Here is a 57671-nt window from a genome sequence, read left to right on the forward strand (position 1 = left end):
GCATTAGCACTTTGGGTAAGATGTAAACGCAACACAACATTACGTAATACTTTAAAAGGTGCATTGCCAGTTGGTTTCCTAGGTATTGGAGAACCATTAATCTATGGTGTGACTTTGCCATTAGGTCGACCTTTCTTAACTGCTTGTATTGGCGGTGGTATTGGTGGTGCTGTAATAGGTGGAATTGGACATATTGGTGCCAAAGCAATAGGCCCAAGTGGTGTGTCACTATTACCATTAATCTCAGATAATATGTATTTAGGTTATATTGCAGGGTTACTTGCTGCGTATGCTGGTGGATTCGTTTGTACATATTTATTTGGAACGACAAAGGCGATGCGACAGACAGATTTGTTGGGTGATTAATGATGACAAATATTTTATATCGCATTGATAAGCAGTTGAGTGATTTTACGAAGACAGAAAAGATAATCGCTGATTACATTTTAAAGAATCCACATAAAATCATTGATATGACTGTGAATGATTTGGCAGATGTTACGAATGTTAGTACAGCATCAATTGTTAGATTTAGTCGGAAAATGACACATCAAGGTTTTCAAGAGCTAAAGATTGCGATATCTCGATACTTACCCGAAGATATTGCAACCAATCCACATTTGGAATTGATTGAAAATGAACCTGTAGAAACTTTGAAAAATAAAATGATTGCTAGAGCAACGAATACGATGCGATTTGTAGCTACTAATATTATGGATGCGCAAATTGATGCAATTTGTGATGTGTTGAAAAATGCCAGGACAATATTTTTATTTGGATTTGGCGCATCGAGTTTGACTATTGGTGATCTTTTTCAAAAGTTATCTCGTATTGGCTTAAATGTCAGGTTATTACATGAAACGCATTTACTTGTGTCAACATTTGCGACGCATGATGATAGAGATTGCATGATTTTTGTGACGAATCAAGGTAGTCATAGTGAATTGCAGTCAATTGCACAGGTGGCCACACATTACAGTATTCCCATCATAACTATATCTAGTACAGCTAATAATCCAGTGGCTCAAATTGCAGACTATGCATTGATTTATGGCAGAACTGATGAAAATGAAATGCGTATGGCGGCTACAACGTCACTATTTGCACAGTTATTCACGGTAGATATATTGTACTATCGATTTGTAGCATTAAATTATCATGCGATTCTAGATTGTATAACCCAATCGAAAATGGCACTTGATAATTACAGGAAGCATCTTGCGACGATAGATTTTAAACATTAGATATTGTGCGCGTTCTAATATAAAGTTAGTTGCAACGTAAACAATTGAAGTTTTTGATGTGATTCAGTTGCTTGATGAAAAATTGTTGCTACAAGTTTGTAAAACTGGCATAGAGGCTATTTTGAAAATGATAAAGGCGTGACAAATTAAAGCAAAGTTCAGATTTGAGCTTTGCTTTTTTCATAGATGGAAATTAAATGCTGTTATTAAGGGGGAATTAATTTGGAACTTAACGAGATGATTAATTTTGTAAAAGAAAACAATAAGATAATGGTTACTTTATCGCTAACAATTTTCACGTCTGTAATATTTCCTGAGTTAAAAAGTTGGTATTCAAAAATCATTAATACTGAAAATAAATATAGAATATTCGATAGGGCAATTATTATGATTGGCACAGTGTTACCAATGTATTTTCTTTTAGGATTTTTGAATTATAAAATATATATTAAACTGCTAGAAAGACCTCATAGTGAATTTATTAATACAATATGGTTTTCATTAATAGGCATAAGTTATGGATTAATCTTATTTATAGCTATTTCAACTTACAGAAATTATTTAGCGATTGTTAATAGATTTCAATTATATAAAATGTGTGAAAATTGTGATTACATACATCCCTATAGGTTTGTTGTAAACAAAGAAAGTACATTAATTAAAGATTGTTTTAAAGTTGGCAATAATGACCTTTACGAACCTGGATCAAACTACAAAATAATTAACCTAAATCAAACCATATATGGACACTATGAAAAAGTTGAAAGTTTTTATCAAAATAAAAACGACAAAATATTCCATATCATTACGCTGAATAGAAAAAACTTAATAAGAAGTTGGCTTTTTATAAATAATTGGTCTATTATTTTATGTCGTTTTACAATGCCGATAGTGTTCACTTTATTTATTTTTTCTTTATCCTATTTTGATAATGGCATTTATAATGCTTTTATTCCAATTGTGATGTACATTTTCACTTTTGTTTTTCAATCAATCATATTCAATAAAATATATACAGAGAACAAACAATTGAGGACACAATATATTCAAAAGTTGAACTCTGGCATAGAAGTATAAAAATATAAAGGATAGTGTGTGTTGGTGTTTTTAGTATACGACTTACCTCAAAGACAAATATTAAAAGATAAGACAATAAAATTAGAATAAATTTACGTTTGAAGATAAAAAACAAACATTTTTCATTAAAGTTTATGATATATTTAGAGCAATAGAAAGTGTATGGAAGGGGATATGAATGGCATACCAAAGTGAATACGCATTAGAAAATGAAATGATGAATCAACTTGAACAATTGGGTTACGAAAGAGTAACGATACGTGATAATAAGCAATTGCTTGATAATTTTAGAACGATTTTAAATGAGCGTCATGCGGACAAATTAGAAGGCAATCCCTTAACAGATAAAGAATTTCAACGTCTGTTAACGATGATTGATGGGAAAAGTATTTTCGAGAGTGCCCGTATTTTACGTGATAAATTACCACTTAGACGTGATGATGAGTCTGAGATTTATTTGTCGTTTTTAGATACGAAAAGTTGGTGTAAAAATAAGTTTCAAGTGACGAATCAAGTATCTGTCGAGGATACATATAAAGCACGTTATGATGTAACGATATTAATCAATGGACTACCCCTTGTCCAAGTTGAATTGAAACGTCGAGGCATTGATATTAATGAGGCGTTTAACCAAGTAAAACGTTACCGTAAACAAAATTACACAGGCTTATTCCGCTACATACAAATGTTTATCATTAGTAATGGTGTTGAAACGCGATACTTTTCTAATAATGATAGCGAACTATTGAAGAGTCACATGTTTTATTGGAGTGATAAACAGAATAACCGAATCAATACATTACAATCGTTTGCTGAGTCATTTATGAGACCTTGTCAATTAGCTAAGATGATATCGCGCTATATGATTATTAATGAAACAGATAGAATACTGATGGCAATGCGCCCGTATCAAGTGTATGCGGTAGAAGCACTAATTCAACAAGCGACTGAGACAGGGAATAATGGATATATTTGGCATACAACTGGAAGTGGTAAGACGTTGACTTCTTTTAAAGCGAGTCAGATTTTATCACAGCAAGATGACATTAAGAAAGTTATCTTTTTGGTTGACCGCAAAGACTTGGATAGTCAAACAGAAGAGGAATTTAATAAATTTGCTAAGGGTGCTGTAGACAAAACTTTTAATACCTCGCAACTGGTACGCCAACTAAATGATAAAAGTTTGCCACTTATTGTAACGACGATTCAAAAAATGGCTAAAGCGATTCAAGGTAATGCCCATTTATTAGAACAGTATAAAACGAATAAAGTTGTATTTATTATTGATGAGTGTCATCGCAGTCAATTTGGTGACATGCATCGTCTAGTTAAACAACATTTCAAAAATGCCCAATACTTTGGGTTCACTGGTACGCCACGTTTTCCAGAAAATAGTAGTCAAGATGGTAGAACAACTGCAGATATTTTCGGTAGATGCTTACATACGTATTTAATTAGAGATGCCATTCATGATGGTAATGTACTTGGTTTCTCAGTTGACTATATTAATACTTTTAAAAATAAAGCTTTAAAAGCAGAAGATAACAGCATGGTTGAAGCAATTGATACGGAAGAAGTATGGTTAGCGGATAAACGTGTGGAATTAGTAACACGACATATCATCAATAATCATGATAAATATACACGTAATCGTCAATATTCAAGTATATTTACAGTCCAAAGTATTCACGCGCTTATTAAATATTATGAGACATTTAAGCGACTTAACAAAAAGTTGGAACAACCATTAACGGTAGCTGGTATATTTACGTTTAAACCTAATGAAGATGATCGTGATGGTGAAGTGCCATATCATTCACGTGAAAAATTAGAGATAATGATTAGCGATTATAATAAAAAGTTCGAGACGAATTTTTCAACAGACACAACTAATGAGTATTTTAATCATATTTCAAAAAACGTTAAAAAGGGCGTTAAAGATAGTAAAATTGATATCTTAATCGTTGTTAATATGTTCTTAACTGGTTTTGATAGTAAAGTACTGAACACTTTATATGTTGATAAGAATTTAATGTATCATGATTTAATTCAAGCGTATTCACGTACAAATAGGGTTGAAAAAGAATCAAAGCCATTTGGTAAAATTGTAAACTATCGTGACTTGAAAAAAGAGACAGACGATGCACTGAGAGTATTCTCACAAACAAATGATACGGATACAATTTTAATGCGTAGTTATGAAGAGTATAAAAAAGAATTTATGGACGCTTATCGTGAGCTTAAAATGATTGTGCCGACACCACACATGGTTGATGACATTCAAGATGAAGAAGAGCTAAAGCGCTTTGTTGAAGCTTATCGTTTATTAGCTAAAATAATATTACGTTTAAAAGCATTTGACGAGTTTGAGTTTACAATTGATGAAATTGGAATGGATGAACAAGAGAATGAAGACTATAAAAGTAAATATTTAGCTGTGTACGATCAAGTAAAAAGAGCGACGGCTGAGAAAAATAAAGTATCCATTTTAAATGATATTGATTTCGAAATAGAAATGATGCGTAATGATACGATTAATGTGAATTATATTATGAATATATTGAGACAAATTGATCTTGAAGACAAAGCGGAACAACGTCGTAACCAAGAACAAATTAGACGCATTTTAGATCATGCAGATGATCCGACATTGAGGTTAAAACGAGATCTAATTAGAGAATTCATCGACAATGTTGTACCTTCTTTAAATAAGGATGATGATATCGATCAAGAATATGTTAATTTCGAAAGTATTAAAAAAGAAGCGGAGTTCAAAGGATTTGCTGGAGAGAGATCTATCGATGAACAAGCCCTAAAAACAATTTCAAATGACTATCAGTATAGTGGTGTTGTAAACCCACATCACCTTAAAAAAATGATTGGTGATTTGCCATTAAAAGAAAAACGTAAAGCAAGAAAAGCCATTGAATCTTTCGTGGCAGAAACAACTGAAAAATACGGTGTGTAATGATTCAGCCCCCTCGCTAGATTAGTGTAGGGGGCATAATTATTTCATTAGAAAAGGCTCATTTATTTTGCAATCATCACTTGGTTTCAATAAAATTTTATCATCGTATGTGTATAGAAATAATGTCTATAGGCATTTAAAATAGTTTATAATATTAACAGGATAAGTATTAAATGTATGTTGAAGGAGGTGCGTAGCTATGGATAATAGAAATATGATTAATCGTGTTTTTAGTCAAAAGATATTACATCAAATTGCAATCAAAAATAAAAGTGATGTTGTTGATGAGGCATATGATTTTTATATACAGGGACCTAAAAATATCAATGTAATACAGAAAATGAAGTCTTTATATAACTATCTTAAAAAGTCTTATCGTAACGAATATTTTTACAAAAACACAATGCTTAATAAACTCCTTCTAGGACGACATTCTGTTAATACAACTACTGCACTTTCTGAGATGCCCATAGGGAAAAGTATTGCTGATTTTATATTGTTAAACGGCAAAGGCGTTGTCTATGAGATTAAAACAGAATTAGATAAGTTGGATAGATTAGATAATCAAATTAATGATTATTATGAAGTGTTTAATTATGTCGTAGTCATTACAAATAACAAACATCTGAATAAAGTTATGGCTAGATACAAAGATACAACAGTTGGAATTTTAGTGTTAACAACTAGAAATACACTGAGTGAAGTTCAAAAACCTAAAGAAAACAATAGTCTCTTAAACACGAAAGCGATGTACAACTTTTTACGAAAAGAAGAAAGAAAAAGAGTTATTGCACAAAATCATATGGATGTACCAACTTATAATGATTTCACAGAGTATGATGTGTTATTTGACGTGTTTAAAGAAATACCAATGACGAAACTGCATAACAATATGATTTCTGAGTTGAAAAAAAGAGGCAACATGAAAGAATACAAAGATGAATTTTTAGCAGCTCCGACTGAAATTAAGTTCTTGTTATATTTCGCAAAAATGACAAAGAAAGATAAAAATAAACTATATCATTTTCTTAAGGAGGATTAATATGTATTATCCTTATTTGCGTGGGAAACAAAATGAACTATTTGCAATTAAAGAATTGTTAGAGAAAGGTTTGATTGGTGATTGTATTCAACCTATAATTGAACCAATTAAATATACAACCACATTTAAAAATACTTTGCAATACTGTGGTGAAAAAGCATTCTCTATAAATTTAGTAGTAAATTCAAAGTTAACTGAAGAAGAGATTAGTAACGAAACTGTTGAACATTTAACTGAAATAATAACAAAAAACAAAAGTGTTATTCAAAAAGCTTACTTGGGTCCTTCTGATGAAGGCAATGATAGGTTGAAACAGCAATTTTCAAGTAATAGTTTAGCTATTTTAACAAGTGTAGATGACTGGGAAATGTTTGGAGATAAAAATAAACTTGAAATGGTTTTTATACCAGATGATAGACACATTAAACGTAAATTGCGTAATATTCCAAACAAAGGCATCATTATGGATCCTTTTAATAAACTAAGTCGTAATGTTGATTATTTAGATAATGATGACGAGTTTTATAGCGACGATCACCTTTATTATAAGGAAGATGGATACGTAGCATTTTCAGACTATTCTGTTATAGGTGGAGAATATGTAGACGGTGGCTTTTCGCCATTAGCTATTGCGATACATATTGTCTATTTTGATGAGGCTAATGAGCTAAGAGTTAAGCATTTTGTCTCTGATTCTAATAATGATAGATCAAATCCAGGTAAAAAGTTTTTTGAGGCTGTAGATAAATTAGTAACATGGTCAAAAAACTTAGATATTAAAAATAGATCTTATGCGCTTGGACAATTTGAAGAATTAAATGAAAATAATAAGTATCCAGGCTTAGGTTTAATTAAAAGGTTATCTATCATGCATCATCTAGAAATTATGAATAGATACTTGGAGTCTCAAAATGAAAATATGTGAAAAATGTTTTAATAATACTGAAATCGTAGAAATCATTGCAAATGATAATAGCAAAATTGACAATTGTGATATTGATAACAATCATCTTGGTGTTAAAATATTTGATACGACTAAGGACAAAGATAAATTAGAACTTATTAGAGATTATTTAAGACCAGCATTAGAATTATATGATATTAGTATAAATTTACCAGATACTTTTAGCCCAAAAGAAGGTAAAAAGATTGAAATAGCATTAAAAGACGACTGGAGTATATTTAAAGTTGAGGAAGCTCAAATAAGTTGTATTTTAAATGAACTTTTTAAAGATGATGAAAATTTAGATAGACGAGTGTTGGAAGATTTAGTAGGCGCTAAAATCATAAACGATAAAAAATATACAAATGAAAATCTAATTGTAGCAAATAATGACTGGGATGGATTTTGTGAGAGCTTGAAGTATAACAATAGATTTCATAATAATATGATTAATTTAGAGAATTTAGCGTTCTTTCTCGATATCACTACTAATTACTATAGTATTGAGGAATTTAGAGAAAGATTTGAACCATTATATAGATCTAGAATAGTTAAGTTCATTACAGAGAAAAGTGAACTAATGTCACCACCAAAGGGATTTGCAACGGCAGGAAGATTGAATTCTAAATGGATAAGCGTATTATACCTTAGTACAAAAGAACAGGTCAGTATAGAAGAAGTTAAACCTAAGCATAATGACATTATTTATATAGGTAAGGTTAAGTTACAAAAAAACGTTACAAAAGAGAAATTGAAAATTGCGAATTTAACTAATTTAACTAGTAATGCAATCAAAGCTGGCGATGATGGATTTAGAAAGTATTTTGTAAATTACCAAACATTAAAAAAGATTCATAAAGGAATAACAAATCCAAGCGATGAACAAGGAATAGATTATTTGCCATTTCAATATTTAGCTGATTATATTCGAAGCCTTAAATATGACGGGATAATGTATGAGAGCATATTGCAAGATGGTACTTTTAACTTTGTGTTTTTTGATCAAAGTTTATTTGAATGTGTTAATTATGAAAGAAAAAGAGTAAGTGATGTTAAATATACATTGACTAAGCTAAGTTGACACACTCAAAAATCTGAATATTCTAATAAAATATAAATAATCCCCCGCACTTCACATAGTAGCGGGGGATTTATTCTGGCGTCAAAATGCCCAAAGTATGGGGGTGACTCTTAAATCATGGCAAAGCACCTAAAACTTGATATGGTGCCGAGCCCTAACTTAACACAATATAGTTAGTATGACAAAGTCATCTAACATAACACATCAGAGATTGCCTGATTTATTCCAGACCATACAGTGATAAAGTTACACAACGCATGACTTTTATTTAGCAATAACTGCTACTTCTGAAATAAGTTGCTTTGCATAGTCTGACTGCGGATGTTTGATAATATCTTCTGTGTTATTAAGTTCAACGATTTCGCCATTTTTCATAACTGCAACGCGATCACATATTTCATTGATAACACCCATGTCATGTGTGATGAATAAATAAGTAATGCCGAAGTCTAACTGTAATTGTTTTAATAACTCGATGATATCTTTTTGAATTGAAACGTCTAAAGCGGACACTGCCTCGTCGCAAACAATCACTTTAGATTCTACAGCAAGTGCTCTCGCGATACTTACACGCTGGCGTTGCCCACCAGATAATTCGTGTGGATAGCGATATAAGAAACTTTGATCTAGGCCAACTTTTTCTAACAACGATACGATAATTTCAATAATATCATCATTATCTTTGACTTTCCCGTGAATGATTAGTGGTCGTTTAATCACATCAATGACTTTAAATCTTGGATTAATAGATGCGAATGGATCTTGGAAAATCATTTGTATCTCTTGTCGTAAAGCTTTCAATTCATCATCTTTAAATAAACTTAATGGTAATTCGTTATACCAAATAAAGCCTTCTGACACTTCCTTTAGACCGACGACCGTCTTAGCTAATGTCGATTTCCCTGACCCTGACTCACCGACAATGCCTAATGTTTCGCCTTTTCTAATAGCCAAGTTAATATCATTAACTGCTCGGTATAGGCTGCCACTTGGTAACTTGTAATCCACGCTCACGCGATCGAATTTTAATAAAATATCATTGTTTAACGGTCTTGGCGGACGCGTTTGATGAATATCTGGAATCGCATCTATTAAGCGTTTCGTATAGGTATGTTGTGGCGATTTAAAAATACTTTCAACCGTGCCACTTTCAACGACACTTCCATCTTTCATTACAATCACATCGTCGCAAAATTGATACACAGCGCCTAAATCGTGAGTGATAAAAATAATAGATGTTTCTGTGTACTCATAAAGGGACTTCATTAACTGCAGTAATTGATTTTGTGTACTGGCATCTAATGCCGTTGTTGGTTCATCTGCGATTAAAATTTGTGGCTTTAAAATCAATGCCATTGCTATCATGACACGTTGACGCATACCACCAGAAAGTTCATGTGGATAAGCATCAAATTGTCGAGTTGCATGTTTTATACCTACTTTTTCTAAAATGTCTATTGTCATCGACTTTGCTTCAGATTTAGATACACGTTTATGTTGAAATAGTACTTCTGTAATTTGTTTGCCAATCGTTAATCTTGGATTCAACGAAGAGAGTGGATCTTGAAAAATCATTGAAATATCCTTGCCTCGAATTTGTTGTAACGCTGAAGTTGATAAATTAGTTAACGATTGCCCATTAAAAATAATTTCTCCTGTTAATGTGTGATCTGGATAATCTGGTAGTAGCCCTAAAATAGATTTAGCAGTAATACTTTTTCCTGATCCTGATTCACCAACAATACCTAGGATATGTTTTTTTCGTAATTCGAAAGAGACGTTTTTTACCGCTTGAACTGTAGTTTCATCATAATTGAATTGTACATTCAGACTGTTGACTTCTAATAAATTTGACATGATGTTGTGCCTCCCTATTCACAAATGTGTAAATTTATTCTATACTTTTGTATATCATAGTAATCTACTCAAGATTATTTTACAAGGAGTGATTATCATAATTACTTATTTAGAATCTTTTAAGTCGTTGTATCACAAGGCATTTTACAAGTTTGTATTATCGGTATTAAGCTTGCCAATATTTTTATATGCAGTGATAAAGTTTTTCTTTTCTGCTAAGAGGAAAAATTTTTACGCTAATAATTCTGAAATTTCAGAAATCGAACAGGCGTTACATCAAAAATATAAATATTTATCGCAGCAAAAGTTATCCACACAAATACATAAAGAAGCATTAAAAATATTCAAGGCACAAAGTTCTAATACGAATTCAAAGAATATTGAACAAGCACATTTTTCAACATACTTTGAAAATGTATTATTTCATAAGTTCATCATTATCAAAGTGATATTGGCCTTGCCGATGTTCATCTTATTGACTATTTATTTACAGCCATTAGTTAGATATATTTTTGAGCGAATTGTCATGGCTGTGATTGTCATCATTGGTGTTATTGTCAGTGTGTTTACCATTCTGTATTTTTCACCGCTTGATGCGGCTTATAGCATACTGGGACAAAATGCAACAAAGGCACAGATACATCAATTCAATGTATTACATCATCTTAACGAACCTTATTTTATTCAATTGTGGGATACCATCAAGGGTGTTTTTACTTTTGACTTAGGTACGACTTACAAAGGGAATGAGGTTGTGACTAAAGCAGTTGGCGAAAGAATTCCAATTACAATAATTGTCGCAGTATTAGCGCTAATTGTGGCATTAATTATTGCGATACCAATTGGAATTATCAGTGCGATGAAGCGAAATAGTTGGCTTGATATCACGTTAATGATAATTGCATTAATTGGTTTATCTATTCCAAGTTTCTGGCAAGGGCTATTATTCATTTTAGCGTTCTCATTGAAATTGGATATTTTGCCACCATCTTATATGCCAGAACATCCAATATCGTTGATTTTACCTGTACTTGTCATTGGAACAAGTATTGCTGCTTCTATCACGCGTATGACAAGGTCTTCTGTACTTGAAGTAATGCGCAGTGATTATGTTTTAACTGCTTATGCAAAAGGATTATCGACGACACAAGTAGTTATTAAACATATTTTGAAAAATGCCATTATTCCAATTGTAACGCTAGTTGGTCTTCTAGTGGCAGAGTTACTAGGCGGTTCAGCAGTGACGGAACAAGTATTTAACATTAATGGTATCGGTCGTTATATCGTCCAAAAACAACTAATACCTGATATCCCAGCAGTCATGGGTGGGGTCGTATATATATCAATTGTAATATCTTTAGCAAACTTAATTATTGATATATTTTATGCTTTAATCGATCCAAAATTACGTAGTGAAATTAACGAAAGGAAGTGAGGCATATGGTAAAACTTACAACAAAGATAGCTTCCTTAAAACTATTCGCAAGTTATGCTATTGCAACTTATATTTTAGTTATATTAACGAGTGCATTAAATCTTTTTAAAGGTTATGTGGCCGATACGTTCTATATTGCTGAAACATTGCTAATCGTTTTAACTATCATTTTAATTATCATCTTAACAACGGAACAAACATGGAAGCATCATGACCTATGGCGACGTATTGTCGAAGTGTTGTTATTATTGATGACATTAACAGGCAACGTATTTACATTATTAATGTTTGTAAGTATTAGACGTTATGAACGTACATCGCAAATACATAGTTATAACGGCTGGGAATCGTTTATACGAAAAACTACTAGACATCGTATTGCGATTATCGGGTTACTTATTTTAGTCTACATGCTGACATTATCAATTGTGTCACAATTTACATTTGATACGACATTGGCTACTAAAAATCAGTTCAATGCACTGTTACATGGACCGAGTCTAGCCTATCCGTTTGGTACTGATGATTTCGGTAGAGACTTATTTACACGCGTAGTTGTCGGAACGAAGCTGACATTTTCAATTTCAATTATTTCAGTAGTTATTGCAGTTATTTTTGGTGTGTTACTAGGCACTATCGCAGGTTATTTTAATCATATTGATAATTTAATAATGCGAATTTTAGATGTAGTGTTTGCAATTCCATCATTATTGTTAGCGGTGGCAATTATTGCATCATTTGGAGCAAGTATTCCCAATTTAATTATTGCTTTAAGTATCGGTAATATACCATCATTTGCACGGACAATGCGTGCCAGTGTTTTAGAAATTAAACGCATGGAATATGTAGATGCAGCGCGTATCACTGGTGAAAACACTTGGAATATCATATGGCGTTATATTTTACCGAATGCGATTGCGCCTATGATTGTACGTTTTTCATTAAATATAGGTGTGGTTGTATTAACAACAAGTAGTTTAAGTTTCCTAGGACTTGGTGTTGCACCTGATGTAGCTGAATGGGGCAACATTTTACGTACCGGTAGTAACTACTTGGAAACGCACAGTAATTTAGCTATTGTACCTGGTGTTTGTATTATGTTCGTCGTTTTAGCATTTAATTTTATAGGTGATGCAGTGCGTGATGCACTAGATCCAAGAATTCATTAAAAAGGTAGGGATAGATGTGAAGAAAATCATTAGTATCGCAATTATAGTTTTAGCGTTGGTATTAAGTGGTTGTGGTGTCCCTACGAAATCAGAAGTGGCTCAAAAGTCATCGAAAGTTGAAGTGAAAGGCGAGCGACCAACAATACATTTCCTAGGACAAGCAAGTTATGAAAATGATATGAATATCGTCAAAGATCAATTGGAAAATGCAGGATTTAACGTGAAGATGAATATCCAACCAGATTATGGTAGCTATCGTACACAACGTCAAGCCGGCAATTATGATATCCAAATCGATGACTGGATGACAGTTTTTGGTGACCCGAACTATGCTATGACGGCATTATTTAGTTCTACAGGATCAAATAGTTTATTGAAAGATAAACATGTAGACCAGTTGTTAAATAAAGCTTCTACTCAAAATGAAGCAGATGTTAAACAAACATATAAGCAAATTGAAGATGAAGTTGTATTTGATAAAGGGTATATGGCGCCATTATATGGATCAAAAAAGAATTTAGTATATGACAATAAAGTGTTAGATAAAAATAGTGTTGGATTGCCAAATTCACGTGCATTAATATGGCAACAATTTGATTACAACAATAGTAGAGAACGAGATACGCGGCCACTTGTGATGACACAACAAGATGGTGAAATTCCTACATTGGATCCAATACGTTCAATTGCGCCGTCAGTATATTCAATTAATATGAATATGTACACAAGGTTATTATTATTAGATGAAAATGATCACTTAACAACGAAAGGTTCGTTAAGTCGTGATTATGCTGTGAATAAGGACAATAAAGCGTTTTATTTCTTGTTAAGAGATGATGATTATTTTGCGAAAGTGGTCAATGGACAAGCACGTAATACTGGAGAGCGTGTATCGGCTGAAGATGTTAAGTTTTCTTTAGATAGAGCACGTGATAAAAAGTCTGTGCCTAACAATAATACTTACAATATGCACAAACATATAAATGACATCAAGATATTAAAAGATGAGGACATCGATCAGTTGCGTAAAGAGAAAGACAAGGACGATAAATCAATCTATGATAAGTTGATTAAAGCGTATAACGTCAAATCGTTAACGACAGATGGTCAAAAAGTAAATAATAAAGACGGTATTTATCAAATTGTTAAAATTACGACAGATCAATCGATGCCTCGAGAGGTAAATTACTTAACACACTCTTCGGCAGGCATTTTATCTAAAAAATTTGTTAATCAAGTAAATCAAGAATATCCAAAAGGATATGGGGATAGCAGTACAATTCCTGCAAATTCAGATGGAAAAAATGCGCTTTATGCAAGTGGTGCATACATTATGACACAGAAAAATGCATATCAAGCAACGTTTCAACGTAATCCAGGATTCAACGAAACAGAAAAAGGTAGTTATGGACCAGCTAAAATTAAAAATATTACATTGAAGTTTAATGGTGACCCGAATAATGCATTGTCAGAACTTAGAAATCATTCAATTGATATGTTGGCAGATGTGAATCAAAAACATTTTGATTTAATTAAGTCGGATAAAAATTTAAGCATTATTCGCAAAAATGGACGCAAATCAGTCTTTTTAATGCTAAATATTAAAAAAGGTATATTTAAGACGCATCCAAACTTGAGACAAGCAGTAGTTAATGCGATAAATCAGGATCAATTTATTAAGTTTTATCGTGGCGATAAATTTAAAATTGCATCACCGATTACACCACTTGTCGATACTGGTAACGAGCAACGTCAAGATTTAGAAAAAGTAGAAAAAGCCATTAATCAATAATGTTTTAAATATTTAACAGAAAGTAGGAGGATATAGAATGGTCATTAACTTAAATGACAAACAGACAAAAACATCTAAAGAAGGGTTAATTTCCGTATCACATCCTCTTGCGGCTAAAATTGGTAAGGATGTATTAGATCAAGGTGGCAACGCCATGGATGCAGTGATTGCAATTCAACTGGCATTGAATGTGGTAGAACCATTTGCATCAGGTATTGGTGGTGGCGGGTACTTGTTATATTATGAGCAAAGTACTGGCAGTATAACTGCGTTTGATGCGCGTGAGACAGCCCCTGCACATGTAGACAAACAATTTTATCTAGATGATTCAGGCGAATATAAATCATTTTTTGATATGACTACACATGGTAAAACTGTCGCTGTGCCAGCAATTCCAAAGCTGTTTGATTATATTCACAAGCGTTATGCTAAATTGTCATTGGAAGATTTAATTAATCCTGCAATTGAACTAGCCATTGAAGGTCATTCAGCCAATTGGGCTACTGAAAAATATTCGCGCCAGCAACACGCACGATTGACAAAGTATCACGAAACGGCGCAAGTATTTACGCATGAAAATCAATATTGGCGTGAAGGTGATTGGATTGTACAACCCGAATTAGGTAAGACATTTCAAATATTAAGAGAACAAGGGTTTAATGCATTTTATAAAGGTGACATTGCGAAACAATTAGTCAATGTTGTCAAAGCATGTGGTGGGACAATCACTTTAGAGGATCTAGCCAAATATGACATTCAGATTAAAGCGCCAATCAGTGCAACATTTAAAGACTATGACATTTATTCAATGGGACCATCTAGTTCTGGCGGTATCACGGTAATTCAAATATTGAAGTTATTAGAACATGTCGATTTACCATCTATGGGTCCAAGATCTGTTGATTACTTGCATCATTTGATACAAGCGATGCATTTAGCATATAGTGATCGTGCGCAATACTTGGCGGATGATAATTTTCATGAGGTGCCTGTACAGTCATTAATTGATGACGATTATTTAAAAGCACGCAGTACGCTCATTGATAGCAATAAAGCAAATATTGATATAGAGCATGGTGTTGTGTCTGATTGCATTAGTCATACAGATGTTGAAGAAAATCATACCAAAACAACTCATTTTTGTGTGATTGATAAGGAAGGTAATATTGCTTCATTTACGACATCAATTGGTATGATTTATGGTTCAGGTATTACGATTCCAGGCTACGGTGTGTTATTGAATACGACAATGGATGGCTTTGATGTAGTAGATGGTGGTATTAATGAAATTGCACCATATAAACGACCACTAAGTAACATGGCTCCAACGATTGTGATGTATCACGGGAAGCCGATATTAACAGTAGGTGCACCTGGTGCCATAAGTATCATTGCTAGTGTTGCGCAAACATTAATCAATGTATTAGTGTTTGGCATGGATATTCAGCAGGCTATAGATGAACCTAGAGTTTATAGTAGCCATCCTAATCGCATTGAATGGGAGCCTCAATTTTCACAATCTACAATATTAGCATTGATTGCACGTGGACATGCAATGGAACATAAACCAGATGCCTATATTGGAGATGTACATGGACTACAGGTTGACTTGAATACACGTGACGCGTCGGGAGGTGCTGATGATACGAGAGAAGGCACAGTGATAGGTGGCGATGTATTATCAATTAGAAAAGAACCATTACCTAGTCCGAAAATATACGATAATGACACCCATCGAGTATATTTCAATGATATGCAGTTGCCATTATATGCTGAACAAGTGCGGTGGATGTATGACAAATATTGGGTTGATGAAAGTGTTATTAGAATCATTTTCCCTGAAGTTAGTGTGCATATTGAAGATTTAAGAAGTTATGAAATCGCCGGAAAAAATTATATAGATATTGCCTGGTTGGCACGGAAGAAAGGTTATCAAGTTACCTTAAAGGATGACAGTTTATACTTAACTGATGAAACGTATCATTCAGTGAAAGCAAACATAAATGCATACTATAGATATGATCGAGATAGTATCACAAGATAATTTATGTATTTGATATATAGTTTGAAGTGGATTTTGATTTTTGTTGAACGAAAGGGTTCGATTTCAAACTTTAGAGTGATGCTTGAGTGTAGTAATGTTGAAGTTGTTATAAGAAACGCTAGTCGCCTTTGTAAAATATAAAACGCCCCACAAATTCGTTTTTGATGTACACCACAATAGTTAGTCTAAAATCTAACTTGATGTGATTCGGTACAATTAAATGAATGATGTGAGGCGTTTTTATAATGTGTGATTTTAGTATGTTAAACGATAATAAATGATTTGGTTATTTCTATAATTATATCATAAGTATTAATGTTCACTTAATTTATTATAAGTAAGGCTTTCTGTGTATATAATTTGGTTTTTTCCAGGACTTGAAAAATAAAAATAAAGTTTCTGATCTTGATGATTATTGCCTTTTAAATCACTCATTCCCTTTAATTCCACCTTTGTTGATGCATTTCTGGGAATATTATATCTACGTTTTAATTGTTTAACGTTTGGATTATCATTCGACAACTTACCAGATAAATTATAATAATCAGTGGTAGGATCATGTGTGACTTTCAAATCATTGCTATTTAAAATGCTTGTTAAATCACCATTTTGAATCAAAAATTGATTGTTTTCGATTTTTTGTTTCAGCGTGGGATCTTTTACGTCTTTTGTGAAAACGATTTTATTATTAACTACTTTTACTGGATAACTTTTGTATGTCGAGTCAGTAGCATTTTTTCTATCGTTTGTAGTTGTGTCATATTCACCAGTTATTTTATGTGTGTTCTTATCTACCTTTAACAACATACGGTCTTCTTTAAAAAGCTCATCTGATCCAACAACTGAATAAGAGGATTCTATGTACCATGTGTCTTGATCATTATTTTCATAATGGGGATTATCGTGACCATCAATTTCATAAAGCGTTTCTAAGTTTTTAATAGGATATGTACTTAGTACTTTTTTTAGACCATCTTTCAAATGAATTTGTTCCCACTTCATTGCCAAAAACATACCGCCACTGACTACAATTGAAATAATAATAATTGCTGCTAAGTTTAACCAGAAAATTTTATGTGCTTTCATACATTCACACCTTTTCTTAAAATACTTAATTAACACTATAATAATATATTTTAAAAATATTTACATCAGTATTAAAGTGAATATCAAACTTTAAATGTGTGGAAATAATAGGTATTTATAAAAAAGTAGGAAATGCATACAATTAAAAACTGTGTGACGTTTGAGGAGTCACACAGTGTAATTAAAAATTTAAAAAGTTGTTGCTAATTTTTCAGCATTATTAATACTAGTTGCTTTAATTTCTTCAGTCTTATGAGGTTCAGCATTGTGTCCTTCAATAATGATTGTTTCATATGATGGCACACCTAAGAATGTCATAATTGTTCTTAAATAACGGTCACCCATTTCAAAATCAGCAGCAGGTCCTTCAGTATAATATCCACCACGTGATTGAATGTGTAATACTTTTTTGTCAGTTAACAAACCTTGAGGTCCTTCAGCAGAATATTTAAAAGTTTTACCTGCAATTGAAATGGCATCAATATATGCTTTGACTACAGGTGGGAAAGAAAGGTTCCACATCGGCGTTACAAATACATATTTATCTGCGCTTAAAAATTCTTCTAAAATGTCACTCAATCTTGAAACTTTCATTTGTTCATCATCAGTTAACGTTTCGCCATTGCTCATTTTTCCCCAACCAGTTAATACATCTTTGTCAATAACTGGAATATAAGTTTCAAATAAATCAATATGTTTCACTTCATCATCAGGATGTTGTTGTTGATATGTTTCGATAAATGCTTTACCAGCCGCCATAGAATTTGATACCAGTTCATTAAAAGGGTGTGCTGTAATATATAATACTTTTGCCATTTGAAAATTCTCCTCTGGTTCTGTTATTTTCTTAAGTATAATTATTATACTAGATATAAAATTTGATATCAATAAAAATATTCAAATTACCATCATTTTCTTCATCTATATTTGGCAGTACTACTAAAGTATGAGTGCATTTAATTATGAAATAGTTGATTTAGAATATATACTTAATACCCAAAATATATGAAGGATGGATGCCACTATGACAAAGCGACCAAAACGTATTTTGGCAACAATTATCATTTTTCTTTCACTATTATTTACGATTATTTATATAGATGACATTCAAAAATGGTTTAACCAATATACCGATAAATTGACACAAAATCATAAAGGACAAGGACACTCAAAATGGGAAGACTTTTTTAGAGGGAGTCGGATTACTGAGACTTTTGGTAAATATCAACATTCACCATTTGATGGTAAGCATTATGGCATTGATTTTGCATTGCCAAAAGGTACACCAATTAAAGCGCCGACGAATGGTAAAGTAACACGTTTCTTTAATAATGAATTAGGCGGCAAGGTATTACAGATTGCCGAAGACAATGGAGAATATCACCAGTGGTATCTACACTTAGACAAATATAATGTCAAAGTAGGTGATCGAGTCAAAGCAGGTGATATTATTGCATATTCAGGCAATACAGGTAAACAAACGACAGGCGCACATTTACATTTTCAAAGAATGAAGGGTGGCGTAGGTAATGCATATGCAGAAGATCCTAAACCGTTTATTGATCAGTTACCTGATGGGGAACGTAGCCTATATGATTTGTAGCTATAGAAGAGTGCCCGCAGTCTAAAAAATTAAGCAATCATTGTGTGAGTATGATACTTACACAATGATTGCTTTTTTCAATGAAAATCGAAATGCTAAGGCATAATTGTTTGATTTAGATATTACTTAAAATGTAAGACAAGGTTGTTAGCATTGGCAGTGAAATATCGCACGTAAAAAATCATTATTGCCACACCAAAAATAGTTGTGCGCTATATCAATTTTCTGTATAAAAGTTTAATTCTGACAGTAATGTAAACGTTTACAATTTATGATTGACATTAATAATAAGTGACTATATGATTTATGTAAGTATTTATGCAAACGTTTTCACAAAGTGTATTGCACAATCAAACTGTAAACAAAGTATGGGAGGCATAACATGGCAGAACTAAAGTTAGAGCATATTAAAAAGACGTATGATAACAACAATACTGTAGTGAAAGATTTCAATCTACATATTACTGACAAAGAATTCATTGTATTTGTTGGACCATCGGGATGTGGTAAATCAACAACATTACGAATGGTTGCTGGACTAGAGTCTATCACATCTGGAGATTTTTATATTGATGGGGAACGCATGAACGATGTTGAACCAAAGAATAGAGATATTGCGATGGTATTTCAAAACTATGCATTATATCCACATATGACTGTTTTTGAAAATATGGCATTTGGGCTAAAGCTACGTAAAGTAAATAAAAAAGAGATTGAACAAAAAGTTAATGAAGCAGCTGAAATATTAGGATTAACTGAGTATCTTGGTCGTAAACCAAAAGCGTTATCTGGTGGACAGCGTCAACGTGTTGCTTTAGGTAGAGCTATTGTTAGGGATGCGAAAGTCTTTTTAATGGATGAACCATTATCGAATCTTGATGCGAAGCTTCGAGTACAAATGCGCACAGAAATATTGAAATTACATAAGCGACTTAATACTACGACAATTTATGTTACACATGATCAAACTGAAGCATTGACGATGGCTAGTCGAATTGTTGTTTTGAAAGATGGCGACATTATGCAAGTCGGCACACCTAGAGAAATATATGATGCCCCTAATTGCATATTTGTGGCGCAATTTATCGGCTCACCAGCAATGAATATGTTGAATGCTACAGTTGAAATGGACGGATTGAAGGTAGGAACACACCATTTTAAATTACATAATAAAAAATTTGAAAAGTTAAAAGCTGCTGGCTACTTAGATAAGGAAATTATTTTAGGTATTCGAGCTGAAGACATTCATGAAGAACCAATATTTATTCAAACCTCTCCAGAGACACAATTTGAATCTGAAGTAGTTGTATCCGAACTGTTAGGTTCAGAAATTATGGTACATAGCACATTCCAAGGAATGGAATTGATTTCTAAATTAGATTCAAGAACACAAGTGATGGCGAACGACAAGATTACACTAGCATTTGATATGAATAAGTGTCACTTTTTTGATGAAAAAACAGGAAATCGTATCGTCTAAGGGGGAGTATTCATGTCTAAAATTTTAAAATGTATCACGTTAGCCGTGGTAATGTTATTAATCGTAACTGCATGTGGCCCTAATCGTTCGAAAGAAGATATTGATAAAGCATTGAATAAAGATAATTCTAAAGACAAGCCTAACCAACTTACGATGTGGGTGGATGGCGACAAGCAAATGGCGTTTTATAAAAAAATTACGGATCAATATACTAAAAAAACTGGCATCAAAGTAAAGCTTGTAAATATTGGTCAAAATGATCAACTAGAAAATATTTCGCTAGACGCTCCTGTAGGAAAAGGTCCAGATATCTTTTTCTTAGCACATGATAATACTGGAAGTGCCTATCTACAAGGCTTAGCTGCTGAAATCAAATTATCAAAAGATGAGTTGAAAGGTTTCAATAAGCAAGCACTTAAAGCGATGAATTATGACAATAAGCAACTAGCATTGCCAGCTATCGTAGAAACAACCGCACTTTTCTATAATAAAAAATTAGTGAAAAATGCACCGCAAACGTTAGAAGAAGTTGAAGCTAATGCTGCCAAACTAACTGATAGTAAAAAGAAACAATACGGTATGTTATTTGATGCTAAAAATTTCTATTTTAATTATCCGTTTTTATTCGGCAATGATGATTATATTTTCAAGAAAAATGGCAGTGAATATGATATTCATCAGCTAGGACTAAATTCAAAACATGTCGTCAAAAATGCTGAACGATTACAAAAATGGTACGACAAAGGGTATCTTCCTAAGGCAGCAACACATGATGTCATGATTGGTCTTTTTAAAGAAGGAAAAGTAGGACAATTTGTCACTGGACCGTGGAACATTAATGAATATCAAGAAACGTTTGGTAAAGATTTAGGAGTAACAACATTACCTACAGATGGTGGCAAACCTATGAAACCATTTCTCGGTGTACGTGGTTGGTATTTATCTGAATATAGTAAACATAAGTATTGGGCTAAAGATTTAATGTTGTATATCACTAGTAAAGATACATTACAAAAATATACAGATGAAATGAGCGAAATTACTGGACGTGTTGACGTGAAATCATCTAATCCAAATTTAAAAGTGTTTGAAAAGCAAGCACGTCATGCTGAACCGATGCCTAATATTCCTGAAATGCGACAAGTTTGGGAACCGATGGGCAATGCAAGCATATTTATCTCAAATGGTAAGAATCCTAAACAAGCGTTAGATGAGGCGACGAATGATATAACGCAAAATATTAAGATTCTTCATCCATCACAAAATGATAAGAAAGGAGATTAGTTATGACGAAACGTAACCCTAAATTAGCAGCATTATTATCTGTTATACCTGGTTTGGGACAGTTTTATAATAAAAGACCCATTAAAGGGACGATATTTTTTATCTTTTTCATCAGTTTTATTTCTGTATTTTATAGCTTTTTAAATATTGGTTTTTGGGGATTGTTCACATTAGGGACAGTACCTAAGTTAGACGATTCTCGTGTCTTACTTGCACAAGGTATTATTTCTATCTTACTCGTTGCTTTTGCAATCATGCTATATGTCATTAATATTTTAGATGCATATCGTAATGCTGAACGATTTAATCGCAATGAGGAAATAAAAGATCCGAAGGCACGTATGGTTGCAACATGGGATAAGACTTTCCCATACTTACTAATCTCACCAGGTACATTCTTATTGATATTTGTAGTTGTATTTCCATTAATATTTATGTTTGGAGTAGCATTTACAAATTACAATTTATACAACGCGCCTCCGAGACACACATTAGAATGGGTCGGTTTAGATAACTTCAAAACGTTATTCACAATTGGCGTTTGGCGTAAAACATTTTTCAGTGTTATTACTTGGACATTAGTATGGACGCTTGTTGCAACGACACTTCAAATTGCATTAGGGCTGTTTTTGGCAATTATTGTAAATCACCCTGTTGTCAAAGGTAAGAAATTTATCCGTACTGTGTTAATCCTACCTTGGGCTGTACCATCATTTGTGACAATTTTAATATTTGTAGCGTTATTTAATGATGAATTTGGTGCGATAAATAATGATATTTTGCAACCTTTATTAGGTGTAGCACCAGCATGGTTAAGTGATCCGTTTTGGGCAAAAGTGGCATTAATCGGCATTCAAGTATGGCTTGGTTTCCCATTTGTCTTTGCACTGTTCACTGGTGTACTGCAAAGTATTTCATCAGATTGGTACGAAGCAGCAGATATGGATGGTGCGTCTAGTTGGCAAAAGTTTAGAAATATCACATTTCCACATGTCATTTACGCCACAGCGCCATTGTTAATTATGCAATATGCAGGTAATTTCAATAATTTTAATCTTATTTATCTATTTAATAAAGGTGGTCCACCAGTGTCAGGGCAGAATGCTGGAAGTACAGATATCTTGATATCTTGGGTGTATAATCTGACATTTGAGTTTAACAACTTTAACATGGGTGCAGTTGTGTCATTAATTATTGGATTTATTGTTGCTATTGTCGCATTTATTCAATTCAGACGTACAAGTACGTTTAAAGATGAGGGAGGTTTATAAGATGACAAAGAAGAAAAACATATTAAAAGCAATCGGTATTTACAGTTTTATAGCGATGATGTTTGTCATCATTTTATATCCACTACTGTGGACATTTGGCATTTCCCTTAATCCAGGTACGAACTTGTATGGTGCCAAAATGATACCAGACAATGCAACATTTAAAAATTATGCATTCTTACTATTCGATGACAGTAGTCAATACCTGACTTGGTATAAAAATACGCTTATCGTAGCATCTGCAAATGCACTGTTTAGTGTGATATTTGTCACGTTAACAGCATATGCTTTTTCTAGATATCGCTTTGTTGGTCGTAAATACGGGCTGATTACATTTTTGATTTTACAAATGTTCCCTGTATTAATGGCAATGGTCGCAATCTATATTTTGCTAAATACAATTGGATTATTAGATTCTTTATTTGGACTAACACTGGTATATATTGGTGGATCAATACCGATGAATGCCTTTTTAGTGAAAGGTTACTTCGATACGATTCCAAAAGAACTTGATGAATCTGCCAAAATTGATGGTGCAGGGCATATGCGTATTTTCTTACAAATTATGCTTCCATTAGCTAAGCCGATTTTAGCAGTTGTTGCTTTGTTCAATTTTATGGGGCCATTTATGGACTTTATATTACCTAAAATACTATTAAGAAGTCCTGAAAAATTCACATTAGCAGTTGGATTGTTCAACTTTATTAATGATAAGTATGCAAATAATTTCACAGTGTTTGCAGCAGGGGCAATTATGATTGCAGTACCTATAGCAATCGTATTCTTGTTCTTGCAACGCTATTTAGTATCAGGTTTAACAACAGGTGCGACAAAAGGTTAGTTTGAAATTAGGAGTGGGGCAGAATTGATAAAGAACCACTAATGACGATAAAGATTAAAAGGAGGACGTTATGATGACGATTAAAGTTGGAATCATTGGGTGTGGTGGTATTGCGAATGGCAAGCACATGCCAAGTTTACAAAAAGTTGAAAATGTTGAAATGATCGCATTTTGTGACGTAGACATTTCGAAAGCAGCGAGTGCGGCAGAAGCATACGGAACTGACAATGCAAAGGTTTATGATGATTACAAAGCATTGTTAAAAGATGACACGATTGATGTTATCCATGTTTGTACGCCAAATGACTCGCATTGTGAAATTACTGTAGCAGGGTTGCATGCCGGTAAACATGTGATGTGTGAAAAACCAATGGCTAAAACGACAGCAGAAGCTCAAAAAATGATAGATACAGCTAAATCAACAGGTAAAAAATTAACAATAGGTTATCAAAATCGCTTCAGACCAGATAGTCAATTTTTACATCAAGCAGCGCAACGTGGCGACTTAGGAGACATTTACTTCGGAAAGGCACATGCCATTCGTCGTCGAGCAGTACCAACATGGGGTGTCTTTCTAGACGAAGAAGCTCAAGGTGGAGGACCATTAATCGATATCGGTACACACGCTTTAGATTTAACGTTATGGATGATGGATAATTATGAGCCAGAATCAGTGATGGGTTCAACATTCCATAAATTAAATAAACAGCATCATGCGGCAAACGCTTGGGGTTCATGGAATCCAGATGAATTTACAGTTGAAGATTCTGCGTTTGGATTTATTAAAATGAAGAATGGAGCGACGATCATTTTAGAATCCGCTTGGGCGATTAATTCTTTAGAAGTGGATGAGGCAAAATGTTCATTATCAGGAACGAAAGCAGGTGCTGATATGAAAGATGGTCTACGTATTCATGGTGAAGACATGGGCACACTTTATACCAAACACGTTGAATTGGAAAACAAAGGCGTCGACTTTTATGAAGGTAATGAAGTGGATGAAGCTGAAGAAGAAGCAAAAGCTTGGATTGATGCAGTTGTAAATGATACTGAACCAGTTGTGAAACCGGAACAAGCAATGGTAGTTACAAAAATTCTTGAAGCGATTTATCAGTCTGCAAAATCAGGCAAAGCAATTTACTTTGAATAACATCATACGGTAAGGAGGCACATCATGACAAAATTAAAAGTTGGTGTGATAGGTGTTGGTGGTATTGCACAAGACCGTCATATTCCAGCATTGCTGAAACTCAAAGACACAGTCTCATTAGTTGCAGTACAAGATATTAATACAGTGCAGATGATTGATGTTGCGAAGCGCTTTAATATACCTCAGGCAGTTGAGACACCTAGCGAGCTGTTTAAACTTGTTGATGCGGTGGTCATTTGTACACCCAATAAATTCCATGCTGATCTTTCTATAGAAGCATTGAACCATGGTGTCCATGTCTTATGCGAAAAGCCAATGGCAATGACGACGGAAGAGTGTGATCGCATGATTGAAGCGGCTAATAAAAATCACAAATTATTAACTGTCGCTTATCATTATCGTCACACAGATGTCGCTATGACTGCTAAAAAAGCAATTGAAGCAGGTGTGGTTGGTAAACCATTAGTAGCACGTGTACAAGCGATGCGTAGGCGTAAAGTACCTGGGTGGGGCGTTTTTACCAATAAAGCGTTGCAAGGTGGCGGTAGTTTAATCGATTATGGTTGCCACTTGTTAGACTTATCTTTGTGGCTATTAGGTAAAGATATGGTGCCGCATGAAGTGCTAGGAAAAACATATAATCAATTGAGCAAACAACCGAATCAAATTAATGATTGGGGAACATTTGATCACACTAAATTTGATGTCGATGATCATGTTACTAGTTATATGACATTTGCCAATCGAGCAAGCATGCAGTTTGAATGTTCGTGGTCTGCAAATATAAAGGAAGATAAGGTACACGTTAGTTTATCAGGAGAAGATGGCGGTATCAATTTATTTCCATTTGAAATATATGAGCCCCGCTTTGGAACTATTTTTGAAAGCAAAGCTAATGTTGAGCATAACGAAGACATTGCTGGTGAGAGACAGGCGCGTAACTTTGTCAATGCGTGTTTAGGTATAGAAGAGATTGTGGTGAAACCGGAAGAAGCACGCAATGTAAATGCCCTTATAGAAGCGATTTATCGTAGTGATCTTGATAATAAGAGTATACAACTTTAATGATTATCATATATGATACAAAATTCTCAATATAAAAAGAAGGAGTGCTTTTCAATGAAAATAGGTGTATTTTCAGTATTATTTTACGATAAAAATTTTGAAGATATGTTAGATTATGTCGCAGAATCTGGATTGGATATGATTGAAGTTGGAACAGGTGGTAACCCAGGAGATAAATTTTGTAAGTTAGATGAGTTGTTAGAAAATGAAGACAAGCGACAAGCATTTATGAAGTCAATCACAGACAGAGGCTTACAAATAAGTGGTTTCAGTTGTCATAACAATCCAATTTCTCCAGATCCGATAGAAGCGAAAGAAGCCGATGAAACGTTACGTAAAACAATCCGTTTAGCAAATCTATTAGACGTGCCAGTTGTTAATACATTTTCTGGCATTGCAGGGTCAGATGATACCGCTAAAAAGCCTAATTGGCCTGTTACACCTTGGCCAACAGCCTACTCTGAAATTTATGATTATCAGTGGAATGAAAAGTTGATACCATATTGGCAAGATTTAGCTGAGTTTGCAAAAGAGCAAGATGTAAAAATTGCCATAGAGTTGCATGCAGGATTTTTAGTGCATACACCATATACAATGTTGAAGTTACGTGAGGCTACAAATGAATATATCGGTGCTAACTTAGATCCTAGTCATTTATGGTGGCAAGGTATTGACCCAATTGCTGCGATTCGCATATTAGGCCAAGCAAATGCAATTCATCACTTCCATGCTAAAGATACGTATATTAATCAAGAAAATGTAAATATGTATGGTCTAACTGATATGCAACCATATGGTAACGTTGCGACAAGAGCATGGACATTCCGTACAGTTGGTTATGGACATAGTCCATATGTATGGGCAGATATCATAAGTCAACTTATTATTAATGGATATGATTATGTATTAAGTATTGAACATGAAGATCCTATTATGTCAGTAGAAGAAGGTTTCCAAAAAGCTTGTCAAACTTTGAAATCTGTTAATATTTACGACAAGCCAGCAGACATGTGGTGGGCATAATACGAACTCGAGGTTAGTCTGAAGTTTGTCTGAAGTAAGACTGATGGCAGTGTTGAATGAATGCATATGTCGCCAAGCCATTGCCAAAAATTTCACACCTTAAATCATGTCATTGTTTGTAAAGAAGGTGTACTTTATATAAGTGTTTAGCGATGGTCATACCCATTCACAGTAACAATCCTCACCATTGAAAAGAGTATATAACCTTTTCGATAGTGAGGTATATGATAATAAAAAAAGCCTGTTGTCACAATGGTCATAGACACGACATACTTTAAAGGTTTCTGAATATAATATTTCAGAACGCACTTTAAAGATGGACGTCGATGTCGACTAATGTGATGACAGGCTTTCATCTTTTTAAATATTCATTAATTTCTCTTCTTGTTTAATACGTACATATAAGAAATACGCATACGGTACTAATAAAATAGTTGTATATGTTGCGTGTGTTAATAATAATACACCGATTAATTCAGGAATGATGTTTAAGAAGTAATTTGGGTGTTTTGTAATTTTATATAATCCAGATTTAATAATAGGATGGTTAGGTAAAATGAATAATTTTAATGTCCAAATACCACCTAAAGTTTTAATAACCATAAATAACATGATATAAGCAAAGATTAATATAACTAAGCCAATACCATTTGCAAAGCTAAATGTATCTTTATTAATAAATGCCTCTACACCAGCCAATACATAAATTAAAACGTGTGTTATTGCTAAAAACTTCGAATTTTTAACGCCATATTCAACTGCACCGTCTGCTTTTAATTGTTTTGAGTGATTAATAGATATCTTTAAGCTGACAAGTCTGATACAGAAAAAGATAAGTAATATAGATAGAATCATGATGTCCTCCGTCATTATGTCATATGTATAAACGTTGATTTTGACAACATAAAGTATTTTATAGATAAAACTTGTCAAATACTATTAACTATTTATTAATTTTAGTACATAAAAATGTTTCTAAGTATGTGTTTATGTTCAGTATTTTGGATAATTTAATAATTTTAAGGATATTAAGCGCTTACACCGACGTGATATATTTGGCTTAACGAAAATGATTGAGGTGACAGAGATGAACTTTTTTGATATCCATAAGATTCCGAACAAAGGCATTCCATTATCGGTACAACGTAAATTATGGCTTAGAAACTTTATGCAAGCTTTCTTTGTAGTGTTCTTTGTTTATATGGCTATGTATTTAATTCGAAACAACTTTAAGGCGGCACAACCGTTTTTAAAAGAGGAAATTGGATTATCTACATTAGAACTTGGTTATATCGGATTAGCATTTAGTATCACGTACGGTTTAGGGAAAACATTACTTGGATATTTTGTCGATGGACGTAACACAAAACGTATTATCTCGTTCTTACTTATCTTATCTGCGATTACAGTTTTAATTATGGGATTTGTTTTAAGTTACTTTGGTTCTGTAATGGGATTATTAATTGTACTTTGGGGACTTAACGGGGTGTTCCAATCAGTTGGTGGACCTGCAAGTTATTCAACGATTTCAAGATGGGCGCCAAGAACGAAACGTGGCCGATACTTAGGATTTTGGAATACATCACATAATATCGGTGGTGCCATTGCAGGTGGTGTTGCACTTTGGGGTGCTAATGTATTCTTCCATGGAAATGTTATAGGGATGTTCATTTTCCCATCGGTGATTGCATTACTTATTGGTATCGCAACATTATTTATCGGAAAAGATGATCCAGAAGAATTAGGATGGAATCGTGCTGAAGAAATTTGGGAAGAGCCGGTCGATAAAGAAAATATTGATTCTCAAGGTATGACGAAATGGGAGATCTTTAAAAAATATATCCTGGGAAATCCTGTTATATGGATTCTATGTGTTTCAAACGTCTTTGTATACATTGTACGAATCGGTATTGATAACTGGGCACCGTTATATGTGTCAGAGCATTTACACTTTAGTAAAGGCGATGCAGTTAATACGATATTCTACTTTGAAATTGGTGCATTAGTTGCAAGTTTATTATGGGGCTACGTATCAGACTTATTAAAAGGTCGTCGTGCAATTGTAGCTATTGGCTGTATGTTTATGATTACATTTGTTGTCTTATTCTACACAAATGCTACAAGTGTAATGATGGTTAACATTTCATTGTTTGCATTAGGTGCGTTAATCTTTGGTCCGCAATTATTAATTGGTGTATCATTGACTGGTTTTGTTCCTAAAAATGCCATCAGTGTAGCAAACGGAATGACAGGTTCATTCGCGTATCTATTCGGTGACTCAATGGCGAAAGTTGGTTTGGCGGCTATTGCTGATCCAACACGTAACGGTTTAAACATCTTTGGATATACATTAAGTGGATGGACAGATGTTTTCATCGTCTTCTATGTTGCATTATTCCTAGGCATGATTCTATTAGGAATCGTTGCTTTCTATGAAGAAAAGAAAATTAGAAGTTTAAAAATCTAATATCAATCGGATTAAAAGTATCGCCAATCTATTGCAATATAGTTGGCAATCCTGCCCCGACGGCATGTGCGTGAAGAGATGAAAGATACTGCTTCTACCCTTGCAAATATATCATCTCTATGTCTCGGGGCAGATCATAATTCCCTGTTATGAAGTATCCTTATTTGCCCGACTTAGGGTGACTCAATGAATTTACTCCTTACAATAAAGACATATAGCGGTGTCGATATTGTAGGGAGTATTGTTTTATATTTAAACTCTCTAAAAAGCGGACTGAAAGAAAAGTGAAAACTTCTCTATCAGTCCGCTTTTTCATAGAACAAAATGTAGGCGCCATAATCATTAGTTATTTGCTAATCTATTTAGCTTGCTTACAATAATCACTTGGCGACATTTGTAAATATTTTTTAAAATGATAGCTAAACATTTTATACTCTGAAAAGCCTACTTTGTCTGCAATTTCATAGTGTTTGTAATGTCGATCTAACAATTGCAGAGATTGTAAAATACGATAGCGATTTAAATAATCGACAATTGTAATACCAACATGATCTTTAAATGTTCGCATCGCATACGATTCACTAACATCGATATGTTGAATTAAATCTGAAACAGTCACTTTCGTTTGATAAGATTGCTTAATTTGATCAACAATCTGATTTACATAATAATCATCGTATTCTACTTTTAATAGTGGTTGGAAGGCATCATGACAAGATGCTAAGCTACGGCCGTTCTGTGATTGTTGCTCTAATAAGGTACGGACAAGTCTTCCTAAAATAACTTCTAATTGTGCATGGTCTACTGGTTTTAATAAATAATCAAGAACATGATGTTGAATGCCGGCTTTCATATATTCAAAGTCATCGTAACTCGATAATATGATGACATTACAATCTAGATGCGCAATATCATTGAGTAAATCGACGCCATTTTTACGTGGCATACGAATATCAGTAATTACTAATTCTGGCTGATGTTGTTGAATTAGTGATAATGCTTCAACACCATCTTTAGCAGTGTATATTGTATTGAAATGATAGTCTCCCCAAGGAATGATTTGCTTTAAACCTTCTCGAATAATTCGTTCATCATCACAAATAACTACCTTAAACATCTACATTCCCCCTTGAAAGTGGTATTTTATAACAAATTAACGTACCTTGATTACGCTTTGAAAAAATATGGAGTCGTGCATGTGAACCATATTGAATCATTGCTTTATTGTGTAAATGATTTAATCCCAAATGCTTAGTATCAAATACATCATTATTAAGAGATTGGCGTACATATTGCAGGCGAGATGACGACATCCCGATACCATTGTCGCAAACTAAAACATGTAAATTCTGACGTGCCAATGTCAGGCGTATAGTAATGTCCAATGACTCAGTATCTCTACCATGTTTAATAGCATTTTCTATGAGTGGCTGAAGCATCATTTTACCAATTGTCTGGTGACGCGCTTCTTCAGAACTTTCGATATGGAGCTTAATCATGTCATCAAAACGGATGTTTTGTATCGCAACATACTGTTCAATGTAGTTCAACTCTTCGTTTAATTCCACTGTATGTGAGTTTGTACGTAATGAGTAACGTAACATTTGCGATAATTGTTGGACCACAGTTTGTGCTAATTTCGGAGATAACGTAATTAAATATTGTATTGTTTGCATCGTATTGAATAGGAAATGAGGTTGGAATTGGCGTTCTATTTCCTTTAACTGAATATCACGCAAGCGACGTTCTGTATGCTCGATAGAATGGATCAGTTGCTCATTTGATTCAAATAAATCGTAAATATAATTATTAATTTCTTCTAGTTCACTGTTGTTTTTTAAAGGCGTATATGTACCTAGATGACGATTTTTGGCATAGTAAATTTTTTGAATAATCGTTTCGATATCTTTTGTTTGTCGTTTAGCCATATTATCTGCGCTAATGAAACCAAATATTACTAGTAAAACAAGAACTACGGCCATAACAATTAACAACGTGATACCATCTTCAATGTTTTCATGTATATCTTTATAAATAATGAGACGATGGTCAGCATGGTTTAATTTTACAGATTCATTCATAAATCCGAATTGTTGTGGTCTATACTTTTCACCTATAGTAAAACGGTCATCATTGGCGTATAAAATATTGTCATATTGATCAACGATAAGTGCGAATTGTCGGCTATCTTTCTTAATTTCAATTAAACGTGGGGTGTTAGCCATATAAATTTTAAGCATATATGTACTATTTTTGAATTTAAGCTGATGCGTTGAAAATAAATACATATTTTTAGTGTTTAAATGTTCATAATTATTGGTTATAAACTGATTTGGTCCAGATAATTCATAATAAAGTGTTGCGGGCTGTTGGTGTATTAATTTTAATAATTCACGTTTTGTAGCGGTAACATCATGATGATTTGTTAAATCGAGCTCTTGAAACGAATTATTATGCTGTGTAATAAATGTCTGAATCTGCTTTTCAGTGTGATGTAAAGATGACTGACTTTCATCAACATGTTGATGAATCGTACGATGCTCTATCCAAATATAGATGGCATAGAAGCTTACTAGTCCAATAATAAGGACTAAAAATACTGGAAAAATAGTAGACGCAAATAACGATCGTCTCAATTGATGTCTATAAGGTTTGTATGCCGTCATTGAATCATCTCCAAAAATTTATGATGTGGAATGTCCGGTAATTTAGATTTCGGTATTAAAGGTATGTTCTTAAGATTTTCGATAGACTGATCGCTTTGTTCACTAACATCCTTTCGAATTGACTTGGCATCGAACTCTGCAACTAATCGTTGTTGTACTGAGCGGCTTGTTAAATATTGCACTAACTTTTTACGCTTAGGATGAGGGTGTGCATTTTTAACTAAAGCAATACCATCGACATTTAACATTGTTCCTTCAATAGGATAAACGATTGATACAGGATAACCTTTGTTTTTCCATGTGCGTGCATCTTGTTCGTAGCTTAGACCTGCGTAATATTTACCTTTAGCAACATCTTCAATGACTTTAGACGTCTTTGACAGTTGCATCGCATGGTCTTGGAATTGATGCACATCACTTACTCGATGATGCATGCTATAAATAGCACGCATATGTTGATAGCCTGTCGTTGTTGTATTTGGATTTGAGTACGCAATTTTACCTTTAAGTATAGGTTTTAATAAATCTTGATAACCTCGAATCGTAATATCTCCTTGTAAATCTGAATTAACTACTATAACTGTTGGCATTAATAGAAAACTAGTAACATATTTATTGTTCGAGCGATAATCCTCTAATTGCTGTGTTACAGATGTATCTTGATAGGGAACAAAATCTTCTGGATGATCAATTGTTTCTGACAACACACCACCCATAAAGACATCACCACGCTCCGAAAGATCTTCATTATGCAAGTTTGAAAGCAGTACTTGAGTAGATCCATGTTTGATTTCAATTTTGACATGCTCTTGTTTTTCAAAATCATTTAAAATTGGACGAATCAAGTTTGATTGATACGGAGAATAAACTGTTAATACATTTTTATCGGATTCAGAGTGACGCGTATTAGCGCATGCTGATAAAAAAATGAGAAATAATAGCAAGATATAAATTTTTGATTTCATGATATCCCATCAATTCTATGTATATTTTAATACAATAATTTTAGCAATAAATGACGCATAAGTAATGTTAAATATTTAGAAATGTTTATAGATGACTTGTTAAGACGTTGCAAATGTTGTGATAGCAAAAAATTTTTGTTTGTCAAGACGATTTACCGAGGCTGTAAAATCAAACTGTTATATTTTATTTGTAGCTGTTATATAAAAATCGGCAAGATATTGAACGGTTCAAAAGTGAATTTTTACGTCAATAAAAGTATTTAATCCAGTCTCTTCATATATAAAAGTAAATCTTTCTAAGTGTTGATTTAACGCTTATCAACAATCATTTTTTATAAACAAATATATACTCCTAAATTAACTTTTAAAGCAATGAAAATAGTGAACATTATAACTGTTGTGTAACAGAATGCAATTAGCATATTACTGTTACACAAATTAGTACAGTTTCTATGTTTTGACATACATTTGATGAAAATTGTACATAATTTATGTGAAAAAAATCACAACAAACATGCTACAATGACTATGAAAACGTTAACATAGCATTTCAAATTCACAACATTATACAGATGGAGGCGTTTAGTATGTTAGAAACAAATAAAAATCATGCAACAGCTTGGCAAGGATTTAAAAATGGAAGATGGAACAGACACGTAGATGTAAGAGAGTTTATCCAATTAAACTACACTCTTTATGAAGGTAATGATTCATTTTTAGCAGGACCAACAGAAGCAACTTCTAAACTTTGGGAACAAGTAATGCAGTTATCGAAAGAAGAACGTGAACGTGGCGGCATGTGGGATATGGACACGAAAGTAGCTTCAACAATCACATCTCATGATGCTGGTTATTTAGACAAAGATTTAGAAACAATTGTAGGTGTACAAACTGAAAAGCCATTCAAACGTTCAATGCAACCATTCGGTGGTATTCGTATGGCGAAAGCAGCTTGTGAAGCTTACGGTTACGAATTAGACGAAGAAACTGAAAAAATCTTTACAGATTATCGTAAAACACATAACCAAGGTGTATTCGATGCATATTCTAGAGAAATGTTGAACTGCCGTAAAGCAGGTGTAATCACTGGTTTACCTGATGCATACGGACGTGGACGTATTATCGGTGACTATCGTCGTGTAGCTTTATATGGTGTAGATTTCTTAATGGAAGAAAAAATGCACGACTTCAACACGATGTCTACAGAAATGTCAGAAGATGTAATTCGTTTACGTGAAGAATTATCAGAACAATATCGTGCATTAAAAGAATTAAAAGAACTTGGACAAAAATATGGTTTCGATTTAAGCCGTCCAGCAGAAAACTTCAAAGAAGCAGTTCAATGGTTATACTTAGCATACCTTGCTGCAATTAAAGAACAAAACGGTGCAGCAATGAGTTTAGGTCGTACATCAACATTCTTAGATATCTATGCTGAACGTGACCTTAAAGCAGGCGTTATTACTGAAAGCGAAGTTCAAGAAATTATTGACCACTTCATCATGAAATTACGTATTGTTAAATTTGCTCGTACACCTGATTACAATGAATTATTCTCTGGAGACCCAACTTGGGTAACTGAATCTATCGGTGGTGTAGGTATTGACGGACGTCCACTTGTTACGAAAAACTCATTCCGTTTCTTACACTCATTAGATAACTTAGGTCCAGCACCAGAACCAAACTTAACAGTATTATGGTCAGTACGTTTACCTGACAACTTCAAAACATACTGTGCAAAAATGAGTATTAAAACAAGTTCTATCCAATATGAAAATGATGACATTATGCGTGAAAGCTATGGCGATGACTATGGTATCGCATGTTGTGTATCAGCGATGACAATTGGTAAACAAATGCAATTCTTCGGTGCACGTGCGAACTTAGCTAAAACATTACTTTACGCTATCAATGGTGGTAAAGATGAAAAATCTGGTGCACAAGTTGGTCCAAACTTCGAAGGTATTAACAGCGAAGTATTAGAATATGACGAAGTATTCAAGAAATTTGATCAAATGATGGATTGGCTAGCAGGTGTTTACATTAACTCATTAAATGTTATTCACTACATGCACGATAAATACAGCTATGAACGTATTGAAATGGCATTACATGATACAGAAATTGTACGTACAATGGCAACAGGTATCGCTGGTTTATCAGTAGCAGCTGACTCATTATCTGCAATTAAATATGCACAAGTTAAACCAATTCGTAACGAAGAAGGTCTTGTAGTAGACTTTGAAATCGAAGGCGACTTCCCTAAATACGGTAACAATGACGACCGTGTAGATGATATCGCAGTTGATTTAGTAGAACGCTTTATGACTAAATTACGTAGTCATAAAACATATCGTGATTCAGAACATACAATGAGTGTATTAACAATTACTTCAAACGTTGTATACGGTAAGAAAACTGGTAACACACCAGACGGACGTAAAGCTGGCGAACCATTTGCACCAGGTGCAAACCCAATGCATGGCCGTGACCAAAAAGGTGCATTATCTTCATTAAGTTCTGTAGCTAAGATCCCTTACGATTGCTGTAAAGATGGTATTTCAAATACATTCAGTATCGTACCAAAATCATTAGGTAAAGAACCAGAAGATCAAAACCGTAACTTAACTAGTATGTTAGATGGTTACGCAATGCAATGTGGTCACCACTTAAATATTAACGTATTTAACCGTGAAACATTAATAGATGCAATGGAACATCCAGAAGAATATCCACAGTTAACAATCCGTGTATCTGGTTACGCTGTTAACTTCATTAAATTAACACGTGAACAACAATTAGATGTAATTTCTCGTACATTCCATGAAAGTATGTAACAAAATTTAAGGTGGGAGCACTATGCTTAAGGGACACTTACATTCTGTCGAAAGTTTAGGTACTGTCGATGGACCGGGATTAAGATATATATTATTTACACAAGGATGCTTACTTAGATGCTTGTATTGCCACAATCCAGATACTTGGAAAATTAGTGAGCCATCAAGAGAAGTCACAGTTGATGAAATGGTGAATGAAATATTACCATACAAACCATACTTTGATGCATCGGGTGGCGGTGTAACAGTCAGTGGTGGCGAACCATTGTTACAAATGCCATTCTTAGAAAAATTATTTGCAGAATTAAAAGAAAATGGTGTGCACACTTGCTTAGACACATCGGCTGGATGTGCTAATGATACAAAAGCATTTCAAAGGCATTTTGAAGAATTACAAAAACATACAGACTTGATATTATTAGATATAAAACATATTGATAATGACAAACATATTAGATTGACGGGAAAGCCTAATACACACATCCTTAACTTCGCGCGCAAACTGTCAGATATGAAACAACCTGTATGGATTCGACATGTCCTTGTGCCTGGTTATTCTGATGATAAAGACGATTTAATTAAACTAGGGGAATTTATTAATTCTCTTGATAACGTCGAAAAGTTTGAAATTCTGCCATATCATCAGTTAGGTGTTCATAAGTGGAAAACATTGGGCATTGCATATGAATTAGAAGATGTCGAAGCGCCCGATGATGAAGCTGTTAAAGCAGCCTACCGTTATGTTAACTTCAAAGGGAAAATTCCCGTTGAATTATAAATACAATTCAGACCGAAAAGAAAGCATATGTAACTTCAAGAGTGAAGGGGCATATGCTTCTTTTTCAATTGAGTATAGAGTAATAGCAAGACGTAGTAGGTATATGAGACAACTTCTACAATGGTTGAAGGAAGACATTTTTGTAAGTAGCTATGCTGATAAAGAATGTGAAGCCTTGTTAAAGGTGGGGTTCCAATATCATCATTTAGCTGATGTTGAATGGGTTATTATTTGCTACTTGCATATGAATATGAGTCTTTTCAAATTTTTATTGACCCTGAGTAATGAAAAATATTAAGATGAAACTTAATATTAAAGCAATGCGGAGCGTGATTATGAAGAGAATTAGTAAAGATATATGGGCAGTATTTAAATTACTGTATCAAAATAAAGGGCGTTTTAGCATTAACGCCTTACTATTGCAGTTAATCATGATTTTTATTAGTAGTACATACTTAATTTTACTATTTAATATGATGTTAAAAGTAGCTGGGCAAAGCCAACTTACGATTAACAATTGGATGGAAATCGTAAGTCACCCTGCCAGTGTGATACTTCTTATTATATTCATATTAAGTGTTGCCTTTCTGATTTATGTAGAGTTTTCATTGTTAGTTTATATGGTTTATGCCGGCTTTGATCGACAGATTATTACATTTAAATCCATTTTTAAAAATGCCTTTGTAAATGTGCGTAAACTCATAGGTGTACCAGTTATTTTCTTTGTCATTTATTTAATGTTAATGATACCCATTGCTAACCTAGGACTAAGTTCAGTATTAACAAAAAATATTTACATACCTAAATTTTTAACGGAAGAACTTATGAAAACGACAAAAGGTATAATCATTTACGGTACCTTTATGATTGCTGTATTTATATTAAACTTTAAATTAATATTTACTCTACCGTTAACGATTTTAAACCGCCAGTCGTTATTTAAAAATATGAGACTAAGTTGGCAAATTACGAAGCGAAATAAGTTTCGACTTGTTATAGAAATAGTTATATTGGAACTCATCATTGGTGCGATTTTAACATTAATTATTTCAGGAGCAACATATCTTGCTATTTGTGTAGATGAAGAAGGAGATAAGTTTTTAGTCTCATCAATTTTATTTGTTGTATTGAAAAGCGCATTGTTCTTCTATTATTTATTTACGAAATTATCATTAATCAGTGTGTTAGTACTGCACTTAAAACAAGAGAATGTATTAGACCAACCGGGCTTAGAATTTAAATACCCAAAACCGAAACGGAAATCTAGGTTCTTTATAATTTCAATGGTGCTTGCAGTGACATGTTTTATCGGTTATAACATGTACTTACTTTACAATAATACTATCAATACAAATATATCCATTATTGGCCATCGTGGTTTCGAAGATAAAGGCGTTGAAAATTCTATTCCGTCATTGAAAGCTGCTGCAAAAGCGAATGTCGAATATATTGAGTTAGATACAATTATGACGAAAGATAAACAATTTGTTGTTAGTCATGATAACAATTTGAAACGTTTAACAGGTGTTAATAAAAACATTTCTGAATCTAATTTCAAAGATGTCGTCGGTTTGAAAATGCGTCAAAATGGACATGAAGCAAAACTGGTATCCTTAGACGAATTTATTGAAACGGCTAAACAATCAAATGTGAAGCTACTAGTAGAGTTAAAGCCACATGGTAAAGAACCAGCAGATTATACACAACGTGTTATTGATATTTTGAAAAAGCATGGTGTTGAACATCAATATCGTGTGATGTCATTGGATTATGATGTGATGACTAAGTTAAAAAAAGAAGCGCCATATCTCAAGTGTGGTTATATCATCCCGTTACAGTTTGGTCATTTTAAAGAAACATCATTAGATTTCTTTGTCATCGAAGATTTTTCTTATTCGCCAAGACTTGTTAATCAAGCACACATGGAAAATAAAGAAGTCTATACTTGGACCATTAACGGCGAAGAAGATTTAACGAAATACTTACAAACCAATGTTGATGGTATTATCACAGATGACCCAGCATTAGCTGATCAGATTAAAGAAGAAAAGAAAGACGAAACATACTTCGATCGTTCTATAAGAATTTTGTTTGAATAATATAAACAAAGACCTCTAAAGTTATCAAGATGATACCTTCAGAGGTCTTTTTAACATTGTCACCTATGGGATAGGCAATCGTTTCATTCGTTTATAATCATATGACAAGGATTTATAAGGAAATTTGGCGTCACAAACACTTACATGATTTATTGGTGAATTATTAATTTTTTTGTGAATGCAAAGGGTTAGAAATTGAATCGTAAATACTTTCTAATCTATGTTTCGCTTTAGTCATTTGATCCAAATTTTTAGTGCGTATAGCTGATTTTGCAATATAGTGCGCAGCTAAAATATCGCGTTTTTGAAACGCATCTAAATTTAGGTACGATAATTTATTTAAGTCAGTGTTTGCTATTAATTCATATAATTGATCTACAAGCGCTTGATGTTGATACGTATGTGATGTAGTTTCAGATTTGCTTGCTAATTTAATACCAGTCGTATCAAGGAGCGCCGCTTTAATACCAGCAACTAAATATGTTTTGATTTTCATTTGTGTTGTCATGCTTTGTTACTCCTTTGATGTACATTAATCAAAAAAATTATACACTATTGTATATTGCAAAGCTAATTAACTATAACAAAAAGATAGTTAATGCTTTGTTTATTCTAGTTAATATATAGTTAATGTCTTTTAATATTTTGTTTCTTTAATGTAGATTGGGCAATTACATTTTGGAGGAATTAAAAAATTATGAAAAAGCAAATAATTTCGCTAGGCGCATTAGCAGTTGCATCTAGCTTATTTACATGGGATAACAAAGCAGATGCGATAGTAACAAAGGATTATAATGGGAAATCACAAGTTAAAAAAGAGAGTAAAAATGGGACATTAATAGATAGCAGATATTATTGGGAAAAAATAGAAGCTCTAGAAAAGCAGTTTTCAAGTGCATTGGCATTAACAGATGAGTATCAATATGGTGGTAATGAATATAAAGAGGCAAAAGATAAATTAATGGAAAGGATATTAGGAGAAGATCAATATTTATTAAAGAAAAAAATAGATGAATACGATTATTATAAAAAATGGTATAAAGCAACTTACCCAAACGATAATTCAAAAATGTATTCATTTCATAAGTATAATGTTTACTATTTAACAATGAATGAATATAATGAAATCTCAAATTCATTAAAAGACGCTGTGGAAAAATTTAATAATGAAGTAAGAGATATTCAATCTAAAAATGAAGACTTAAAGCCTTATGACGAAAATACTGAAAAACAAGAAACTGATAAAATATATGAATTTGTTAGTGAAATAGATACAGTTTTTGCAGCGTATTATAGTCATGAAAAATTTGGTATACATGCTAAAGAATTACGAGCAAAATTAGACATAATACTAGGTGACGTGCATAACCCGAATAGAATCACTAATGAACGTATAAAAAAAGAAATGATGGAAGACTTAAATTCAATAGTCGATGATTTCTTTATGGAAACAAATCAGAATAGACCTACAACAATAAAGAAATATGACCCCAATATTCATGATTATACAAAGAAAAAAGAGAATAAAGAAAATTTTGATAAGTTAGTTAAAGAAACAAGAGAAGCAGTTGAAAAAGCAGACGAATCTTGGAAAAATAAAACTGTCAAAAAATACGAGGAAACTGTAACAAAATCTCCTTTTGTAAAAGAAGAGAAGAAAGTTGAAGAACCTCAATTACCTAAAGTTGGGAACCAGCAAGAGGTTAAAACTACGGCTGGTAAAGCTGAAGAAACAACACAACCATTAGTTAAAATTCCACAGGGCACAATTACAGGTGAAATTGTAAAAGGTCCAGACTATCCAACTATGGAAAATAAAACGTTACAAGGTGAAATCGTTCAAGGTCCAGATTTCCCAACAATGGAACAAAACAGACCATCTTTAAGCGATAATTATACTCAACCGACGACAACGAACCCTATTTTAGAAGGTCTTGAAGGTAGCTCATCTAAACTTGAAATAAAACCACAAGGTACTGAATCAACGTTACAAGGTACTCAAGGAGAATCAAGTGATATTGAAGTTAAACCTCAAGCAACTGAAACAACAGAAGCTTCTCAATATGGTCCGAGACCGCAATTTAACAAAACACCTAAATATGTTAAATATAGAGATGCTGGTACAGGTATCCGTGAATACAACGATGGAACATTTGGATATGAAGCGAGACCAAGATTCAATAAGCCATCAGAAACAAACGCATACAACGTAACGACAAATCAAGATGGCACAGTAACATATGGCGCTCGTCCAACACAAAACAAGCCAAGCAAAACAAACGCATATAACGTAACAACACATGCAAACGGTCAAGTATCATACGGAGCTCGTCCGACATACAAGAAGCCAAGCGAAACGAATGCATATAACGTAACAACACATGCAAACGGTCAAGTATCATATGGCGCTCGTCCGACACAAAACAAGGCAAGCGAAACAAATGCATACAACGTAACAACACATGCAAATGGTCAAGTATCATATGGCGCTCGTCCGACACAAAACAAGCCAAGCAAAACAAACGCATATAACGTAACAACACACGGAAATGGCCAAGTATCATACGGAGCTCGCCCGACATACAAGAAGCCAAGCGAAACAAATGCATACAATGTAACAACACATGCAGATGGTACTGCGACATATGGGCCTAGAGTAACAAAATAAGTTTGTAACTCTATCCAAAGATATACAGTCAATACAAAACATTACGTATCTTTACAACAGTAATCATGCATTCTATGATGCTTCTAACTGAATTAAAGCATCGAACAATCGGAAGCATATTTCTAAATTATTTATTCATTATAGTCTTAAACATAACATGACCTAATATATTACTAACCTATTAAAATAAACCACGCACATCTAAGTGATATACGACAATCACAGCAATAATAATTGCTTTAGAAAGTCGTACCGAACTGGAACTTACAAGTCTAGTTCGAACACACACTGATGTGAGTGGTTTTCTTTATTTTAAACATGAACAATCAGATAAGTTACTAGCATTAGCAAATATTATTAAATCAAAGGGCTTCGATTCATAAAATTTAAAACAATGATTAAAATTAGACGTGTAAATGTTAAATTCTAAAACGGAAATACCCACCATCCCATTAAACCACTTTTTTGTTCAATCACTATGTTTCACATAGCTTCATTAATAAAACGAAATTGCTTCAACCCGCTTCAACTTCAACCTGTTTCAACTTCAGCCTACTTCATTTAATAACAAAACGAATCCGCTTCATCCAAAATCAACCATTCTAACGCACATACTCAAATATAGCAGCTGCACCCATACCGACACCAATACACATCGTAACCATGCCGTAACGGCTATCGGGACGTCTACCCATTTCATTAAGTAAACGCGCGGTTAACATTGCGCCTGTAGCACCTAATGGATGACCTAAAGCAATAGCGCCACCATTCACATTCGTACGTGATATATCTAGACCTACTTCTTTAATAGATGCAATCGTTTGAGAAGCAAATGCTTCGTTCAATTCGATCAAATCAATATCTTCAACAGATAGATTGCTGAGTGACAATACTTCAGGAATCGCATATGCAGGCCCAATACCCATAATTTTCGGGTCAACGCCTACTGCCTTATAACCAACGAATCGTGCAATAGGTGTCACGCCGAGTTCTTTCACTTTATCTCCAGACATTAAAACTACAAATCCTGCACCATCAGAAAGTGGGGCAGATGTTCCCGCAGTCACAGTGCCGTCAGCTTTAAATACTGTACGTAATTTGGCTAATGCCTCCATCGTGGTGTCAGGTCGTATAAATTCATCTTGGTCAAAGATATTTGTGTGTACTTTTGGTCCTGCGTTTGTATATTCAACTGAGTTTACTTGTATTGGAATAATTTCATTTTTGAACCGACCATCACGTTGTGCGTCATAGGCACGTTGATGACTTCTGACAGCATAAGCATCTTGATCTTCGCGTGATACGTCAAATTGGGATGCTACATTTTCAGCAGTTAAACCCATAGGATATGACGCACCTATATCATCATATTGTAAGGTGGGATTGTTTGTGGGCTCGTTGCCACCCATTGGTACGGCACTCATCAATTCAACGCCACCAGCTACAAGTATATCTCCTTGACCAGCCATAATTTGATTGGCTGCAATCGCGATGGTTTGTAATCCTGATGAGCAGTAGCGATTCACTGTTTGACCCGGTACCGTGTCAGATAATCCCGTACGCAATGCAATCGTTCGTGCAATGTTTTGTCCTTGTAATCCTTCTGGAAAAGCCGTACCAACAATGACATCTTCAATCATATTCTTATTGAATTTTCCGTCAATACGTTTCAATACGCCTTGTAATACTTTGGCTGCGACATCATCAGGTCTTTCGTGGAATAATGCGCCTTGCTTTGCTTTCGCTGCGGCTGAACGCCCATAAGCTACAATGTATGCTTCTTGCATGGTTATCATCCTCTCTTAATGACTATCTTTTAATTACGTAATGGCTTACCAGTTTTTAACATATGTGCAATTCTTTCATATGATTTTTTAGATTTTAGTAAGTCAATAAAGCCAATTTTCTCCAACGATTGAATGTAACGTTGATTGATAAATGTATTTCTTGGTAAATCACCACCCGCTAAAATTGTGGCAATATTTAAGGCGATATGATAATCATGGTCGCTAATAAAATGACCCCGTCTTTGCGCATCTAATTGTCCTTGGATAAATGCTTTGAAGTCTTCACCTAAAGCGATATATTGATGTCTAGGATTCGGAATATAGTTTGTTTCTGCTTCATATTTCGCACGTTTGAGCGCAACTTCGACACGTTGTGCTGTATTGAAAATAATCGTATCTGTATCACGTAAATAACCATAACGACGTGCCTCAAAGGCATTTGTAGAGACTTTCGCAAATGCGATATTCGTCAGTACTTTTGTCATGGAAGCTTGTTTGTCATCAAACTTATGCGATGTGCGTAATATGCGATCAGCCATTTCTGCAAGGCCACCGCCACTCGGTAATAAGCCAACGCCTGCTTCAACAAGACCGATATACGTTTCACTTGCAGCGACAACAATAGGTGAGTAAAGTACAAGCTCACAGCCACCGCCTAAGGCACGACCTTGAACAGCTGTGACTACTGGTTTCAAACTATACTTCAAACGATTAAAGCTATAATGTAATTTATCAATTGATTGTGCAACGACATCATCTACAAGACCGTCTTCATGCGCCTTTTTCATTAAGAAAAGGTTAGCACCCACACTGAAATTGTTACCATCTGCATAAATAACCATACTTGTGTAATGGTCATTTTCCAGTAAATCAATCGCATCAACTAACGCATCGTTGAATTCATCGGTAATGACATTATTTTTACTTTGTAATTTCAGTAACAGTTGATCATCATGAGTTACGGAAAGTTTGGCATCACCTTTATCCCAAAGTTCATCTTTTACGAAGTGAGAAACAGGTGTTGCATATTCGATGGTCTCATCTTTTTTATAAAAGCCACCATCTAAATCACTAATCCATTGTGGTAAGTCTCCAAATTCGTCTTCCATACGTTTTTTAACACGTTCATATCCCATTGCATCCCATAATTGGAATGGACCAAGTTTCCAGTTGAACCCCCAGACAAGCGCACGGTCTATGTCTCGGAAATCATCGGTAGCTTTAGGTACATTGATAGCAGAGTAATAGAAATTATTACGTAATGTCTCCCATAAAAATAGTCCCGCTTCGTCTTGCGCATTGAATATGACATCAAGGTTATGCGCTAAGTCTTTATTAAATTCATTTAAAATTGGTAATTGTGGTTGCGATACAGGTACATAATCTTGTTTTTCAACATCGTAAACAAGTCGAGCTTTAGTTTCTTTATCCTTTTTGTAAAATCCTTGTTTCGTTTTACGTCCGAGTGCGCCATTGTCAAACAACGTATTTACAATTTTGACATCATGAAAATAAGGTGTTTCTTCAGGTACTTGTTGCATGCCTTTAATTACAGACACTGCAATATCTAAACCGACTAGGTCAGATAGCGCATATGTACCTGTTTTAGGACGACCAATCGCTTGTCCAGTTAAAGCATCCACATCTACAATGCTTAACTTGTGTTGCTCGGCGCGATACATAATATCATTCATTGTTTGCGTGCCGACTCTATTTGCGACAAAGCCAGGTACATCATTGACGACAATGACACCTTTACCTAACACATTTTGCGCGAAATTTTTTACATCTAATATGATAGATTCCTTCGTGTGTGACGTAGGTATTAACTCCACTAATTTCATAATACGTGGTGGGTTAAAGAAATGTAGACCAAAGAATCGTTCTTGATCCTTCTCGTTAAATACTTGAGCAATCGCATTAATTGGAATACCTGATGTATTTGTAGCGAATAAAGCATCTTCTTTAGCATGTTGTAGAACTTGTTGCCAAACAGCATGCTTAATTTCAATATCTTCTTTGACTGCTTCGATATATAAATCAGCATCATCATTTACCAAGTCATCATCAAAATTACCATATGTTAAATGACTCGCTAGATTTAAGTCGAATAGTAGCGGCCGTTTCTTATCTGTAATTTTATCGTAAGATTTTTTCGCAATGAGATTTGGATCGTTTTTGTCTACTACAATATCTAATAGTTTTACTTTAAGTCCAGCATTCACAAAGAGTGCTGCCAGTTGAGCGCCCATTGTGCCTGCGCCAAGAACGGTTACTTTATTAATTGTCATAGTGATTCCTCCAATTTAGTTGAGGATAAGATAACCATTAAGATAATTGGAATAACGTTGCTATTTTATAAAATTAATTAGGTATCTTTGACAGTCATCTTAGCCTCTTATTTAAGGAAAAAGCTTTATGCTTAAAATAAGTCTGTTTTTAGTGAAATTACTGTATCTTATATAATTCTTTGCTATTTATACGAAAGCAGAATCTCCAGTCAAAGCGCGTCCAATTACTAAGGCATTAATTTCATGTGTACCTTCGTACGTGTAAATCGCTTCTGCATCAGAGAAGAAACGTGCAATATCATAATCGTCAGCTAGTATGCCATTACCACCTGTAATACCGCGGCCCATAGCTACTGTCTCACGCAAACGTAAGGCATTCATCATCTTCGCCGTTGAAGTTGCAACCTCGTCATATTCACCATGTGCTTGCATATTAGCTAATTGAGCACATGTTGCCATTGCTTGAGCTAAATTACCTTGCATCATTGCTAGCTTTTCTTGTATTAACTGATATTTACTAATTGGTTTGCCGAATTGCTTACGCTCAGTGACATAATCTAATGTGGCACGTAAAGCGCCAGCCATACCACCTGTAGCCATATAAGCAACGCCTGCTCTCGTTGAATAAAGAATTTTGGCAATATCTTTAAAGCTTGTTATGTTTTGTAAGCGATCCGCTTCATCTACTTTGACATTAGTTAATTTAATTAGTGCGTTAGGAACAATGCGAAGTGCGATTTTATTATCAATGACTTCAATATCGACGCCATCTTGTTCTGGTCTGACTACAAAGCAATGGGGTTTGCCAGTTTCTTTATTTACTGCGAATACTGGAATGACATCAGATACATGTGCACCACCAATCCATTTCTTTTCACCATTGATAACCCAAGTATCGCCCTGGCGTTCAGCGACTGTTTCAAGACCTCCCGCAACGTCCGAACCGTGTTCTGGTTCAGTTAAAGCAAAGCATGTACGCAGTTCATGTGACTGTAATTTAGGTACATATTTCGCAATTTGTTCTTTGCTACCTCCGAAATAGAAAGTGTTATGCCCTAAACCTTGGTGAACACCGAGTAGGGTAGCTAAGGAAATATCAAATCGCGCGAGTAGGTAAGACATGAAAAACTGAAATAGTTGACTAGGCATTTTGGCGTTTGGACGATCCTTGTAAAGTAATGGATTGTTAAAATAATTTAATTCTCCCAGATTTTTAAAAAAGTCCTCGGGTACAGTAGCGTCTATCCAATGTTGATTAATATTTTCACGGTACTTACTTTCTAGCAATGAATCTACTTGTTGTAAAAATTCGACTTCACCGTCTGTTAAACCTTTAGCAATACTAAGTACATCTTCAGGAAATAATGTTTTTAAGACTGTTTCTTTTTCAAATGTCATATAAATTCCTCCTAAAAATAATATGAATACTAATGTGAAATGCATTTAATTCAAAAACAACACGCTTTATTTGTAAACGCTTACACTAAATACTAAAAATTTTTATCACCTTTAAAGTGTTTGTGAGACTTTGTCATTCATCATTTGTCGAATCGCAAGTTTATCTGGTTTCTGCGTACTGTTTAACGGCATATGTGTCACTGGTACATACATTCTTGGGACTTTATAACCTGCTAAACGACTTCGCATATGTTGATCTAAAATTTCAGCGTAATGAGGTTCATCTTCGCGAAGTATAATGGCTGCAGCAATTGATTCACCATATTTTGGGTGATCATAGCCAACGACCACACACCGGTCTACTAGTGGATGCTCAGCTAAAGCATTTTCGACTTCGGATGGTAAGACATTTTCGCCACCAGTTATGATTAATTCTTTTTTGCGGTCAATAATAAATATATCGCCATCGTCGTCCATCTTCGCTAAGTCACCAGTTAATAAATAACGACCATGAAATGCTTTGGCAGTCTCTGCTGGTTTATTCCAATATCCTGGCGTGACATTTTTAGCCTTAATTGCAAGTTCGCCAATCTCACCAGTAGGTACTTCCTCACCGTTATCATCAAGGATACGTGCATCAACGAACATGACTGCTTTACCAATACTCATTGGCTTACGTTTTGAATTTTCCGGTGTATTAACAAGTACAAGAGGTGCTTCAGTTAAACCATAGCCGTTAATAATGTTTATGCCATATTGTTTAAAAGCTGCTTGGATACTTGGTAATGGTTGTGAACCACCTTGGATGATATAATCCATAGCTTTAAAATTTTCAGGATTAAAATTACTAGCACGTAGCGTACTATAATACATTGTCGGAATCATGATAATAAATGTAGGGTGATATTGTGCAATCATGTCATTCAATTCTTCGCCGTTAAAGTAACGTTGAAGAATAAGTGTGCCACCTGACATTAATACTGGTAATACAGTATCGTTAAACCCTAAAACATGGAACATTGGTGTTGATACAATCGTAATATAGTTTGAATTGAACTTATACGTCAGCTCTAAGTTTGCGCCGTTATGAACAAATGATTCATATGAGAACATCACACCTTTAGGTGATCCGGTTGTACCACTTGTATAAATTAATGCTGCAAGATCTTGTGGTTCAACAGGTGTTGCTTGAAAAGGTTGGTGATAATCTGGATTTACGATTTCATCATATTGCGCTACATCAATATCCATATGCAATAAGTTTTGGTCAATATCGGTGAGTGAACTTAAATGTTTTTCAGCATAGAAGAGCAGTTTTAATTGTGCATCTTCCACAATGGCTGCAATTTCTTTTGGGTTAAGCCGCCAATTCAATGGTAAAAAAACCGCACCTGTTTTAAAACAAGCAAATAGTAAATCTAATATTGCAATATCATTTGGCGCAAAAATACCGATAACATCGCCTTTTTTAACACCTTGAGATGTTAAATAATGTGCCATATTATCAGCGCGTGCATTGAGTTGTTGGTATGTCCAAGATGTTTGTTTTGCGTGATCAATAACGGCAGGCTTGTCATCATCGAAGTCTGAACGTGTTTTTATCCAATCGAAATTCATTAGTATACCCCCTTTAGCTTCACTTTCATACTTTATGAATTGATTGTTTAAGTTGTCCCCATTTTTCTTTGTAAATGCTGGTATCAATTAATTTTAAATGATCAGCAATAATTGGTTTAAAAGCCATTTGATTCAAAATATCTTTATGCAAATCAAGACCTGGAGCAATTTCAATTAGTTTCAAGCCTTGATTGGTGAGCTCGAATACTGCACGATCAGTAACAAAATAGACTTCTTGCTCGAGTGATTGTGAATATTGTGCATTAAAGTCGATATGGCTCACATCTGATACAAATTTCTGGTTTTGTCCTTCAGTTTCAATGTTTAATCGTTGATTATGACATGAGACATGACTACCGGCTACAAAAGTACCTGAAAAGATAATTTTATTTACAGATTGCGTAATGTCTATAAAGCCGCCACATCCATTTAGTCGGTCATTGAAGTATGACACGTTGACATTGCCGTGTTGATCAACTTCAGCAAAGCTAAGATAGGCAACTGATACACCATTGTTATAAATAAAATCCCATGCTCGATCATGAGGCATGCGCACATCTGCATTGTAATTCATACCAAAATGTTCACGACTCCCAACGAATCCACCGAAAATGCCAACATCTAAAATCGGTTGCACATCATGTTCAACACATTCTTCATGCAATAAATTAGAGAGTTCATTATTGATGCCATAACCGATGCTAATTGTATCGCCATAAGTTAAAAACTGAGCAGCACGTCGGAGAATCAATTTGCGACTATTAAAAGGTAATGCGGGTTCAGGTATTCCATCAATTCGTTCTTCTCCAGACAAGGCTGGTAAATAATGACTCTGAATTACTTGACGGTGATTCTTTTCATCTTCTGTGACGTATACATAATCGACAAGATTTCCTGGGATAACAACTTCATTCGGCTTTAGTTGATAGTCGTCAACTAAAGCTTTAACTTGTACAATAACTTTCCCATGATTGGCTTTCGTGTTTAATGCGACATGATAACACTCGCTCAAGTACGCTTCTTGAGTTAAATAAATGTTACCTTGTTGATCTGCGTATGTTCCTCTCAGTAGTGCCACATCAACGCTAGGGAATGTGTAGTGTAAGTATGTTTCATCGTTGATGGTTACTAATGAAACTAAATCATCAGTTGTTCGTGTATTTACTTTACCGCCACCGTATCTAGGATCAACAGCTGTGTTTAATCCGATTTTAGTAATAACTCCAGGTAATAATTGATTACTCTGACGATAATGAGTTGCAATGATACCTTGTGGTAAAAAATAAGCTTCAATGTCATTATTTTTCATTGCTTGTGCCGTTTTGGAAGAAGCCGTTAAAATACTCATAATGACACGTTTAATCATGCGACGTTCTATAAAATCATCTAAATCCGGTGCGGCACCTAAACTATGGATATCATTCGCTAATATAAACGTTAAATCATTGGGCGTATGATATGTGTCATGTTGCGCTAACACAGCACGTAGAACTTCGGCGGGTAAGTTGGCTACAGCTAATGCTGGTAAACCAATCACATCACCATCTTTAATGATATGTTGTAAGTCGTGCCATGTGATTTGTTTCAAGCAAGTCACCTCCATCACATTTGATAAAATATAGCGTTTTTACACATTGTGTAAACCCTTACAAGAAATATAACATAACGACATTTAAAATCAATTAGAAATATCTTTTTATTCTGATAATAGACACAGTATAGACACATTTTGATGGTTGATAACAATTGTAATATCAAGGGTTTGTAATGAATTGAATATCATTAAAATACTTATATAAAAATATTGCTCGGAATATAAAAAACAACCCATGTTTATTTAAAAAATGCAAAGACTAATTATCATTTTGATGCATCAGTAAGGTGAGGATGATCAGCGTACAATCAGTGGTGTATAATGTAACTGATGAAATCATTGGAGAGTTGAAGGAGATGTTGAACATATGAGAGTCAATGTTTTACAACATACACCAAATGAAGGTGTTGGATACATAGGTGAGTGGGCGAAGGAAAGCGGGCACGAAGTCTATATTTATCACCCATATATGAATGATGGCGTGCTACCTCTTGCGGAAGAAACAGATATGTTAGTGATACTTGGTGGGCCAATGAATCCAGACGATGAGATGCCTTGGATTCAATCAGAGCGCGAATTAATTTTAGTATTGATGGCACAAAACAAACCAATTTATGGTGCTTGCTTTGGTGCACAACAAATTTCGAAAGCATTAGGTTATGCGGTGTTAAAATCACCAGTAAAGGAAGTAGGTTGGGATGATGTTTACTTAGAATCAGAAATCATTCCGAATATACCAAGTCGATTGAAGGCACTACATTGGCATGAGGATATGTTTCAAATACCGCAACAAGCAGAATTATTATTTTCAGGGAATCATATTAGAAACCAAGGATTTATCATCGATCATCATGTGATTGGATTACAATTTCATTTTGAGCCTGGTCCAGACGATGTCAGAGAAATAGTACTAAATGATGCCCAATACATCAATCATTCTATTTTAGAGCAATCGGCGGAGGACATATTAGCCTTTGAGGTGCCTAAACAGAATAGGCAGGCCATTTTCCGAATACTTGATTTTATTACTCAAGCGTAAGATGTGAGTTGTATTTTAAAATGAGTAAAAAAACGAATGTACACAATCGAACAAAGTAGTTATATAAATATATGGAAAATCCATCAATATTAAATTAAAATAGTTTTATTATGAAAAGTGAAAGTAGGTAAGTCTATGGAAGGTCTTAATCATCGAAGAAATACAGAAAAAGAAGAGACAACACAAACGCAATCAGTTGCACCTAATACAGGTGAAGAGGGGATGTCATCAGCAAGTACACAATCAACTAAGACGTCCGACATACATAATGAATCTATCGATAAACAAATGGAAGCCAAAGCGCATGAAACAGCGCAAAATACAGATTTAAAAAACGAAGCAAGAAGTTTATTTGATAATGCAACCAAATCAATCGGTAGACTAGCCGGCAATGATGAAAGCTTAAATCTTAATTTAAAAGATATGTTTTCAGAAGTATTTAAGCCACATACTAAAAACGAAGCAGATGAAATATTTATAGCGGGTACTGCTAAAACTACGCCAGCAATTTGTGACATATCAGAAGAATGGGGGAAGCCATGGCTCTTTTCTCGAGTATTCATCGCTTTCACAGTAACATTTATTGGATTATGGGTCATGGCAGCGATTTTTAATAACACTAACGCGATTCCGGGTCTCATTTTTATTGGGGCTTTAACAGTACCATTATCGGGTTTGTTCTTCTTTTATGAATCAAATGCGTTTAAAAATATTAGCATTTTTGAAGTTATTATCATGTTCTTTATTGGCGGAGTATTTTCATTACTAAGTACGATGGTATTATATAGATTTGTCGTTTTTAGTGATCAATTCGAAAGGTTTGGTTCTTTAACATTTTTCGATGCATTTTTAGTAGGATTAGTTGAAGAAACTGGAAAAGCACTCATTATTGTTTATTTCGTCAATAAATTGAAAACAAATAAGATTTTGAATGGATTATTAATCGGTGCTGCTATTGGTGCAGGGTTCGCAGTTTTTGAATCAGCAGGTTATATTTTGAATTTCGCTTTAGGGGAAAATGTCCCATTATTAGATATTGTCTTCACACGTGCGTGGACTGCGATTGGTGGCCATTTAGTTTGGTCAGCGATTGTTGGTGCTGCAATAGTTATTGCGAAAGAACAGCATGGCTTTGAATTCAAAGATATTTTTGATAAACGCTTTTTAATATTCTTTTTATCAGCCGTTGGTTTACATGGCATTTGGGATACATCTTTAACTGTACTTGGCAGTGATACGTTGAAAATATTTATTTTAATCGTTATTGTGTGGATACTTGTATTCATTTTAATGGGGGCAGGTTTAAAACAAGTTAATTTACTGCAGAAAGAATTTAAAGAACAACAGAAAAAAGTAGACGAATAATAATTAAAGCTTATGTTGCTCATATGTTTGTGACATAAGCTATTTTTATAATTTGTCTCTAAAAGAGTGGAAGTGGAATACTTTTTGGAGTTAAAAAGTGTTTCACGTTAAACAAATAGTGACAATTAGATTTATATAAAATGAACATGATTCACTAAAAATATGTAATAATCATTTTATTGAAATTCATCAAACAGAAAGTAATACAATCATATAAGCAAATTAAACCACGCCATAATCATATTGAATGACCTCGGCGTGGTTTTTATAGTTGAAGCGGGGCTGAGACATAAATCAATGTCCCACACTCCCTTATCGTTCAATCGTTGTTCGATAATCGATTAAATAGATACCTTCAGGTGTTACTTTATAATTTTTAACCTTAGAGTTAGCAGCGACTATTTGATCGTTGTAAGCAATATAACTGTTTGGTACATCTCGACTTGATAATTTAATAATATCATTAGAAATATTGTGACGTTCCTTAATATCTACAGTATGATTCAATTGATTAATTAAATCATCAACGTTGCTATTATTGTAGTCTCCTTTATTAATAGCACCATCTTTTTTATATGCTTGATTAAAGAAATAGCCTGTATCTCCACGAGGAATCGTTCCGAAACTATACATCGTTGCATCCCAGGCAGAACGGTCTTTTAAGTAACCTTCTATGTCATCAACACTTTTAATGTCGATTTCAATATTAGCTTTTTTAGCATCTGATTGTAATACTTGCGCAATTTTCGATAGCTCTGGACGACCGTCATACGTAATTAACTTAATTTTTAAAGGGTGTTCTTTTGTATAACCATCTTTAGCTAATAACGCTTTTGCTTGTTCGATATTTTGTTTGGTTAACTTAGGTTCTTTAATATATGGAATTTTATCATTAAATGGACTCGTTGCAGGTTTCGCGTAACCTTGATAAATATGATCTGCAATACCTTGTCTATCAATGATATGATCTAATGCTTCACGAACGGATTTAGTCATTTTTTTATTAGTATGATTATACATAAGTAAAGAAGTTCTAAATCCAGATTCTTTTGACACTTTTAAATTTTGATTATTTTCTATGTCTTGAACTTTATTAACTGGGACATCAGTTATTAAATCATCTTTTTGAGATTCTAAATTTCTGACGCGATTATTGCCGTCTTCTTGGTACGTCACAGTAATATGATCAAGTTTCGGTTTACCTTGCCAATAGTCCTTAAAATTCGACAATGATATTTTTCGAGATTGCTTATAATCTTTTATTTGGTAAGGGCCTGTACCAACAGGAGTTTGATTAACATCTGATTTAGCATCTGTATCATAAATTGCCATAAAAGGATTAGCTAATTCAGATACAAGTTCAGGGTAAGCGTAGTTGGTTTTAATTGTCAGTTTTTGACCTTTAGCGGTAATTGATGATATTGGTAATGAATATTTGACCAAGTCGCTTTTTTTCATGCTATTTTCAAGGCTAGATTTCACTTTTTCTGCAGTCAATTTTTGACCGTTTTGAAATTTAATATTATCTTTTAATTCTATATCTAACGTTTTATCATTTGGTTGATGATACGATTTCACTAATACTTTTTCTATTTTTCCTTGATCATTTGTTTTAAATAATGATTCTGCAGCACCAATCTTAACTGGTACATCTGTTTCATAAGGTGCAATAGACTTTGTTTTTAACGGTAACGAAATATTCAAGTCTTTGCCAGATGAATGCATTGAGCCACATCCTGATAACACTAATACTGCTGAAAATATAGTTGCTAGTCTTTTAAACTTCATTTCATTAACACTCTCTTTCTAATTACTATGTAAAACCCAATAATTAATATTTTAAAACTTTATTTTGTTAGAGTAAAATGTTGTTCAAGTTTAGTGATTATTAAAGTTCAATTAATTGTAGTAATTATGCTTTTTAAAAATAAATATTAGAAATGAAGTTAGCGACATGTATAGTGATTCAAGACAAACATATATACCTAAGTATTGAGCAACTGCTGTAGTACTACAGCTTGGTTATGTTTAGTATCTTTTGCTGAATATAACAATAGAACATGATTATGCTGATTTACAATATCCTTTAATTTTTCAAAAGCCTCTTTTTGCACATCCTGATCACGTAATTCTTTTTCATATTTTTCTTTAAAAGCTCCAAAAAGTTTAGGATCATGTTGGAACCATTGTCGCAACTCAGTAGAAGGGGCAATGTCTTTTAACCAATAATCTAGGTTAGCAGTTCTTTTCGAAATACCTCTCGGCCAGACTCTATCGACTAGGATACGAATAGCGTCGGTATTATCTTTATTGTCATAAATCCGTCCAATATCTACGGTCATCTTGTGAACTCCTTTCTTATGAAATTCAGTGAGCATACATCAATGCATGTTGTGGTGGGACGACGAAATAAATTTTGCGAAAATATCATTACTGTCCCACTCCCAATTAAAAAACAGCCATGACAAAGTAAAGTCATAGCTGTTTTTGTATATATGTTATTTATTTTTACGTTTAGTTAAATACTTCAAACCAACTGCAAAGACGGTGTAACCGGCAAGTGTTTGAATCAATGTTTTGATTAAATTGTTATTTTTGACAACAATATTTGCAGTAACAATACTTACGAAATATAATGCAAATACTTTAACGTAACGTTGATTAAGTTTCATATGAGTACTAAACCTCTTTTCTCAGTTATACTGCAACGCTTAGTCTTGGAATAAATGTTTCGTAGTGTACGCGATCCATATCGTAATTTAAAGATTTAAGTGCTTCAATCATAGATTGTAAGAATTTTGTACCACCACAGATATAAATTTCAGGTTTATTTGCTAAAAATGCTTTTAATTCTTCAGCGCCAATATAGCCTTGTTTATCTTTTAAGTGTGTATATAATTTAGCGTTGTCATGATGGCTTGCGATACTGTTGAAGTTGTCTTTGAAAGGTAAATGTTGTTCATTTTCAGCAACTTGAACCATCTGTGTATCTAAACCTTTGGCAGAGGCAGCTTCATACATAGCTACTAAAGGTGTAACACCAATTCCTGAACCTAAGAAAAGTTGTGGTTCAGTCGTATTCTCTAATACGAATCCACCTACAGGCGCAGCTAGATTAATCATATCGCCTTCTTTAATCTCGTCGTGTAATATTGTTGAAACTTCGCCTTCATGTTCTGTTGTGACATCACGTTTAACGCCAAAAGTTAAATGGTTTTTATCACCTGATACGATAGAATAGTGACGTTTAGCTCTATATGGAAGTTTATCACTAGAAACATCAACTGTGATGTATTGGCCTGGTGTAAATTCACTAAAGTCATATTCTTCAGTTTCAACTGTAAATGATTTAATGTCTTCAGATTCTTGTTTAATATTGGTAATTTTGAAAGGTTTAAAACCAATCCACATCATTTGATCATAAATTTCTTTTTCAATTTGGATGAACACATCCGCAATGACGCCATATGCTTTCGCCCAAGCTTGAATGACAGGGTCGTTTTCTTCTAATCCTGTCACGTCTTGAATGGCTTTTAATAAATTTTCCCCCACAATTGGATAATGCTCAGCATAAACTTGTAATGCACAGTGTTTATATGCGACTGGCATAATGACTGGCTTAATAACACTTAAGTTATCGATATTAACCGCTGCGGCCATTACAGCTTGTGCTAATGCTGAAGATTGCATGCCTCGTTTTTGGTTCGTTTGATTAAACATGTTTAAAAGTTCAGGATGCGCTTTAAACATTTTTGGATAAAAGATTGACGTAATTTCTGTTCCTTTCTCTTTAAGTAAAGGCACCGTTTGTTTGATAATGTCTTTCTCTTGTTCTGTAAGCATGATACTCCTCCTTTAATCTGTCTACTTTGATTATTCTACTAAAAATTTCGATATTCAATTAATTGGTTTGAGAAAATATAAATAAAATGGCAAATTTGATAATTGTATGACATTTTTAATTTTTTAAATACTTATCAATAAGCATTGTGTACAATTGTGTATTTGAACCCCAACGATTGCGTGCACTTATTTGACTAATTCAAAAAACATTGTTGTTTTCTTAGAAAAAATTAAACATGATAATAAAAATGTGAAAGTGTAAAAAATCACTGGCGAAGTACGAAAACTAAAGACATCTAAGATGTAATCGTATACAAATTAAAAAGGTGTAAAAATTAAAATAAAATGTGAAATAAATCACAATTTAATATTGACCCAGTACTTAATGCGTGTTACATTTTATATGTGAAATAAATCACAAACTTAAAAGCGGATGACACATGACCTTTTAAGTTATGCGTTGAAAATAAAAGAGATGTTTATTTGCTTTTGTATCGTCAATAAGCAGCATTAAACTAACATATTTGAAGCTACACGTATGTTAGTGAATTAATCATAAGGGAGTTTTTGTAATGAACAAATTTAAAGGGAACAAAGTTGTATTAATAGGTAATGGTGCAGTAGGTTCAAGCTACGCATTTTCATTAGTGAACCAAAGCATTGTTGATGAATTAGTCATCATTGATTTAGACACTGAAAAAGTTCGAGGAGATGTTATGGATTTAAAACATGCCACACCATATTCTCCAACAACAGTTCGTGTGAAAGCTGGCGAATACAGTGATTGTCATGATGCGGATCT

Annotated in this window: 45 protein-coding genes and 1 pseudogene (1 of these 46 running past the window's edge); 28 read left to right on the forward strand and 18 right to left on the reverse strand. The window is 33.9% G+C overall.

Annotated features, from left to right (window positions below; all coding sequences use genetic code 11):
* From IDG65_RS04850 to IDG65_RS04880, 7 genes and pseudogenes are all read left to right on the forward strand, one after another.
* Positions 1-366 (forward strand): annotated as a pseudogene (locus IDG65_RS04850) (PTS transporter subunit EIIC); the annotation flags it as partial.
* Positions 367-368: 2 nt separating this feature from the next.
* On the forward strand, positions 369-1244 hold the full coding sequence (rpiRb, locus tag IDG65_RS04855) for a pentose phosphate pathway transcriptional regulator RpiRB (protein ID WP_000181826.1): 876 nt from the start codon (positions 369-371) through the stop codon (positions 1242-1244).
* 222 nt (positions 1245-1466) lie between these two features.
* Positions 1467-2321, forward strand: a complete 855-nt coding sequence (locus tag IDG65_RS04860; protein ID WP_000422383.1) for a hypothetical protein — start codon at positions 1467-1469, stop codon at positions 2319-2321.
* 178 nt (positions 2322-2499) lie between these two features.
* Positions 2500-5289, forward strand: coding sequence for a type I restriction endonuclease subunit R (locus IDG65_RS04865; RefSeq protein ID WP_000331338.1), 2790 nt, complete (start codon positions 2500-2502; stop codon positions 5287-5289).
* A 199-nt stretch (positions 5290-5488) separates the two neighbouring features.
* Positions 5489-6331: a sce7726 family protein gene (locus tag IDG65_RS04870; RefSeq protein WP_000370350.1), complete on the forward strand. Its 843-nt coding sequence runs from the start codon at positions 5489-5491 to the stop codon at positions 6329-6331.
* Position 6332: 1 nt separating this feature from the next.
* Entirely contained in the window at positions 6333-7256 is a 924-nt protein-coding gene (locus IDG65_RS04875) for a sce7725 family protein (RefSeq protein WP_000291756.1), read from the forward strand.
* Entirely contained in the window at positions 7243-8355 is a 1113-nt protein-coding gene (locus IDG65_RS04880; RefSeq protein ID WP_000686458.1) for an RES family NAD+ phosphorylase, read from the forward strand. Before IDG65_RS04875 ends, IDG65_RS04880 begins: the two co-directional genes overlap by 14 nt.
* A gap of 264 nt (positions 8356-8619) precedes the next feature.
* On the opposite strand, the gene IDG65_RS04885 is transcribed toward IDG65_RS04880, so the two are convergent.
* Positions 8620-10212 (reverse strand): ABC transporter ATP-binding protein, encoded by a 1593-nt coding sequence (locus IDG65_RS04885; RefSeq protein ID WP_000067360.1) that lies wholly within the window; start codon positions 10210-10212, stop codon positions 8620-8622.
* Between IDG65_RS04885 and IDG65_RS04890 the strand changes: the two genes are divergently transcribed.
* The 4 genes from IDG65_RS04890 to ggt are packed head-to-tail and all read left to right on the forward strand — an operon-like array spanning position 10169 to position 16652.
* Complete coding sequence (locus IDG65_RS04890; protein WP_001805583.1) at positions 10169-11647, forward strand: ABC transporter permease; 1479 nt, start codon at positions 10169-10171, stop codon at positions 11645-11647. The genes IDG65_RS04885 and IDG65_RS04890 overlap by 44 nt on opposite strands.
* Positions 11648-11652: 5 nt before the next feature.
* Positions 11653-12816: an ABC transporter permease gene (locus tag IDG65_RS04895; protein WP_000240097.1), complete on the forward strand. Its 1164-nt coding sequence runs from the start codon at positions 11653-11655 to the stop codon at positions 12814-12816.
* A 16-nt stretch (positions 12817-12832) separates the two neighbouring features.
* Positions 12833-14608 (forward strand): ABC transporter substrate-binding protein, encoded by a 1776-nt coding sequence (locus tag IDG65_RS04900; protein ID WP_000720814.1) that lies wholly within the window; start codon positions 12833-12835, stop codon positions 14606-14608.
* Between the two features lie 37 nt (positions 14609-14645).
* Positions 14646-16652, forward strand: coding sequence for a gamma-glutamyltransferase (gene ggt, locus IDG65_RS04905; protein WP_206174032.1), 2007 nt, complete (start codon positions 14646-14648; stop codon positions 16650-16652).
* A 312-nt stretch (positions 16653-16964) separates the two neighbouring features.
* On the opposite strand, the gene IDG65_RS04910 is transcribed toward ggt, so the two are convergent.
* Positions 16965-17738, reverse strand: coding sequence for a tandem-type lipoprotein (locus IDG65_RS04910; RefSeq protein ID WP_000643618.1), 774 nt, complete (start codon positions 17736-17738; stop codon positions 16965-16967).
* Between the two features lie 189 nt (positions 17739-17927).
* The gene (locus IDG65_RS04915; RefSeq protein ID WP_001151451.1) at positions 17928-18554 is read right to left on the reverse strand and encodes an FMN-dependent NADH-azoreductase; all 627 of its coding nucleotides are present in this window, start codon (positions 18552-18554) and stop codon (positions 17928-17930) included.
* Between the two features lie 208 nt (positions 18555-18762).
* On the opposite strand from IDG65_RS04915, the gene IDG65_RS04920 reads away from it, so the two are divergent.
* From IDG65_RS04920 to IDG65_RS04955, 8 genes are all read left to right on the forward strand, one after another.
* Positions 18763-19341, forward strand: coding sequence for a M23 family metallopeptidase (locus IDG65_RS04920; RefSeq protein WP_000166915.1), 579 nt, complete (start codon positions 18763-18765; stop codon positions 19339-19341).
* Positions 19342-19723: 382 nt separating this feature from the next.
* Positions 19724-20821 carry an ABC transporter ATP-binding protein gene (locus IDG65_RS04925; protein WP_000818914.1) on the forward strand — a complete coding sequence of 366 codons (1098 nt, stop codon included), beginning with the start codon at positions 19724-19726 and terminating at the stop codon, positions 20819-20821.
* Between the two features lie 12 nt (positions 20822-20833).
* Positions 20834-22105, forward strand: coding sequence for a maltodextrin ABC transporter substrate-binding protein (locus IDG65_RS04930; RefSeq protein WP_000034964.1), 1272 nt, complete (start codon positions 20834-20836; stop codon positions 22103-22105).
* A gap of 2 nt (positions 22106-22107) precedes the next feature.
* On the forward strand, positions 22108-23376 hold the full coding sequence (locus IDG65_RS04935; RefSeq protein WP_000166892.1) for a sugar ABC transporter permease: 1269 nt from the start codon (positions 22108-22110) through the stop codon (positions 23374-23376).
* A gap of 1 nt (position 23377) precedes the next feature.
* Positions 23378-24217: a sugar ABC transporter permease gene (locus IDG65_RS04940; RefSeq protein ID WP_000162661.1), complete on the forward strand. Its 840-nt coding sequence runs from the start codon at positions 23378-23380 to the stop codon at positions 24215-24217.
* A gap of 73 nt (positions 24218-24290) precedes the next feature.
* The gene (locus tag IDG65_RS04945) at positions 24291-25367 is read left to right on the forward strand and encodes a Gfo/Idh/MocA family protein (RefSeq protein WP_000153474.1); all 1077 of its coding nucleotides are present in this window, start codon (positions 24291-24293) and stop codon (positions 25365-25367) included.
* A gap of 24 nt (positions 25368-25391) precedes the next feature.
* Complete coding sequence (locus tag IDG65_RS04950) at positions 25392-26432, forward strand: Gfo/Idh/MocA family protein (RefSeq protein WP_000163820.1); 1041 nt, start codon at positions 25392-25394, stop codon at positions 26430-26432.
* Positions 26433-26486: 54 nt separating this feature from the next.
* Positions 26487-27455: a sugar phosphate isomerase/epimerase family protein gene (locus IDG65_RS04955; RefSeq protein WP_000690405.1), complete on the forward strand. Its 969-nt coding sequence runs from the start codon at positions 26487-26489 to the stop codon at positions 27453-27455.
* Between the two features lie 360 nt (positions 27456-27815).
* Here the strand turns inward: IDG65_RS04955 and IDG65_RS04960 are convergent, their stop codons facing one another.
* Positions 27816-28310, reverse strand: coding sequence for an isoprenylcysteine carboxyl methyltransferase family protein (locus IDG65_RS04960; RefSeq protein WP_000603755.1), 495 nt, complete (start codon positions 28308-28310; stop codon positions 27816-27818).
* Positions 28311-28542: 232 nt separating this feature from the next.
* Here IDG65_RS04960 and uhpT point away from each other — a divergent pair, with 232 nt between their 5' ends.
* Positions 28543-29922: a hexose-6-phosphate:phosphate antiporter gene (gene uhpT / locus IDG65_RS04965; RefSeq protein WP_001008722.1), complete on the forward strand. Its 1380-nt coding sequence runs from the start codon at positions 28543-28545 to the stop codon at positions 29920-29922.
* A gap of 358 nt (positions 29923-30280) precedes the next feature.
* Here the strand turns inward: uhpT and IDG65_RS04970 are convergent, their stop codons facing one another.
* From IDG65_RS04970 to IDG65_RS04980, 3 genes are read right to left on the reverse strand one after another with little or no spacing between them, the layout of a single operon-like run.
* Positions 30281-31039 (reverse strand): response regulator transcription factor, encoded by a 759-nt coding sequence (locus IDG65_RS04970; protein WP_000477521.1) that lies wholly within the window; start codon positions 31037-31039, stop codon positions 30281-30283.
* A complete protein-coding gene (locus IDG65_RS04975; protein WP_000128004.1) occupies positions 31032-32588 on the reverse strand; it encodes a sensor histidine kinase in 1557 nt (518 codons plus the stop codon). The genes IDG65_RS04970 and IDG65_RS04975 overlap by 8 nt, the downstream gene beginning before the upstream one ends.
* A complete protein-coding gene (locus tag IDG65_RS04980; RefSeq protein WP_000837100.1) occupies positions 32585-33553 on the reverse strand; it encodes an ABC transporter substrate-binding protein in 969 nt (322 codons plus the stop codon). Before IDG65_RS04980 ends, IDG65_RS04975 begins: the two co-directional genes overlap by 4 nt.
* A gap of 587 nt (positions 33554-34140) precedes the next feature.
* On the opposite strand from IDG65_RS04980, the gene pflB reads away from it, so the two are divergent.
* The 3 genes from pflB to IDG65_RS04995 all read left to right on the forward strand — a co-directional run bounded on the left by pflB (position 34141) and on the right by IDG65_RS04995 (position 39267).
* A complete protein-coding gene (gene pflB, locus IDG65_RS04985; protein WP_000894660.1) occupies positions 34141-36390 on the forward strand; it encodes a formate C-acetyltransferase in 2250 nt (749 codons plus the stop codon).
* Between the two features lie 22 nt (positions 36391-36412).
* On the forward strand, positions 36413-37168 hold the full coding sequence (gene pflA / locus IDG65_RS04990; protein ID WP_000911657.1) for a pyruvate formate-lyase-activating protein: 756 nt from the start codon (positions 36413-36415) through the stop codon (positions 37166-37168).
* Positions 37169-37503: 335 nt separating this feature from the next.
* The gene (locus tag IDG65_RS04995; protein WP_001670243.1) at positions 37504-39267 is read left to right on the forward strand and encodes a glycerophosphoryl diester phosphodiesterase membrane domain-containing protein; all 1764 of its coding nucleotides are present in this window, start codon (positions 37504-37506) and stop codon (positions 39265-39267) included.
* 163 nt (positions 39268-39430) lie between these two features.
* On the opposite strand, the gene IDG65_RS05000 is transcribed toward IDG65_RS04995, so the two are convergent.
* Positions 39431-39775, reverse strand: a complete 345-nt coding sequence (locus IDG65_RS05000; protein ID WP_000211607.1) for a complement inhibitor SCIN family protein — start codon at positions 39773-39775, stop codon at positions 39431-39433.
* A 189-nt stretch (positions 39776-39964) separates the two neighbouring features.
* Here IDG65_RS05000 and coa point away from each other — a divergent pair, with 189 nt between their 5' ends.
* Positions 39965-41935: a staphylocoagulase gene (gene coa / locus IDG65_RS05005; RefSeq protein ID WP_000744057.1), complete on the forward strand. Its 1971-nt coding sequence runs from the start codon at positions 39965-39967 to the stop codon at positions 41933-41935.
* A 181-nt stretch (positions 41936-42116) separates the two neighbouring features.
* Here the strand turns inward: coa and IDG65_RS05010 are convergent, their stop codons facing one another.
* The 6 genes from IDG65_RS05010 to fadX all read right to left on the reverse strand — a co-directional run bounded on the left by IDG65_RS05010 (position 42117) and on the right by fadX (position 50616).
* Positions 42117-42224 carry a hypothetical protein gene (locus tag IDG65_RS05010; protein ID WP_031762187.1) on the reverse strand — a complete coding sequence of 36 codons (108 nt, stop codon included), beginning with the start codon at positions 42222-42224 and terminating at the stop codon, positions 42117-42119.
* A gap of 313 nt (positions 42225-42537) precedes the next feature.
* Positions 42538-43722: a thiolase family protein gene (locus tag IDG65_RS05015; RefSeq protein ID WP_001154635.1), complete on the reverse strand. Its 1185-nt coding sequence runs from the start codon at positions 43720-43722 to the stop codon at positions 42538-42540.
* A gap of 29 nt (positions 43723-43751) precedes the next feature.
* Positions 43752-46013 (reverse strand): 3-hydroxyacyl-CoA dehydrogenase/crotonase FadB, encoded by a 2262-nt coding sequence (fadB, locus tag IDG65_RS05020; protein WP_000154534.1) that lies wholly within the window; start codon positions 46011-46013, stop codon positions 43752-43754.
* 186 nt (positions 46014-46199) lie between these two features.
* Complete coding sequence (gene fadE, locus IDG65_RS05025; protein ID WP_000142182.1) at positions 46200-47411, reverse strand: acyl-CoA dehydrogenase FadE; 1212 nt, start codon at positions 47409-47411, stop codon at positions 46200-46202.
* A gap of 111 nt (positions 47412-47522) precedes the next feature.
* On the reverse strand, positions 47523-49028 hold the full coding sequence (gene fadD, locus IDG65_RS05030; RefSeq protein WP_001008395.1) for a long-chain-fatty-acid--CoA ligase FadD: 1506 nt from the start codon (positions 49026-49028) through the stop codon (positions 47523-47525).
* Between the two features lie 25 nt (positions 49029-49053).
* Positions 49054-50616: a fatty acid degradation protein FadX gene (gene fadX / locus IDG65_RS05035; protein ID WP_000810041.1), complete on the reverse strand. Its 1563-nt coding sequence runs from the start codon at positions 50614-50616 to the stop codon at positions 49054-49056.
* Between the two features lie 373 nt (positions 50617-50989).
* On the opposite strand from fadX, the gene IDG65_RS05040 reads away from it, so the two are divergent.
* The gene (locus tag IDG65_RS05040) at positions 50990-51661 is read left to right on the forward strand and encodes a type 1 glutamine amidotransferase (RefSeq protein WP_001265704.1); all 672 of its coding nucleotides are present in this window, start codon (positions 50990-50992) and stop codon (positions 51659-51661) included.
* Positions 51662-51883: 222 nt separating this feature from the next.
* Positions 51884-53026, forward strand: a complete 1143-nt coding sequence (locus IDG65_RS05045; protein ID WP_014667675.1) for a PrsW family intramembrane metalloprotease — start codon at positions 51884-51886, stop codon at positions 53024-53026.
* A gap of 312 nt (positions 53027-53338) precedes the next feature.
* Here IDG65_RS05045 and nikA read toward each other — a convergent pair whose 3' ends face one another.
* From nikA to IDG65_RS05065, 4 genes are all read right to left on the reverse strand, one after another.
* Entirely contained in the window at positions 53339-54814 is a 1476-nt protein-coding gene (gene nikA / locus IDG65_RS05050) for a nickel ABC transporter substrate-binding protein (RefSeq protein WP_000669659.1), read from the reverse strand.
* A 197-nt stretch (positions 54815-55011) separates the two neighbouring features.
* Positions 55012-55368, reverse strand: coding sequence for a DUF488 domain-containing protein (locus IDG65_RS05055; RefSeq protein ID WP_000215217.1), 357 nt, complete (start codon positions 55366-55368; stop codon positions 55012-55014).
* Between the two features lie 156 nt (positions 55369-55524).
* Positions 55525-55698 carry a hypothetical protein gene (locus IDG65_RS05060; RefSeq protein WP_000773992.1) on the reverse strand — a complete coding sequence of 58 codons (174 nt, stop codon included), beginning with the start codon at positions 55696-55698 and terminating at the stop codon, positions 55525-55527.
* 25 nt (positions 55699-55723) lie between these two features.
* Positions 55724-56869: a globin domain-containing protein gene (locus IDG65_RS05065; protein WP_000954804.1), complete on the reverse strand. Its 1146-nt coding sequence runs from the start codon at positions 56867-56869 to the stop codon at positions 55724-55726.
* Positions 56870-57044: 175 nt separating this feature from the next.
* On the opposite strand from IDG65_RS05065, the gene IDG65_RS05070 reads away from it, so the two are divergent.
* Positions 57045-57131 (forward strand): hypothetical protein, encoded by an 87-nt coding sequence (locus IDG65_RS05070; RefSeq protein ID WP_223202082.1) that lies wholly within the window; start codon positions 57045-57047, stop codon positions 57129-57131.
* A 310-nt stretch (positions 57132-57441) separates the two neighbouring features.
* A protein-coding gene (locus tag IDG65_RS05075) for an L-lactate dehydrogenase (protein WP_001031881.1) crosses the window boundary here: on the forward strand, positions 57442-57671 show its 5' end (the start). 724 nt of this gene lie beyond the right edge of the window; only the first 230 of its 954 coding nucleotides appear in the window; it begins with the start codon at positions 57442-57444; its stop codon lies off the right edge, out of view.

Origin of the sequence: Staphylococcus sp. EG-SA-17 (assembly GCF_017151845.1) — a bacterium.
Taxonomy (GTDB): Bacteria; Bacillota; Bacilli; order Staphylococcales; family Staphylococcaceae; genus Staphylococcus; species Staphylococcus aureus.

Bases quoted from the DNA above. Each gene is read 5' to 3' on its own strand.
- rpiRb (WP_000181826.1), top strand. From the start codon at position 369: ATGACAAATATTTTATATCGCATTGATAAGCAGTTGAGTGATTTTACG.
- IDG65_RS04865 (WP_000331338.1), top strand. From the start codon at position 2,500: ATGGCATACCAAAGTGAATACGCATTAGAAAATGAAATGATGAATCAA.
- IDG65_RS04870 (WP_000370350.1), top strand. From the start codon at position 5,489: ATGGATAATAGAAATATGATTAATCGTGTTTTTAGTCAAAAGATATTA.
- IDG65_RS04875 (WP_000291756.1), top strand. From the start codon at position 6,333: ATGTATTATCCTTATTTGCGTGGGAAACAAAATGAACTATTTGCAATT.
- IDG65_RS04880 (WP_000686458.1), top strand. From the start codon at position 7,243: ATGAAAATATGTGAAAAATGTTTTAATAATACTGAAATCGTAGAAATC.
- IDG65_RS04885 (WP_000067360.1), bottom strand. From the start codon at position 10,212: ATGTCAAATTTATTAGAAGTCAACAGTCTGAATGTACAATTCAATTAT.
- IDG65_RS04895 (WP_000240097.1), top strand. From the start codon at position 11,653: ATGGTAAAACTTACAACAAAGATAGCTTCCTTAAAACTATTCGCAAGT.
- ggt (WP_206174032.1), top strand. From the start codon at position 14,646: ATGGTCATTAACTTAAATGACAAACAGACAAAAACATCTAAAGAAGGG.
- IDG65_RS04910 (WP_000643618.1), bottom strand. From the start codon at position 17,738: ATGAAAGCACATAAAATTTTCTGGTTAAACTTAGCAGCAATTATTATT.
- IDG65_RS04915 (WP_001151451.1), bottom strand. From the start codon at position 18,554: ATGGCAAAAGTATTATATATTACAGCACACCCTTTTAATGAACTGGTA.
- IDG65_RS04920 (WP_000166915.1), top strand. From the start codon at position 18,763: ATGACAAAGCGACCAAAACGTATTTTGGCAACAATTATCATTTTTCTT.
- IDG65_RS04925 (WP_000818914.1), top strand. From the start codon at position 19,724: ATGGCAGAACTAAAGTTAGAGCATATTAAAAAGACGTATGATAACAAC.
- IDG65_RS04930 (WP_000034964.1), top strand. From the start codon at position 20,834: ATGTCTAAAATTTTAAAATGTATCACGTTAGCCGTGGTAATGTTATTA.
- IDG65_RS04935 (WP_000166892.1), top strand. From the start codon at position 22,108: ATGACGAAACGTAACCCTAAATTAGCAGCATTATTATCTGTTATACCT.
- IDG65_RS04940 (WP_000162661.1), top strand. From the start codon at position 23,378: ATGACAAAGAAGAAAAACATATTAAAAGCAATCGGTATTTACAGTTTT.
- IDG65_RS04945 (WP_000153474.1), top strand. From the start codon at position 24,291: ATGACGATTAAAGTTGGAATCATTGGGTGTGGTGGTATTGCGAATGGC.
- IDG65_RS04950 (WP_000163820.1), top strand. From the start codon at position 25,392: ATGACAAAATTAAAAGTTGGTGTGATAGGTGTTGGTGGTATTGCACAA.
- IDG65_RS04955 (WP_000690405.1), top strand. From the start codon at position 26,487: ATGAAAATAGGTGTATTTTCAGTATTATTTTACGATAAAAATTTTGAA.
- IDG65_RS04960 (WP_000603755.1), bottom strand. From the start codon at position 28,310: ATGATTCTATCTATATTACTTATCTTTTTCTGTATCAGACTTGTCAGC.
- uhpT (WP_001008722.1), top strand. From the start codon at position 28,543: ATGAACTTTTTTGATATCCATAAGATTCCGAACAAAGGCATTCCATTA.
- IDG65_RS04970 (WP_000477521.1), bottom strand. From the start codon at position 31,039: ATGTTTAAGGTAGTTATTTGTGATGATGAACGAATTATTCGAGAAGGT.
- IDG65_RS04975 (WP_000128004.1), bottom strand. From the start codon at position 32,588: ATGACGGCATACAAACCTTATAGACATCAATTGAGACGATCGTTATTT.
- IDG65_RS04980 (WP_000837100.1), bottom strand. From the start codon at position 33,553: ATGAAATCAAAAATTTATATCTTGCTATTATTTCTCATTTTTTTATCA.
- pflB (WP_000894660.1), top strand. From the start codon at position 34,141: ATGTTAGAAACAAATAAAAATCATGCAACAGCTTGGCAAGGATTTAAA.
- pflA (WP_000911657.1), top strand. From the start codon at position 36,413: ATGCTTAAGGGACACTTACATTCTGTCGAAAGTTTAGGTACTGTCGAT.
- IDG65_RS04995 (WP_001670243.1), top strand. From the start codon at position 37,504: ATGAAGAGAATTAGTAAAGATATATGGGCAGTATTTAAATTACTGTAT.
- IDG65_RS05000 (WP_000211607.1), bottom strand. From the start codon at position 39,775: ATGACAACACAAATGAAAATCAAAACATATTTAGTTGCTGGTATTAAA.
- coa (WP_000744057.1), top strand. From the start codon at position 39,965: ATGAAAAAGCAAATAATTTCGCTAGGCGCATTAGCAGTTGCATCTAGC.
- IDG65_RS05015 (WP_001154635.1), bottom strand. From the start codon at position 43,722: ATGCAAGAAGCATACATTGTAGCTTATGGGCGTTCAGCCGCAGCGAAA.
- fadB (WP_000154534.1), bottom strand. From the start codon at position 46,013: ATGACAATTAATAAAGTAACCGTTCTTGGCGCAGGCACAATGGGCGCT.
- fadE (WP_000142182.1), bottom strand. From the start codon at position 47,411: ATGACATTTGAAAAAGAAACAGTCTTAAAAACATTATTTCCTGAAGAT.
- fadD (WP_001008395.1), bottom strand. From the start codon at position 49,028: ATGAATTTCGATTGGATAAAAACACGTTCAGACTTCGATGATGACAAG.
- IDG65_RS05040 (WP_001265704.1), top strand. From the start codon at position 50,990: ATGAGAGTCAATGTTTTACAACATACACCAAATGAAGGTGTTGGATAC.
- IDG65_RS05045 (WP_014667675.1), top strand. From the start codon at position 51,884: ATGTCATCAGCAAGTACACAATCAACTAAGACGTCCGACATACATAAT.
- nikA (WP_000669659.1), bottom strand. From the start codon at position 54,814: ATGAAGTTTAAAAGACTAGCAACTATATTTTCAGCAGTATTAGTGTTA.
- IDG65_RS05055 (WP_000215217.1), bottom strand. From the start codon at position 55,368: ATGACCGTAGATATTGGACGGATTTATGACAATAAAGATAATACCGAC.
- IDG65_RS05060 (WP_000773992.1), bottom strand. From the start codon at position 55,698: ATGAAACTTAATCAACGTTACGTTAAAGTATTTGCATTATATTTCGTA.
- IDG65_RS05065 (WP_000954804.1), bottom strand. From the start codon at position 56,869: ATGCTTACAGAACAAGAGAAAGACATTATCAAACAAACGGTGCCTTTA.